At 42.9% G+C, this 53,129-nt stretch carries 54 protein-coding genes; 13 read left to right on the forward strand and 41 right to left on the reverse strand.

The annotated features are described in order from the left end of the window. Positions 1 to 289, forward strand: a 289-nt coding sequence (locus tag ABFX15_RS05485) for an RNA-guided endonuclease TnpB family protein (protein WP_346024474.1), incomplete at its 5' end; no start/stop codon positions are given. Positions 290 to 373: 84 nt separating this feature from the next. Here the strand turns inward: ABFX15_RS05485 and ABFX15_RS05490 are convergent. The 4 genes from ABFX15_RS05490 to ABFX15_RS05505 all read right to left on the reverse strand — a co-directional run bounded on the left by ABFX15_RS05490 (position 374) and on the right by ABFX15_RS05505 (position 5,063). Then, a complete protein-coding gene (locus ABFX15_RS05490) occupies positions 374 to 1,819 on the reverse strand; it encodes a glycoside hydrolase family 32 protein (protein ID WP_346024475.1) in 1,446 nt (481 codons plus the stop codon). Between the two features lie 12 nt (positions 1,820 to 1,831). Next, entirely contained in the window at positions 1,832 to 3,202 is a 1,371-nt protein-coding gene (locus tag ABFX15_RS05495; RefSeq protein ID WP_346024476.1) for a PTS transporter subunit EIIC, read from the reverse strand. Between the two features lie 117 nt (positions 3,203 to 3,319). Continuing rightward, the gene (locus ABFX15_RS05500) at positions 3,320 to 4,309 is read right to left on the reverse strand and encodes a LacI family DNA-binding transcriptional regulator (protein WP_346024477.1); all 990 of its coding nucleotides are present in this window, start codon (positions 4,307 to 4,309) and stop codon (positions 3,320 to 3,322) included. Further along, positions 4,293 to 5,063: an acyl-[acyl-carrier-protein] thioesterase gene (locus ABFX15_RS05505; RefSeq protein WP_346024478.1), complete on the reverse strand. Its 771-nt coding sequence runs from the start codon at positions 5,061 to 5,063 to the stop codon at positions 4,293 to 4,295. Before ABFX15_RS05505 ends, ABFX15_RS05500 begins: the two co-directional genes overlap by 17 nt. A 343-nt stretch (positions 5,064 to 5,406) precedes the next feature. Here ABFX15_RS05505 and ABFX15_RS05510 point away from each other — a divergent pair, with 343 nt between their 5' ends. Beyond that, on the forward strand, positions 5,407 to 6,945 hold the full coding sequence (locus ABFX15_RS05510) for an AbgT family transporter (RefSeq protein ID WP_346024479.1): 1,539 nt from the start codon (positions 5,407 to 5,409) through the stop codon (positions 6,943 to 6,945). 127 nt (positions 6,946 to 7,072) lie between these two features. Continuing rightward, the gene (locus ABFX15_RS05515; protein ID WP_346024480.1) at positions 7,073 to 7,348 is read left to right on the forward strand and encodes a hypothetical protein; all 276 of its coding nucleotides are present in this window, start codon (positions 7,073 to 7,075) and stop codon (positions 7,346 to 7,348) included. A gap of 92 nt (positions 7,349 to 7,440) precedes the next feature. Here ABFX15_RS05515 and ABFX15_RS05520 read toward each other — a convergent pair whose 3' ends face one another. Together ABFX15_RS05520 and ABFX15_RS05525 are read right to left on the reverse strand one after the other, a co-directional pair. Then, on the reverse strand, positions 7,441 to 8,778 hold the full coding sequence (locus ABFX15_RS05520) for a C1 family peptidase (RefSeq protein WP_346024481.1): 1,338 nt from the start codon (positions 8,776 to 8,778) through the stop codon (positions 7,441 to 7,443). A 474-nt stretch (positions 8,779 to 9,252) separates the two neighbouring features. Next, entirely contained in the window at positions 9,253 to 9,885 is a 633-nt protein-coding gene (locus ABFX15_RS05525) for a superoxide dismutase family protein (protein WP_346024482.1), read from the reverse strand. Between the two features lie 154 nt (positions 9,886 to 10,039). Here ABFX15_RS05525 and alr point away from each other — a divergent pair, with 154 nt between their 5' ends. Next, positions 10,040 to 11,209, forward strand: coding sequence for an alanine racemase (alr, locus tag ABFX15_RS05530; protein ID WP_346024483.1), 1,170 nt, complete (start codon positions 10,040 to 10,042; stop codon positions 11,207 to 11,209). A gap of 74 nt (positions 11,210 to 11,283) precedes the next feature. Here the strand turns inward: alr and ABFX15_RS05535 are convergent, their stop codons facing one another. The 11 genes from ABFX15_RS05535 to ABFX15_RS05585 all read right to left on the reverse strand — a co-directional run bounded on the left by ABFX15_RS05535 (position 11,284) and on the right by ABFX15_RS05585 (position 20,418). Next, positions 11,284 to 11,595 (reverse strand): hypothetical protein, encoded by a 312-nt coding sequence (locus ABFX15_RS05535; RefSeq protein ID WP_346024484.1) that lies wholly within the window; start codon positions 11,593 to 11,595, stop codon positions 11,284 to 11,286. A 46-nt stretch (positions 11,596 to 11,641) separates the two neighbouring features. Continuing rightward, the gene (locus ABFX15_RS05540) at positions 11,642 to 11,833 is read right to left on the reverse strand and encodes a hypothetical protein (RefSeq protein ID WP_346024485.1); all 192 of its coding nucleotides are present in this window, start codon (positions 11,831 to 11,833) and stop codon (positions 11,642 to 11,644) included. 58 nt (positions 11,834 to 11,891) lie between these two features. Then, entirely contained in the window at positions 11,892 to 12,077 is a 186-nt protein-coding gene (locus tag ABFX15_RS05545) for a hypothetical protein (protein WP_346024486.1), read from the reverse strand. Positions 12,078 to 12,118: 41 nt separating this feature from the next. Further along, positions 12,119 to 12,307: a hypothetical protein gene (locus ABFX15_RS05550; protein ID WP_346024487.1), complete on the reverse strand. Its 189-nt coding sequence runs from the start codon at positions 12,305 to 12,307 to the stop codon at positions 12,119 to 12,121. 357 nt (positions 12,308 to 12,664) lie between these two features. After that, positions 12,665 to 13,624 carry a 3D domain-containing protein gene (locus ABFX15_RS05555; RefSeq protein WP_346024488.1) on the reverse strand — a complete coding sequence of 320 codons (960 nt, stop codon included), beginning with the start codon at positions 13,622 to 13,624 and terminating at the stop codon, positions 12,665 to 12,667. A gap of 258 nt (positions 13,625 to 13,882) precedes the next feature. Next, positions 13,883 to 14,647: an ABC transporter permease gene (locus ABFX15_RS05560; protein WP_346024489.1), complete on the reverse strand. Its 765-nt coding sequence runs from the start codon at positions 14,645 to 14,647 to the stop codon at positions 13,883 to 13,885. Continuing rightward, positions 14,644 to 15,297, reverse strand: a complete 654-nt coding sequence (locus ABFX15_RS05565) for an ABC transporter ATP-binding protein (RefSeq protein ID WP_346024490.1) — start codon at positions 15,295 to 15,297, stop codon at positions 14,644 to 14,646. Before ABFX15_RS05565 ends, ABFX15_RS05560 begins: the two co-directional genes overlap by 4 nt. A gap of 45 nt (positions 15,298 to 15,342) precedes the next feature. Next, a complete protein-coding gene (locus ABFX15_RS05570; RefSeq protein ID WP_346024491.1) occupies positions 15,343 to 16,272 on the reverse strand; it encodes a YitT family protein in 930 nt (309 codons plus the stop codon). Then, the gene (locus tag ABFX15_RS05575) at positions 16,269 to 17,879 is read right to left on the reverse strand and encodes an amidohydrolase (protein ID WP_346024492.1); all 1,611 of its coding nucleotides are present in this window, start codon (positions 17,877 to 17,879) and stop codon (positions 16,269 to 16,271) included. Before ABFX15_RS05575 ends, ABFX15_RS05570 begins: the two co-directional genes overlap by 4 nt. A gap of 136 nt (positions 17,880 to 18,015) precedes the next feature. Beyond that, positions 18,016 to 18,666 (reverse strand): glycosyltransferase family 32 protein, encoded by a 651-nt coding sequence (locus tag ABFX15_RS05580; protein ID WP_346024493.1) that lies wholly within the window; start codon positions 18,664 to 18,666, stop codon positions 18,016 to 18,018. Positions 18,667 to 19,002: 336 nt separating this feature from the next. Next, complete coding sequence (locus tag ABFX15_RS05585; RefSeq protein WP_346024494.1) at positions 19,003 to 20,418, reverse strand: MATE family efflux transporter; 1,416 nt, start codon at positions 20,416 to 20,418, stop codon at positions 19,003 to 19,005. Between the two features lie 181 nt (positions 20,419 to 20,599). Here ABFX15_RS05585 and ABFX15_RS05590 point away from each other — a divergent pair, with 181 nt between their 5' ends. Next, positions 20,600 to 21,277: a CAP domain-containing protein gene (locus ABFX15_RS05590; RefSeq protein WP_346024495.1), complete on the forward strand. Its 678-nt coding sequence runs from the start codon at positions 20,600 to 20,602 to the stop codon at positions 21,275 to 21,277. 325 nt (positions 21,278 to 21,602) lie between these two features. Here ABFX15_RS05590 and ABFX15_RS05595 read toward each other — a convergent pair whose 3' ends face one another. The 4 genes from ABFX15_RS05595 to groES all read right to left on the reverse strand — a co-directional run bounded on the left by ABFX15_RS05595 (position 21,603) and on the right by groES (position 25,963). Beyond that, positions 21,603 to 22,385 carry a carbon-nitrogen family hydrolase gene (locus ABFX15_RS05595; RefSeq protein WP_346024496.1) on the reverse strand — a complete coding sequence of 261 codons (783 nt, stop codon included), beginning with the start codon at positions 22,383 to 22,385 and terminating at the stop codon, positions 21,603 to 21,605. Positions 22,386 to 22,400: 15 nt separating this feature from the next. Next, the gene (locus tag ABFX15_RS05600) at positions 22,401 to 23,315 is read right to left on the reverse strand and encodes a ketopantoate reductase family protein (protein ID WP_346024497.1); all 915 of its coding nucleotides are present in this window, start codon (positions 23,313 to 23,315) and stop codon (positions 22,401 to 22,403) included. Between the two features lie 685 nt (positions 23,316 to 24,000). Next, the gene (gene groL / locus ABFX15_RS05605) at positions 24,001 to 25,626 is read right to left on the reverse strand and encodes a chaperonin GroEL (protein ID WP_346024498.1); all 1,626 of its coding nucleotides are present in this window, start codon (positions 25,624 to 25,626) and stop codon (positions 24,001 to 24,003) included. A 52-nt stretch (positions 25,627 to 25,678) separates the two neighbouring features. Next, on the reverse strand, positions 25,679 to 25,963 hold the full coding sequence (groES, locus tag ABFX15_RS05610; RefSeq protein ID WP_091266237.1) for a co-chaperone GroES: 285 nt from the start codon (positions 25,961 to 25,963) through the stop codon (positions 25,679 to 25,681). Positions 25,964 to 26,196: 233 nt separating this feature from the next. Here groES and ABFX15_RS05615 point away from each other — a divergent pair, with 233 nt between their 5' ends. Together ABFX15_RS05615 and ABFX15_RS05620 are read left to right on the forward strand one after the other, a co-directional pair. Next, positions 26,197 to 26,859: a CPBP family intramembrane glutamic endopeptidase gene (locus ABFX15_RS05615; protein WP_346024499.1), complete on the forward strand. Its 663-nt coding sequence runs from the start codon at positions 26,197 to 26,199 to the stop codon at positions 26,857 to 26,859. A 28-nt stretch (positions 26,860 to 26,887) separates the two neighbouring features. Then, positions 26,888 to 27,097 carry a DUF4305 domain-containing protein gene (locus tag ABFX15_RS05620; protein WP_091266229.1) on the forward strand — a complete coding sequence of 70 codons (210 nt, stop codon included), beginning with the start codon at positions 26,888 to 26,890 and terminating at the stop codon, positions 27,095 to 27,097. 54 nt (positions 27,098 to 27,151) lie between these two features. Here the strand turns inward: ABFX15_RS05620 and ABFX15_RS05625 are convergent, their stop codons facing one another. Next, positions 27,152 to 27,847, reverse strand: coding sequence for a redox-sensing transcriptional repressor Rex (locus ABFX15_RS05625; protein WP_346024500.1), 696 nt, complete (start codon positions 27,845 to 27,847; stop codon positions 27,152 to 27,154). Positions 27,848 to 28,212: 365 nt separating this feature from the next. Here ABFX15_RS05625 and ABFX15_RS05630 point away from each other — a divergent pair, with 365 nt between their 5' ends. Beyond that, complete coding sequence (locus ABFX15_RS05630) at positions 28,213 to 30,174, forward strand: ABC-F family ATP-binding cassette domain-containing protein (RefSeq protein ID WP_346024501.1); 1,962 nt, start codon at positions 28,213 to 28,215, stop codon at positions 30,172 to 30,174. Positions 30,175 to 30,228: 54 nt separating this feature from the next. Next, positions 30,229 to 30,675: an Lrp/AsnC family transcriptional regulator gene (locus ABFX15_RS05635; protein WP_346024502.1), complete on the forward strand. Its 447-nt coding sequence runs from the start codon at positions 30,229 to 30,231 to the stop codon at positions 30,673 to 30,675. A 502-nt stretch (positions 30,676 to 31,177) separates the two neighbouring features. Here the strand turns inward: ABFX15_RS05635 and tsaD are convergent. The 4 genes from tsaD to tsaB are packed head-to-tail and all read right to left on the reverse strand — an operon-like array spanning position 31,178 to position 33,984. Then, positions 31,178 to 32,188, reverse strand: a complete 1,011-nt coding sequence (gene tsaD / locus ABFX15_RS05640) for a tRNA (adenosine(37)-N6)-threonylcarbamoyltransferase complex transferase subunit TsaD (protein ID WP_091266215.1) — start codon at positions 32,186 to 32,188, stop codon at positions 31,178 to 31,180. Beyond that, positions 32,178 to 32,663: a ribosomal protein S18-alanine N-acetyltransferase gene (gene rimI, locus ABFX15_RS05645; RefSeq protein WP_091266212.1), complete on the reverse strand. Its 486-nt coding sequence runs from the start codon at positions 32,661 to 32,663 to the stop codon at positions 32,178 to 32,180. Before rimI (ABFX15_RS05645) ends, tsaD begins: the two co-directional genes overlap by 11 nt. A gap of 24 nt (positions 32,664 to 32,687) precedes the next feature. Next, a complete protein-coding gene (gene rimI / locus ABFX15_RS05650) occupies positions 32,688 to 33,269 on the reverse strand; it encodes a ribosomal protein S18-alanine N-acetyltransferase (RefSeq protein WP_346024503.1) in 582 nt (193 codons plus the stop codon). Continuing rightward, complete coding sequence (gene tsaB, locus ABFX15_RS05655) at positions 33,256 to 33,984, reverse strand: tRNA (adenosine(37)-N6)-threonylcarbamoyltransferase complex dimerization subunit type 1 TsaB (protein WP_346024504.1); 729 nt, start codon at positions 33,982 to 33,984, stop codon at positions 33,256 to 33,258. Before tsaB ends, rimI (ABFX15_RS05650) begins: the two co-directional genes overlap by 14 nt. Positions 33,985 to 34,152: 168 nt before the next feature. On the opposite strand from tsaB, the gene ABFX15_RS05660 reads away from it, so the two are divergent. Next, positions 34,153 to 34,344 carry a CsbD family protein gene (locus tag ABFX15_RS05660; protein WP_346024505.1) on the forward strand — a complete coding sequence of 64 codons (192 nt, stop codon included), beginning with the start codon at positions 34,153 to 34,155 and terminating at the stop codon, positions 34,342 to 34,344. Between the two features lie 92 nt (positions 34,345 to 34,436). After that, entirely contained in the window at positions 34,437 to 35,183 is a 747-nt protein-coding gene (locus tag ABFX15_RS05665; protein ID WP_346024506.1) for an NAD-dependent epimerase/dehydratase family protein, read from the forward strand. A 73-nt stretch (positions 35,184 to 35,256) separates the two neighbouring features. Here ABFX15_RS05665 and ABFX15_RS05670 read toward each other — a convergent pair whose 3' ends face one another. The 4 genes from ABFX15_RS05670 to ABFX15_RS05685 are packed head-to-tail and all read right to left on the reverse strand — an operon-like array spanning position 35,257 to position 40,057. Next, positions 35,257 to 36,246 (reverse strand): LacI family DNA-binding transcriptional regulator, encoded by a 990-nt coding sequence (locus ABFX15_RS05670; RefSeq protein ID WP_346024507.1) that lies wholly within the window; start codon positions 36,244 to 36,246, stop codon positions 35,257 to 35,259. 39 nt (positions 36,247 to 36,285) lie between these two features. Further along, positions 36,286 to 37,338, reverse strand: a complete 1,053-nt coding sequence (locus ABFX15_RS05675) for an aldose epimerase family protein (protein WP_346024508.1) — start codon at positions 37,336 to 37,338, stop codon at positions 36,286 to 36,288. A 45-nt stretch (positions 37,339 to 37,383) separates the two neighbouring features. Next, positions 37,384 to 38,889: a UDP-glucose--hexose-1-phosphate uridylyltransferase gene (gene galT / locus ABFX15_RS05680; RefSeq protein ID WP_346024509.1), complete on the reverse strand. Its 1,506-nt coding sequence runs from the start codon at positions 38,887 to 38,889 to the stop codon at positions 37,384 to 37,386. Beyond that, positions 38,882 to 40,057 (reverse strand): galactokinase, encoded by a 1,176-nt coding sequence (locus ABFX15_RS05685; RefSeq protein WP_346024510.1) that lies wholly within the window; start codon positions 40,055 to 40,057, stop codon positions 38,882 to 38,884. The genes galT and ABFX15_RS05685 overlap by 8 nt, the downstream gene beginning before the upstream one ends. Before the next feature lie 304 nt (positions 40,058 to 40,361). Between ABFX15_RS05685 and ABFX15_RS05690 the strand changes: the two genes are divergently transcribed. After that, entirely contained in the window at positions 40,362 to 41,069 is a 708-nt protein-coding gene (locus ABFX15_RS05690) for a zinc metallopeptidase (protein ID WP_346024511.1), read from the forward strand. Between the two features lie 83 nt (positions 41,070 to 41,152). On the opposite strand, the gene ABFX15_RS05695 is transcribed toward ABFX15_RS05690, so the two are convergent. From ABFX15_RS05695 to ABFX15_RS05725, 7 genes are all read right to left on the reverse strand, one after another. Then, positions 41,153 to 41,962, reverse strand: a complete 810-nt coding sequence (locus ABFX15_RS05695; RefSeq protein WP_346024512.1) for a sugar phosphate isomerase/epimerase family protein — start codon at positions 41,960 to 41,962, stop codon at positions 41,153 to 41,155. A gap of 18 nt (positions 41,963 to 41,980) precedes the next feature. After that, positions 41,981 to 43,300 carry a M20 family metallo-hydrolase gene (locus ABFX15_RS05700; protein ID WP_346024513.1) on the reverse strand — a complete coding sequence of 440 codons (1,320 nt, stop codon included), beginning with the start codon at positions 43,298 to 43,300 and terminating at the stop codon, positions 41,981 to 41,983. Positions 43,301 to 43,994: 694 nt separating this feature from the next. Next, the gene (locus ABFX15_RS05705) at positions 43,995 to 44,477 is read right to left on the reverse strand and encodes an S-ribosylhomocysteine lyase (protein WP_346024514.1); all 483 of its coding nucleotides are present in this window, start codon (positions 44,475 to 44,477) and stop codon (positions 43,995 to 43,997) included. Further along, a complete protein-coding gene (locus ABFX15_RS05710; RefSeq protein ID WP_346024515.1) occupies positions 44,477 to 45,163 on the reverse strand; it encodes a class I SAM-dependent methyltransferase in 687 nt (228 codons plus the stop codon). Before ABFX15_RS05710 ends, ABFX15_RS05705 begins: the two co-directional genes overlap by 1 nt. 12 nt (positions 45,164 to 45,175) lie before the next feature. Next, complete coding sequence (epsC, locus tag ABFX15_RS05715; RefSeq protein ID WP_346024516.1) at positions 45,176 to 45,727, reverse strand: serine O-acetyltransferase EpsC; 552 nt, start codon at positions 45,725 to 45,727, stop codon at positions 45,176 to 45,178. Positions 45,728 to 45,749: 22 nt separating this feature from the next. Then, the gene (locus ABFX15_RS05720) at positions 45,750 to 46,889 is read right to left on the reverse strand and encodes a bifunctional cystathionine gamma-lyase/homocysteine desulfhydrase (protein WP_346024517.1); all 1,140 of its coding nucleotides are present in this window, start codon (positions 46,887 to 46,889) and stop codon (positions 45,750 to 45,752) included. 24 nt (positions 46,890 to 46,913) lie between these two features. Beyond that, positions 46,914 to 47,828, reverse strand: coding sequence for a PLP-dependent cysteine synthase family protein (locus ABFX15_RS05725; protein ID WP_346024518.1), 915 nt, complete (start codon positions 47,826 to 47,828; stop codon positions 46,914 to 46,916). A 387-nt stretch (positions 47,829 to 48,215) separates the two neighbouring features. Here ABFX15_RS05725 and ABFX15_RS05730 point away from each other — a divergent pair, with 387 nt between their 5' ends. Then, positions 48,216 to 48,698, forward strand: a complete 483-nt coding sequence (locus ABFX15_RS05730) for a DUF456 domain-containing protein (protein WP_091266163.1) — start codon at positions 48,216 to 48,218, stop codon at positions 48,696 to 48,698. 115 nt (positions 48,699 to 48,813) lie between these two features. On the opposite strand, the gene ABFX15_RS05735 is transcribed toward ABFX15_RS05730, so the two are convergent. The 4 genes from ABFX15_RS05735 to cdaA form a co-directional block, all read right to left on the reverse strand. Then, complete coding sequence (locus tag ABFX15_RS05735) at positions 48,814 to 49,587, reverse strand: DUF975 family protein (RefSeq protein WP_346024519.1); 774 nt, start codon at positions 49,585 to 49,587, stop codon at positions 48,814 to 48,816. A gap of 81 nt (positions 49,588 to 49,668) precedes the next feature. Continuing rightward, positions 49,669 to 51,027, reverse strand: coding sequence for a phosphoglucosamine mutase (gene glmM, locus ABFX15_RS05740; RefSeq protein ID WP_346024520.1), 1,359 nt, complete (start codon positions 51,025 to 51,027; stop codon positions 49,669 to 49,671). Between the two features lie 29 nt (positions 51,028 to 51,056). Further along, entirely contained in the window at positions 51,057 to 52,085 is a 1,029-nt protein-coding gene (locus ABFX15_RS05745; protein WP_346024521.1) for a CdaR family protein, read from the reverse strand. Continuing rightward, positions 52,082 to 52,942, reverse strand: a complete 861-nt coding sequence (cdaA, locus tag ABFX15_RS05750; protein ID WP_346024522.1) for a diadenylate cyclase CdaA — start codon at positions 52,940 to 52,942, stop codon at positions 52,082 to 52,084. The genes ABFX15_RS05745 and cdaA overlap by 4 nt, the downstream gene beginning before the upstream one ends. Between the last annotated feature and the right edge of the window lie 187 nt (positions 52,943 to 53,129).

Raw genomic sequence — 53,129 nt, forward strand, 5'->3', positions numbered from 1 at the left:
CCGCAAGTTGAGTAAAGCCATCAGCGAAGTCTCATGGTCAGAGTTCCGGACTATGCTTAAATACAAAGCAGGCTGGTACGGCAAACAAGTTGTCACTGTGGCGAAAAACTTTCCATCCAGCCAATTGTGTTCAAATTGTAGCTACCAAAACAAAGCCGTTAAGAATCTCACTGTCCGTGAATGGGCTTGCCCTGAGTGCAATAGTCATCACGATAGAGATATTAACGCAAGCATGAATCTTCGCAACGAAGCGTTGCGATTAACCGTAGGGATTACGGGGTTAGCCTGATAAAGTAACCGACCGATAGGTTGGTGTTCTCAGGAATCCCCCACTTCAAGGAGCGTTAGCGAGTAAGTGGGGGTAGTTCAATGGTCAGATTTCAAGATCCCATTTCTCAATCGACAGTTCAGCATCCCCTTCAAAACGGATCGTATCTTTCTCATGTTTCGGATAGACACGAGTTGAAAGGACGTAATCTCCATCATTAAGAAAAATCTCGATCGAAGAAGTATCAGCAATGACATGGATGCGAGTCAGATCCTCAACTTCGACTGTTCTCTCAGAACGCCCAAAGCCGGAAGGCCCGTGAGCTAAGCTGAAGATCTGTCCGTCATATGAGAGGACCGTATCCTCTTTCATATGGACAGACAGTGATTCGCCAAGTTTCTCTAGAGTCAGAATCAGTTCGAATGTGCGAGGGTTCTGATTTTCCAGTTCATACGATTCAGATACTTTTACTGCTGTCTTAACTTCATTTTTTCTAAGTGATTCGTATTCTTTGAGTGGCCGCTGTTTCAACTGTCCATTCTCTACAGTGAGTTCCCTGGGCAGAGTCATGGCGTGCTGCCAGCCTCGAGCAACGGTCGGATTACTGTACTCGGGTTTAGTATCTCCTAATCCCATCCATCCCCAGAGAATGCGTCGCCCGGATTCGTCCTCAAATGTCTGAGGGGCATAAAAGTCAAAGCCACGGTCAAGCTCTTTAAACGAACTTTCAGGTATGAATGTCTCTGAACTCCAGTCGACTGAACCCAGATAGTAACCCGAATTATGCGTGCTTTCGAATTCATGAGCCGTCGCTTTCAGTCCCTGAGGTGAGAAAATCAGAACGTCTTTATCGTCAGTTTCGAAGAAATCCGGGCATTCCCACATATAGCCCATTTCTTTTTCACCTTCAAGGAATACCCCTGCGTAGTCCCACGAATAAAGGTCCGTCGAACGGTAAAGCAGTATTTTCCCTCGATGATTCAAGGCCCGAGAACCAAGTACCATATAGTACTTCCCGTCCTTTTCAAAAACTTTCGGGTCACGAATGTGATCCGTAAATCCTTCAGGGTAGTCCTCGTGAGGAATCACAACTTCTTCATGGTCAACAGTAAAGCCGTCTTTACTGACAATATGAACGGTATTCTGTTCACGACCGCTGAATGTATGATCGTGGTCTCCCGGATGTTTTACATTGCCGGTATAAAAGAAATGAATCTCATCGTCCTTCACAAAGGCACTTCCTGAGAAAACTCCATCTTTATTGTAAGACTGATCAGGTGAAAGAAAGAGCTCTTCTTCCTGAAAGTGCACCATGTCCTTAGATGTCTTGTGTCCCCAGTGTACCAGTCCTCCCTCAGGATTATCCGGTACATACTGGTAATACAAGTGATAAATTCCTTTAAACTGAACAGCCCCATTTGGATCATTCAGCCATCCCGTTTCCGGCATCTGATGAAAAGACAGACGCCATGGATCATTCGCAATTTTACTCTTAAGTTTTTTTCTTTTTGCTTCAAATGTTTCCCAGTAAGTTTCATTCAAATTACTCATCAACTTCTCCTCTTATTTAAAACTTTCTCTTATCGCACTACCTTGCACTCTAACTAACAGGAAGCCAGCAGTAAATGAAATGGCTGTTACGGCTATATACTGAATCATAGCAATCCAGTCTCCAGTGTAAAGGAGGAGTCCTGGAAGAAATGTGATTCCCATACCAGTAGATGTTAGACCTAATAGGTATGTTACGAAGCCACCTAGTGCACCAGCCGCGATACCTGAGCCAAACACTCTTAGAGATCTCAAGTTCACTCCGAAAAGAAGCGGTTCAGTGATACCGAATAGTGTTGGAACAGCTGAACTGATTGCATTTGACCGTTTGACCTTATCTTTAAATAGCAGTGAAGCTCCGATAGCTGCTCCGAACTGGCCAGCCATACTTACAGTAGTCAGAGTCTGAATGATGTTTTCTCCAGTATTATTCAGAAGACTGATTTCAATTATTCCAATTGAGTGATGCAGTCCTGTGATAACAACGAGCTGCTGTAGTCCGCCAAAGATTATATAGCCTATACCTAACGGTGCTTCTATAAGGTACACAATACTATTAATAACTGCAGACTCTGCTACTTGAAGAATCGGACCTAAGATAAATAGCATAACTGAAAGTGTAATTGTAATAGATAAAAACGGGGTGACGACCAGGTCCATCATTTGAGGAATAAATGTCCTGAACCATTTTTCGAGTTTAGAGACCATCCACCCTACTATGATTGCAGGGAAAATTGATCCCTGGTATCCCACTATGTCAAGGCCAAAAATTACTAACGGATCTGCATTACCTGCTGCTACTGCCCATGCGTTAGGAAGTTGCGGAGCGACCATCATTAATCCTACGACGATACCTAAAATCGGATTTCCACCGAATTTCCTTGTCGCACTGTACGCTATAAGTACTGGCAGGAATGCGAAGGCTGTATCAGTAAGCATTTCAAATAATGTAAGTGTACTTTCATCCATGTTTAATCCAAGTTCAAGGAGTAAACCTCTAACTCCCATCAAAAGTCCTGTGGTGACCAGTGCAGGAATCAGCGGTACTAAAATATCTGCTAAAATACGCACGACACGTTGGACTGGATTAAGATTCTGATAAACGTTATCCTTAAAGTCATCTGACCCGTTGGCACTTCCACCCATGACTTGTTCTAATTCACTATAGACTGAGTTTACTTTCCCTGTACCGAAGATAAACTGATGTTGTCCAGTGTTGAAAAAATATCCTCTAGATTCAGGAACGTTTTCAGCTTTCTCTTTATCTACTTTCTTATCATCTTTCAAAATAATTCTCAAGCGTGTCGCACAGTGCTCGTAATTCTGAATATTTTCCTTACCTCCGACTGCTTCGAATAGTTTATTAATTGACTCTTCGTACTTCATATGATCCTTCCTTTCCTTTTTAACCGTTTTCATATTAGTCCTGTTCCTTTGTTAGAACCGGTTCCTTTAAAGGATAACAGGAACCGGTTCTAATTGCAAGAGAAAAGAAAGCACTTTCTACACTTTCTTAAAAAATGTGGTCGACTGATTGATGACCAGCTCGTTTTTCATTTCACTAACATGAGGAACTTCCTCTTTATTTATGAGTTTGACCAGTTTGTCCACCGACTCCAGCCCCATTTCTCTGTACGGATAGCTCACTGTAGTTATCGTCGGTGAAACGTAAGCCGTTGCTTCATATCCACCAAAGCCTGATAAGGAAAAGTCTTCTGGAACACTATAACCTAGTTCTTTAGATGCTTTAAGCACAGCTACGGCTATGTTATCCGTCGCACAGACAATATAAGTGGCCATAGTCTCAGGGAGAAACTTCAGTGCCTTCTGATATGCAGACGAGCGGGAGAAGTTTGTTTCAATAGTGTCGATGGTTATCCCATGACACGCTTTAACGGTGTCAAGGAATCCCTGCTTGCGTTCTACCCCTACTGCCCGGTCTTTTTCCGGCACTCCGACAAAAAGAAAGTAACGATGCCCCAGTTCCAATGCATACTTCCCAATCTTCTCTCCTGCTTCATAATCCTGATGAATGATGCTGTGTATGTCTTCAGCTCTCTGTCCGATGAATAGAAACGGCGTCTGAGTCTGTTTTACAGCTTCGATATGTTCAGGTGTCAGTTCACGGGCGAACATGATGATGCCTTCTACTTTCTGTTTTGACAAGGTCTGAATATTTTCGAATTCACGCTCGCTGTCCTGATCGGAATTGGTTATGATCAGCTGATAGCCGAGCTGTCTGGAGCACTCATCTATCCCCGACAGGACTTCATTTGTAGATGCGGAACTAAGTCTCGGAATGATGACACCGATCATATTCGTCTTCTGCGCTTTGAGGCTTCGTGCAAAATTGTTAGGCGTGTATCCAGTTTCTCTGATGATCTCTTCAATTTTATTTCGTGTTTCCAGACTGACAGATCCGTTATTGAGGTATCGGGAGACTGTGCTTTTTGCTACACCCGCCTTTCTGGCAATATCATTGATTGTGACCATTCGTATTCCTCCTTTTTCCATTTTTCCATGTAAATGTAGCAGCACAATGGACTGTGTCTTCTGTCTTTATTATATGATCAGAATAAAGGTTCTCTTCTTTTCTGATACTGGACTGACTGAAGACGAGCTGATGCTCACTGATTTCCTTATTAAATGTAATTACCCCGCTGGTGATATCATGGTCCAGCAGGAATGTACTGTCGAGACTGTCTAGTATCCAGTTGATATAATGAGAATTATTGACATGGTTATTTCCATCTATATCAAAGTAGCGTACGGCATACTGCTTTTCATTATACTCTTTTGAATCGACCTCATCCGGTTTCGTATTTCGTCTGATTCTTTTTGAGTACTCAGCTTTGTATGGGGCAACAATATCTTCAGGTATGCGCGCCATTTTTCTCTTTTCGCTGTCAAGTAATGCAAAGGTCGTTTCTACTTTAATTAATTCAGTTCTGTTCGAATCTCTTACAATAAACGTTCTATAGGTAAACAGCTTATTATATTCTGTCGCAAAGGTTTCAATGTAGACTGTCTCATTCAGCCTTGGCATACGGCCGATATCAAAAGCATAGTGCAGAATGATCCAGCTCAACCCTCTGTCTCTAATGTATGCTTCTCCACGTTTCAGGGAGTCTGACTGCTTTTCAGATACATCCAGCAGAAGATTCACAAGCATAGGTAAAGTGAGCCGCTGAGTCCGGTCGCACATATAGTAGGCAATGTCTTTCGTTTCTTCATATGATAGGTACACTAGTTTTCTCCTCGTATTCTTCATTCTAATTAAATTATAAAAGCAAAAATATAGAATTACAATTCTTATCCCTATTCTCCCCTTCTAATCATCTCCTCATCCCTTTCTCTTGTATAAAACCGTATCCAACCATTGATAACTGGCCATATAAAAAAATAACTAGAAAAACCGATATAATTGATTATATTATATTGAAATTAAAATGGTCTTTGTATTAAAATAGGATTCATAGTACAATATCAAATGGAGCCAAATTTTAATCTTACTAATGATTATCTCCAACTTGATGGTCATTAGTAAGATTAGCTTATGCTTCAAAATTACTTTAGGAGGAAACAAACTTATGAGTGATTCTGAACAGAACACTAATAAAGGATTTCTGGGCATGATCGAGCGTGTCGGAAATAAACTTCCACACCCAGTTATTATTTTCATTGCTTTAGCTCTTTTCATCGTCCTGATTTCTGAACTCGTCTTTAGACTTGGCGTTACTGTCGACTATTTCGATGCAAGCGCTGGTGAAGAAGTAACGATCGAAGCCATTTCATTAATGAATGGAGATGGTATTGCACATATTTTCAATAGTGCAGTAAGTAACTTTACAGGATTCGCGCCTTTAGGTACGGTTCTTGTTGCTATGCTAGGGGTAGGAGTTGCTGAGTGGACGGGACTTATTTCTGTCTCGCTGAAAAAACTTTTAAGTAATGTCCCTGCCAACTTACTGACAGCAACGGTTGTATTTGCAGGTATCATTTCTAATATCGCTTCCGATGCAGGTTATGTAGTGGTTATCCCACTTGGAGCAATTGTCTTTGCTGGAGCAGGCAGACACCCGATTGCCGGTCTAGCTGCAGCTTTTGCAGGGGTCTCTGCCGGATTCTCTGCCAACCTGATCTTCGGACCGACCGATGCATTGCTTGTTGGTATCACTAATGAAGCACTTACTTCTGCTGGTATTGAGTATGAAGTTGCTGTTACAGCAAACTGGTACTTCCTTATCGTCTCTACCTTTTTACTGACAATTGTCGGGGCCTTTGTTACCAGACGATTTGTCGAGCCACGGCTTGGGGAATACGATGGCGACTACAAGCCAAATGACGAACCAATTACTGACAAAGAAAACAAAGGAATGCGCAATGCTCTGATTGCTTTGCTTGTCTTCCTGGGAATTATGGCTTTATTGATGATTCCTGAAAACGCGCCACTTAGAATGCTTGATGAAGCAACTGGCGAAATGACACTGAACAACTTCCTTTCTCAAGGACTTCTGTTCATGATCTTCCTGCTCTTTGCCATCCCTGGATATGTGTATGGTAAAACAACGGGTAAAATCCAGACTTCTCATGACTTCGTCAAAGGGATGTCAGAATCAATGAGCTCAATGGGGGGATACTTAGTACTGGCCTTCTTCGCAGCCCAGTTCATCAACTATTTCTCGTATACTAACCTAGGATTCATCCTGGCTGCAAGCGGTGCTGAATTCCTTGAAGCTATCGGATTTGTCGGACTTCCATTGATTTTAGCATTTATCCTACTCACTGCTTTTATCAACTTATTCATGGGTTCTGCCTCTGCAAAATGGGCAATCATGGGACCTGTATTTGTTCCTATGTTATTTGAAGTGAATATTGCACCTGAAATGACCTTGATGGCTTACCGTATCGCCGACTCTTCATCAAACGTTATTTCACCACTAATGAGTTACTTTCCAATGATTCTTGTCTTCGCTCAACGTTACGACAAGAAGAGTGGATTGGGTACCATCATTTCAACGATGCTGTCCTACACCATTGCGTTCTTAATCTCTTGGTCACTTCTACTGGTTGTCTGGTATGTTCTTGGACTGCCACTTGGCCCTGGCGCACCTTCTATATTACAGTAATCATAATTAAAGGCATGTCTTCCAAGTTCTGGAAGCATGTCTTTTTTCAATACTCTTCAACTCTGACATGTTATAGTTAGGATAACCACTGATTAACTCTAAACATATAATACAAGGAGGGATCATCGTGTCAAAGAAAACTAAAAGATGGTGGCTCCAGCTTTTCGGATTTCTAATTGGTCTGCTGTTTGGCCTGCTGCGTCCGGATCAGATTCAACAGCTGTTTCCCATTTTTGGGATAGGTGTAGGGATTGGATACTTCATCACCTTCAGGGTCACCTCGGAAGAAGAGAAACACTTAGATGATCTTTCATGGTTCATTCCTCTACAAATGATTATGTACTTTATCATAGGCGGAGCTATCAGCTCTTCCATAGTTCTGGCTATCGAGCTCTTTTCATAAAACTGGAGTGATTAGGCAGATACCGTTTCCTGAACATGAAAAATACGTATACGCGCAGAGCAATTTGCGTGTATACGTATTTTAATTTTCGATTATTTTACTAAGGCAAGAGACCCCATCGGATCCCATGGCTCAAGCTCAACGACTGGCTGGTCCAGAGCTTTCAGCCACTCTTCATCAATGTACTGGCGTTTGACAGCCACTTGATAATTGTACTCATCGAACCACTTATCGCTCATGGAGTATATTCCTTTGTCGCCGTTCTTATCTCCCCAGCTGTTTTCAACTTTCCATTTGATCGGATTACCTTGATCGTCCAGATCAACCCCGACAAAAACCATCGCATGCGTCAGCAGGCTCTCACCATAATCCAAGCGCTGAGCTTTCGTAAGCTCTACCGTTTCACCTAATGTCGCTTCATAATCATAGGCTTTATCGTCCATGATTCCAGCTTCCCTCTCAAGCATTTTCCCGACATCACAGCCAAACCAGACCGGCTCCCCATCTTTGATAGAAGCAATCGCTGCTTCTTTCAGCACTTCAATTGGTGCATTGACATAAGTAATTGCTTTTCCTTCTTTGACCGTTCCTAAATACTTGACGGTATACGCTTTTCCATAAGGCTTATCTTCCGTTGGTGCATTGATAAGAGAAATGCGTTCATCCAAATCCCAGGAAACATAGTGCTTGAAGAATTCTTGAGGCGTAATGTCAGTCATCCTGTGGAACTGATTATCTTCATCTCTATACTCGTATGAAAAGGCCTGAGGAACTTCTCCCAGTGTTTTAGTCAGCAAACCGTAAACAAATGACAGAAAAGACTCTTTCTGCTCCGACAACTCTTCTGATGATTTTCCATCTTTATGACTGTCTCTTAGTTTAGCAGCGAATTCTCTGAGTTTAGCAGTCAGGAGCTGATTCAGTTCTCTTGTATTTGATGAATGGTACGTTTCCGGCATCACTGATTTAGGAACAGCACCATATTTCTCAAGCAGACCTGAAAACATATCCCATTGCCCACCATCTTGAATTGGATCGAGCAGCAAGTGCTGAACGAGACGAGAGTTTAAAGGCTCGCCGGCTGTTTCAATGATACTTTCCAGAAAGTAATTTGATTTTTCCAGTTTATCCCAGAACAATGTGTAATTTTGAGAAAATTCGAAGGTCTTGACATTCAGCTTTTTCATTGTGTCTACCCTTGCAGTGTTTAATGCAGCAAACATCCAGCATCGCCCAGAGGACTTCTGATTCGTGATGTCTCCTTTTTTAGTTTCATGAGAGAATACGAAGGAGTGGCGTCTGGTCAAGTTATTGTCTATAGACGACTTGTTAAGGCCTACCTTTGACATCGCATTCTTGACAGCATGATTGACCGGATTTTTGTCAAAGTCATGTTTAAACTGTTTCAGTAAATCTGTAGTTATTTTCATCTGGCTCTCATCCTTTTCTTATGAATGATTTTATCATACCTAAAATCCAGACGCATGACAAGGTGTCATTTTCAGATTATCATCCGTTCAATTTTGAGAATCTCCTTCGTCTCACAAGACTCTCAGTCAGAGTCTTGTTACTTTAGGGATAGTACCTTAGCTCAGGTGAATATTTGTCGCGAGTTCCGGTGCTATCGGGATTGCACCCTAACTCAGGTGGATTTTCTTCTTGAGTTCCGTAGCTATCGAGATTGCACCCTAACTCAGGTGGATGTTCGTCCCGAGTTCCTTAGCTATCGGGATTGCACCCTAACTCAGGTGGGTTTTCTTCTTGAGTTCCGTAGCTATTAAATCGTAATTCTTTCCGCTATACTAGTGCAATTTCCTAGCTAAACAGTACTATTAAGAAAAATGACTATTCAGATGAAAAACCGAACCAGCGCTGGCTGATCCGGTACAGTTAACTTTATTCGCTTATTCCTGAGGTGCAAAAATCACACCACCGACCATACGATCTCCAGCATCTCCAGTAGGTTGTGATTCATAGTCGTCTGCTTCAGTATGAATGATTAGAGACGTTCCCTCTTCTGTAGCCAAAGTATATTCTGTATCAGGCAACAGAGATACATCTGGTATCTCAATCGTTTCACTGACGATTCCATTTTCAGGCACAACAAGGTTCGGCAGGTCGCCTAGATGATGCCCGTCCTCAGCATCAAACCCGTGCTCTGCATCAGTTGGATTGAAATGATCCCCGGCATCTTCAAATGTTGGCGGAGTGGCTTGTCCGACTTCATGGATGTGCATGCCGTACTCCCCGGCTGGCAGTCCTTCGAGATTCAGATTGAGTGTGACACCATTCTCATCTTCATCAAACACTGCAGACCCTACATAGGTACCGTCACTGTCAACCATATCAACATCAAGTGAAGTGAATTCTTCGTCTGTCCCCGCATCTTCCAGAAGAGAATCTTCCTCAACTTCTCCTTCGTCTTCTGTCACATCTTCAGTGCCGCTGTCTTCCAGTTGAGTGACCTCATCCTCTCCACAGGCTACCATCAACAAGGCTGTTCCACTCAGTAAAGCTAGTTTAGTTTTATTTAACATACATCGTTTCTCCTTCCATCTCTTTCATTGCATGTCACTTTTCATTATATCCATATCATACCAATATAAGCTGAAAATCACTAAGATTTAGCATTTTTCAGTTCTCATTCAGGCTCTTCATGTTAGAATAATAGGTACAAAGGAGATGAAACAGATGAGTTATGGAAGTTACAGATACACTAAAGCAGAAATCGATTTAGATAAGGTATCTTACAACTATCATCAAATGAGAAATCATATATCTGAAAAAACTAAATTCATGGGGGTCATCAAAGCCGATGCTTATGGACACGGTGCAGTCGAAATCGGACGTCATCTTGAAAAGGAAGACATAGATTATCTGGCTGTTGCTGTACTGGATGAAGCAATGGAACTGAGAGACGCCGGAATTACAAAACCGATTCTTCTGCTGAGTCCGATTGAACCAGATACGATACCGACGGCTATTAAAAACAACATTTCAATTACTGTCTTTTCACAGGAGATAGCTGAGGCCGTTAATCATCATGCCAGTCAAACCAAGCAAACTGTACGTATTCATTTGAAAGTTGACTCCGGAATGGGTAGAATCGGTGCTCGGTCGGAAGAAGAAGCACTTACACTATGTCAGACAATGGCAGCTGAACACATTTCGTTTGAAGGCATTTTCACTCACTTTGCAGAAGCAGAAAATACTGATGACCCATCGTACACGAAAAAGCAGTTTGCGTTCTTTCAATCTATTGCAGATTATCTGGAAACAGAAGGATTCACTTTTGAGATGCGCCACTGCAGCAATACAGCAGCTGCACTTTTATATCCCGAATTTGACTTGGATATGATCCGTACCGGCATTTCTTTATTTGGTTATCATCCGGACAAAACATTGGAACACAAACTGGACTTGAAGCCCGTCATGACCTTGTCAACTCATGCTGCCTACTTAAAGCAGATGACCAAAGGGGAAAGCATCGGGTATGGCAGAACTTATAAGACTACAAAAGAGGAAACGATCGCAACGATCCTTCTGGGCTATGCGGACGGGATTCCGAGAGAGCTCTCCAATAGATGGCATTTGACCTGTGGAGAAGATAAAGCACCTATCGTCGGTCGAATCTGTATGGATCAGCTCATGGTCGATGTCAGCCAGATCGAGAACTTCACTAAAGAAGATGAGCTTGTCTTTATTGGAGACCCTGATAAAGGTCAGCCGTCTATCTACACAATGGCTGATTTGACAGACAGCTTTCATTATGAAATACTCTGCGGCATCGGGAAAAGAATCCCTCGTGTTTATATAAAAGACGACACTGTGACAGCTAAGCAGAATGCGCTACTGGATTAATACTCAAAGCTAGCTCTCGCGCAAAAAAGACGACCCTTTGAACAGGTCGTCTTTTTATAATATTCGATTAGAAATTATTCGTCTTCGTCGTCTAGGTCTTCATCCAGATCATCGGTTTCACTTTCTAACCCGTCGTCTCCGAGTTCATCGTCTGGATCGTCTTCTTCGAAGTCAAGACCTTCCTCGTCCAGACCGGAGTCAATATCATCATCCTGGTCCCCGTCGAGGTCATTGTCCATGCCATCATCCAAGTCACCGTTCAGTTCATCGTCGGCTGGCTCTTCAGTTGCCGGCAATTCGCTATCAGTATCATCTGCATCTCCGCAGGCTGCCAATAACATCCCGGCTGTCATGGTCAGTGCTGTAAGTCTTGCCAATTTCTTCATCTAATCGCTCCCTAATTGAGTTTTCTAGCTAATTTTCTGTTCTGAATTACGCGTCGTCATCCAGATCATCATCTAGACCGTCGTCCATGCCGTCGTCTTCAAGGCCACCATCCAGATCATCATCAGCAGGCTCTTCAGTTCCTGGCAGATCGTCGTCTACATCATTGGCATCTCCACAAGCGGCTAATAGCATGCCTGCTGTCATAGTTAGTGCAGTTAATTTAGCTAATTTTTTCATTATGAATCTCTCCCTATTATATTTAATATAGTTTCTGATGATTAGTCAGAGTCTGCGATTACTCGTCTGTGTCGTCTTCCAGGTCGTCGCCTAGACCGTCGTCCATGCCGTCGTCTTCAAGTCCACCGTTCATGTCATCTTCCATACCTGGCAGATCGTCGTCCGTGTCATTGGCATCTCCGCAAGCGGCAAGAAGCATCCCAACTGTCATTGTCAAGGCCGTTAATTTAGCTAATTTCTTCATATCTATCTCTCCTCTAATAATATTATTATTCCTCTTATTACTTATTCGTCTGTATCTTCGTCCAAGTCGCCATCTACCCCATCATCCATGCCATCGTCTTCCACTTCATCTTCAGTGGCCGGATCTTCAACGCCTGGAAAGTCTTCTTCCATATCCTCTCCATCAGCACAAGCACCAAGCAGCAAACCTGCGGTTAGAGACAATGCGGTGAACTTAGCAAGTTTTTTCATGTATCTCTCTCCTTTTATACAGTTATTCAACTATCTACCGAAATATTACCAAAATTCCTAATTGATTTAAAGCAATAAGCCTTGCCTGACACCATTCTCTCATAATTGGGCCAAACTATTCATATTAGTAATATCAGAACATTCCTGCTTTGGTTTGATAATATAAATAACCGAAATATGTTATAGAAATACTCTATCATGAATGAATAGCAATTCAAAAGAAAAGGCTTTTACAATTTCATCTCATTCTGTTACATTGACCAGCCATTTGTTAAACAGTGGTAAAATATTCATTTTTTTTGCAAAAAAACTATAAGCGAATTCAATATTCGCTTATAGCTTTTTAGAAGTTGAAATTTATTCGAATACTTGTACATCAATGCTCTGTCTGCCGAACTGAATTGCAGAATCTAGACTTTCGAAGTGAATATCGATTCGATTACCAATGATTGCTCCACCAGTATCTCCTGCAATGTATTCTCCGTAGCCAGGTACATAGATTGTTGATCCTAAAGGAATAACATTAGGGTCTACAGCTATGACACGTGAATTTTCTCTTAGGTCAATTCCAGTAAATGTGTAATTACTCAATACTGGCTGATTACGAGAGTATGCGGTCGCCTCAACAGTCATCCAACGGCCGTTTTCTGAGGAAGAGGTTTGTGCTGTTGACTCTTCTGCTGGTTGAGTTTGCTCAACTGCTTCTTCAGCTGGTTCTTCTACAACAGTTTCTTCTACTACGTTTCCTTCAGCTGCTTCTTCTACAACAGCTTCTTCTACTATGTTTCCTTCAGCTGCTTCTTCTACAACAGTTTCTTCTACTACGTTTCCTTCAGCTGCTTCTTCTACAACAGCTTCTACTACTACGTTTCCTTCAGCTGCTTCTTCTACTTCTTCAGGTGTCTCAGTTTCAACTGCATCGCCATTTGACACGTCAAAACTAACAACTTCTTCATCGCCATTTTGTACGGAAATGACTGACAGGTCTCTACTTAGATAAATAGTAGATCCGACATGAATCAGACTACGATTATCAATATCATTAACGTTTACCAATTTATCTACTGAAATATCTATAGCTTGAGATATGCCCCACATTGTGTCTCCCCACTGGAAGGTATATTTAAGGACATCGTCGCTTCCCTGGTTCTCTTTCTGTGCCGCTATTTCCTGTTCGATCTGCGATACAGTTGTCGGCTCCCAGCTTGAACTGGTAAATTCATTTGCGCTGGCTTCAGACTCGTTAGCTAGGAATAATAGTCCTGCAGCTGAGAAAGTAATACCGGCTTTGATTAATTGATTTTTTTGTATAAACAAGTTTATACCCCTTTTCATAATTTACTACACGTCTCGTCTGTAGTGTCTTTTTGCTATTTACCCTAGGTCTTGCCCGGATAACTGTATGTATCTTACCATGCACTTTATAAAAGAAAAGGGGTTTAGACCATCTGTTACTTCCTTTTAGTCAGTCTGTATTGTTATCATTACATCCTTACGAGACTATTTCAAAAACCGTCTTAGTGTCAATTATGTGACAAATAAGACGGTTTTTGAAATATATTAGCTTGTATTATTTTATAACGTCAGCTGTTTCTGCTCATTATAGAACTGTCTGTATGCCAAGTAGCTGGCACTGAAGCTTGCGATACTCGTCACTGCGATAATCATGAACATAACGACGATCTGATACCTGATGGCTTCTGTCGGTTCTACTCCAGCAAATATCAGACCGGACATCATACCAGGCAGACTGACCAGTCCGACTGTCTTTGTGCTGTCGATCGATGGGCTCATCCCCGTTTTCACGCTGGCTCTAATAATGCTCATGGATGCCTGCTTTTCATTCGCTCCAAGTGACAGCTTTTCAAGAACCTGCTGACGCTGATCAGCGAATTTTGAGTTCAGAGACTGGAAAGTCAATCCGATAGCGACCATTGCATTACTTGCAATCATTCCTGTAATGGGAACGATCTGGGACGGCAGCCATTCAATTGCCCCGGAAACAACGAGAAGGACCAGAGTTACTGCAGTCCCTATCGATATGGAGAAAAGTGAAATAGTTAAGGAATGCGGAATCCCGTCACTTCTCTGATGAGCATTGAAGCCTGCGTTGAACACGATGAACAGTACCATAGCGAGTGTGACAAGCACATTATCAAGCTGAATTACATAGCTCAGGACATAGCCGATAATAAACAGCTGGATAACTGCTCGTATGCCGGCAATAAAAATATCATTACCGAGTCCAAGCTTCTCTTTGTATGCAATAAGTATGGCGATGATCAGCAAACCTGTAGAAAGGAACAGCGAAAAGTTATTGATTTCCATATTAGCGTTCATTTAGAGTCCTCCAGTCTGCCGTCGATGATCGTGATCACTCTGTCTGCCTGACTGATCTCATTTTCATCATGGGTGACAGATAATGTAGTCAGGCCATTCTCTTTATTTAAAGTGTCCAGTATCCCGTGAATAATTTCCTTATTCTCAGCATCAAGCGAGCTGGTCACCTCATCAAGTAAGAGAACTTCCGGAAGATACATCATGTTTCTGATCAAAGCTACACGCTGTTTTTCTCCACCGGAGAGTTCGTTGATAGGCTTATCCAGGTAGGAGCGACTCAAGCTGACGCGTTCAAGCATATCTTTCGCTTTCTCTTCATCAAATTCTTCGTCTCTGATGTCATATGGAAAAGACAGGTTGTCCCTGACAGTCTGATCGAAGAGCGAAGCGTTCTGGAAAAAGTAGGAGACCTTCTGGCGATACTTTAGAGGATTGGTCTCCTGTATGTTCTTTCCATGGAACAAAACCTTTCCGTCAGTCGGATTGATGATGTTCCCGATGATCTTTAATAAGGTGCTCTTTCCTCCTCCGGACGGTCCTGTTATCGTTACCCTTTCCCCTTTCTCGACAGAAAAAGAAATCGACTCCAGGATAGACTGATTGTCTGTCTTAAATGAAATGTTACTAATTTCGAGCTGGTGGTCAGACATCGCGACACTCCTTTATAGTTTTTATCATGTAATAATCATTATAAACTATTCACTTTCATTCGCAACCCTTTGTTCTTCGATCCACTCTTCTTCCGCTTCTGTGATCCGTTCAGCCTGCACTTCCTGAGCCAGATAGGAAAAACCTTCTCCAGTAACTTCCTGAACATGTGAGATGGTCATGAAGGCATTCGGATCGATAGCCTCTACGATACGCTTAATTGGAAGAACTTCCCGTCGACTGATGATGATATAAAGAATGTCTTTCTTCTCCTTAGTGTAGTAGCCACGTCCATCCAATATGGTAATGCCTCGCCCGAGCTGGTTTTCGATGGCTTCGGCAATCTCTAGATGCTTTTTAGATATAATAAAGAAGGATTTTCTCGGATTCAACCCTTCTAGAATAAAGTCAATGACCTTACTTTGAATGTAGAGGTTGATCAATGTGAGAAACGCATTCTCTGCACCAATGACAAATGCACTGGGCAGGACGATAAACACATCGATCATCAAAAGACCAGTTGGTATATTTATCCCGAGATATTTCTCCATCAACTTGGCAATAATATCACTGCCTGCTGTTGTCCCGTGACCCAGCATAATCAGGCCAATACCTGCACCCATAAAAATGCCTGAACCGATTGGGGCTAGCAAAGTCGTTTCAGGAATGAACTGATAACCTGTGACCACGAGGAGCATAACCGAAATGATCGCATTGGCTACGAGAGTATAATGGAGCGTTTTTTTGTCAAGAAACTTATATCCAACAGCCAGTATGAACATGTTGATAATAAAAATCGTATAAGATGGTGGGATATCGATAAGATAAAAAAGGATCAGAGAAAACCCAGTCAGGCCTCCTTCAGCCAAATCGTTTGGTACAGTAAAGACGTTCACACTGGTCGCATATAAAACTGAGCCTATTATGATAAGCATAAAATTTTTCAAACGCACTTTAGTGATTAGCTCATTGATCATCCCTTGTCCTCCTCATACACTTTTATTCCATCTACATAAGTGGAATGCACCGTTATATTCTTGATCTCAGAAGGAGTAACTGAAAAAATATCCTGATTCAGTATAGCAAAGTCTGCCAGAAACCCCTCTTTAATTCGTCCCTTTACATCCTCATCAAAGCTCGCATAGGCACTTTCATAAGTGTAGGCATCGACTGCCTCATAGATAGACATCGCTTCGTTAGGAAGATAGGCTTTCTCAAGCGACTCATTCAGTCTGTTTCGTGTAACTGCACACTGAATATTTTCAAATGGATCGAATGAAACGATCGGTGCATCGCTGCTGAATGACTGATGAACCCCTTTATCCTTCATTGTTTTAAATAAGTAAGATGTCTTCGCTCGCTCCTCACCCACTCGATCAAACAGGATAGGAATATCATCTTCCAGAAAAATCGGCTGAACGTAAGTCAAATATCCTTTATCAGCCACCCTGTCGATCAGATCCAGTCCAGTGATCTGCATATGATTAATCCCCAAACGCAAGTCATTGTCTTTGCCATCAAGGGCCGCATCGTATGCATTGAGGATCGTCTCTATACCCTGATCCCCTATCCCATGAATAATCACTTGATACCCGTGGTCGACAGCTGTTTTCACTTCATCAGACAAGGTGTCTTGTGATTTCGTCAAGATTCCTTTAGTTGACTGATCATCTGAGTAGGCTTCTCTTAATGCAGCGGTTCTGGATCCTAATGTTCCGTCTATGAAAAACTTGATCGGTCCGATACGGTTCCAGTCGCTTCCTTTTCGGAAAGGGTAATCCCTTTTTAGAAAGTCAGGCAGGTATTTGCCATTGTTGAACCAAATCTGCTGATAAAAGCGTACGGTCAGCGCCTTTTCCTGCTCAAGTTCTTCATATAAAGATAATGTCTCTTCTACAGTATCATCTTTAGCGTCGTTAGTGTGCATCGATGTAATGCCGTACTGGTTAGCCAGCTTCATCGTCTGTCTGATTGCTTCTTTTTTCTCTTCTCTGGTTCTCGCAGGCAGCTGAGCTTTAACCAGATCCAGAGCCCCTTCAGTCAGTATACCAGTAGGCAGTCCGTCGGTATCTTTGAGAATCTCCCCACCAGTTTCTAACTGACTGTGCTTTGTAATATTGAAAGCCTTAAGTGCGGCCGTGTTCAGACTCATGACATGACGGTCCACTCTGACCAGAACGATCGGCACGCTTGAAGAGGCCTGATCCAGATCATGTCTGTCAGGAATCCGCTTGTCATCAGTAAACAAAGTGTGATTCCATCCCTCTGAATATAAGACATCTTCTTTAGTCATCTGCTGGTCCTCTATGTAAACTCTGCAGCGATCGATCAGTTCTTTCATTGAAGTCACACCGGTTATAGGAAGAAGGGACAAAAATTCGGCAGTCATGAGAAAGTGCAGATGCGAATCATTCAGACCCGGAATTACCGTTCTCCCTCCAAGATCGATGACTTCTTCACCTTTTAAAAAAACCTCACATGATTCGTTGCTCCCAACCTTTTTGATCGTATTGCCTTCTATGACCATGCTCTCTGCAAAAGTCGATTCACTCAAATAAATCTGTCCGTTTTTAAACCATTTCATATTTACAACTCCTGACTTCATTCTGATCTTCACTTCGTCAGTATTCATTATACTCTTTAAGGAAGAGGGTGTGTACCCGTTTGACCGGATTACAGAAAAAAGAACCGGAACTCCAAGGTCCCGGCTCGCTTTCTTATTATAACCAGCTTCCAGTAAACTGATGGATGCCGTGTGTGTTTTTTGTAGAATCGATTTCTCTGGTCCAGTAATCTTTAGGAGAGAAATATTCTCTAGGAAAGATGGTGCATCCTTCAACTTCCTGATAGGTATTGTCAGGCTTCAGTCCGCGTTCCGTCATGATTTCTGTAATACGGATGACGTTCGTCTTATCATCTCGCGATCCGTCAGGAAGAATGAATTCTCTCCCGTCATAATCATCGTAGAGTTCTTCTATAAATGGATGATGCGGTTCTGCTCCAATGATTCCGGTTGAGATCTCAGTTTCAATTTCAAAACTGAAGAAAGCAGGAAACTTTCGAAATTTGTCGATTGGCTTGATCAGTTCCATATCCGTGTCACAGTAGACCCCACCGTATTCTCTCAAGGCATGTAAACGGGCTACATCAGAAACAAATGCCCATTCTTCTCTTTCATAAGCCTGCTGTGTGTAAATCCCGTGATCCTCAGGGTTGAAATTTGATTCGTCCCACCTCTTGATTTCCCAGTCTGGACAATAACGTTTCCAGCTAGCCAGACACTTCTCTTCCAGCGGACCCAGCTCATTTCCCCCGAACCATGCGTAATGTATAATCTTTGGAATCATTTCATCTTCTCCTTTTGTGCTCATTGTTTTATGAAATTTTCATGAGAACTCTCTATCAGTTTAACAAAAAGAAGAGTGAAAAATCGATCATTAGCTATCGGAGGAATGAAAATACTGGTGTAGAGGGGTTTGACTGACGATTTTTTATAAACTAAAGAGAAAGATTTAATCAAATTCTTGATAGTTTTTCCTTATTGTCTGACTGGATCTGAGGCTATCTGATTTTAGCAAATCCTTCTTTTCTTGTACTCCGCTTTTCAGGCAATAGAAAAACCCTTCTATACTGAACCAGAGAATCCATCAGAAAGGAAACCTTCCTGCGGCAGCTCCATTTCACTAGTAACGGGTTGACCAATTATGTTATCGATTGTCTGTTGCGACCTGTTTCTTCAGAGGCCGTCTTCCAGATTCGAGGTCCAGATCGTCCAATGACTCAATTTTCTTATTGTAAATATAGCGCATGGTGACTAAAGCCAGTACGATCGTTACGCTTTCTGAAATAAGTTTTGACCACCATACAGCATTAACGTCTCCTGTTAAGGACAGAGCATAGGCAACGGGTACAAGGACAATGAACTGACGGATGACCTGTATCCATAGACTGTACATCGGATTGCCCAATGCCTGAAAGACTGAGGCAAGCATGATGCTGACACCCGCAAACACAAAACTTAAGCTGATGATGCGCAGCGCTGCTCGTCCGATCTCAAGCATTTCTCCAGAGGCATTAAATAATGCCAGCAGCTGGTCAGGAAAGACTTGAATAATTAAGGTGCCAAGCAGCATGATTCCTATCCCATACATTATGGATACCCTAATAGCCTGAGTCAGACGTTCTTTATTCTTAGCTCCAAAGTTATATGAAACGATAGGGATCATCCCGTTATTCAAACCGAAGACCGGCATAAAAGCAAAGCCTTGGACTCGTATATAGACCCCATAAACTGCGGCTGCTGTAGATGTGAACTGCAGAAGAATATTGTTGAAAATCAAAGTAACAACTGACGTAATCGAGGTCATTACCATTGATGGGACACCAATTGAATAGATGCGCTTGATCACGCTGAAATCAGGACGAAACCATCTATATTCCATATCCACATCTGAGTTTACTTTGGCATTTATGATAAACGCCATCAGCGCAGAAATCATTTGAGAGATAACCGTAGCAATGGCTGCACCTCTCACACCCATAGCCGGCATACCCAGCAGTCCAAAAATTAGTATAGGGTCCAGAATAATGTTCAAGATAGCCCCCGACCCTTGGGTAATCATAGTATAAAATGTCCGTCCAGTTGACTGAAGGATTCGTTCATACATAATCTGCATCGTCTTCCCGATCGACAGAGTAGTAATAATAAATGTGTACTCTATCCCATACTCGATAATTTGCGCGTTATCCGTCTGCATTTCAAAAAATGGACGGACTAGAAACAGACCAAAAATGAAGAATATAAAGTAATGGAAGAAAGACAGAAACACTCCATTGTTAGCCGCTGCGCTTGCTAATCCTCTTTTCCCTTCTCCCAGACGTCTGGACAGTTCAGCATTCATCCCAACAGCTGAGCCGATCTGTATTGCAATCATCAGCATCTGCACAGGAAAAGCAAGTGACAGAGCGGCTAGCGCTTCTTCACTAATTTGTGCAACAAACATGCTGTCTATTGCACTATAAAGGGATTGTACAAACATTGACAGCATCATTGGAAGAGACAAGGTCAGGACTAATTTATTTATGGGCATGGTACCCATTTGTTCAGAACTCATATTTTTCATGGTCGCTACGCTCCTATTTTCATATAACTAACCTTCTGTAAGTAACTTTTCTATTATACAAAACACCTTGAGTAAAATGAAACAAATAACATCAGCTTTTTCATAAATAAATCAAACACTTTTTCTTTTTAGTTAATTGGCTTTCTGATACAATACTTTTAGACTAGAAAGGTTGAAAACTATGACATTTATCAGAAAACTGCTTGTACTGACTATAACCTTGATCGTAGGCTTCTGGCTGGGCACATCCGGTATTCTTAATGGAACGACCGTCGGAAACTGGATGAACACCATCGTCAGCTATCTTCCGTCATCAGGAGACTTTGACCGCCTTGATCTGTCATTTGACCAGACCCCTTTTATAAATAATTCATTTACTCTACCCTCTTCCAGTTCTAACGACGAAGAACTGGAAGCTCCTTCCGTTTCCAGTGATCAAGCTGATGATATCGATGTGGACCTTATCGAGAATACTATCATCCGTCTAGTCAATGAACTTCGTGATGAGCAGGGAGTCGGAACTCTGACCAGCAATGATATGCTTCGATCAGCAGCTACCATTCGAGCAATCGAAACAGAGGAACTGTTTTCTCATACACGACCAGACGGGTCTGATGCGTTTGCCGTGTTCGATGAGGAAGGCATTCACTACCCTTACAGAGTCGCCGGTGAAAACTTAGGTATGGCCACTCATTATCTGAGTGATGAAGAAATGGCTGAACTGATCTTTAACGGCTGGGTCGAAAGTGAAGGACACTATGAGAATATGATCCGTCCTGATTTTGAAGAAATTGGAGTCGGGGTACACTATGATGGTGAATATCTTTACGCCACACAGTTGTTTGGAACCCAACGTTAATTGTTCTCTAAAGAATTATGACTTACGACTGGAGAGAATCTTATCTAATATAAAAAAACCGTCGAGTCCTGGATGATTTGTCCGTGGCTCAACGGTTTTTTCCTTTTTAGAGCTCTGATTTTTGGTTTAGATGAATGGGGTGGGTGACTCGGTAAGTTTTCTTCATTGGGTTGGTTCTAAGCCCCGTCTTACAATGCACTCGACAAGATTTCACACACTCAGTTGGTTCCAAAAGCATTATAAAGTGAAAGCACCAAGAATCCGCCTTAACGATAACTGCTCATTACTTACAATGCTTTCAGCTGGCGCCTAGTCAGCTTCCGCCTTATTTATATAAATCAGGGCGTCTGTCTCTGAAGACCCCAATATCATCCCGTACCGTACGCAGTTGTGACAAATCAAGATCAGCTGTCAGTATTAATTCATCTTCTCCTGAGCCAGCCAGCACTTGTCCTAGTGGATCATATATAGTTGAGTGTCCGCAGAACGACAGTTGATCTGTTTTTCCGACACTATTTACACCCACAACAAAAAACTGGTTTTCGATTGCCCTAGCTTTAAGCAGTGCCTGCCAAACTTCTGATCTCGGGTGGGGCCAGGCTGCAGGAACAAATAAGATTTCTACCTCTTTTAAAGCCATCATTCTTATCCACTCTACAAACCTTAAATCATAACAAGTCGCAACGCCTATTGTTACACCATCCAATTCAAAGATACCTAGCTTGTTTCCTGATTCAAATACAGTATGCTCATCTGCAGGTGAAAAGAGATGGACTTTATCGTACGCATGCACCAAAGTCCCTTCCCTGTCAAAGCTGTAACTTGTGTTGTAGTAGCCGCCATCTTTCTTGACAGCAACTGAGCCACCGACGATGTTGATTTGATACTTGCGTGCCAATTTACTCAGAAAACTTTGGGTGTCATGCCCTTCCTCGTCTGCAGTAGCACTCATATTGTCAGGAAAGAATGATACATTCCACATTTCGGGAAGAACGATGGTACCCGGCTTACTAGACTCCACAGCTTCTTCAATCAACTTACTGATTCTGTCCCTGTTTTTATCAGGATCATTAAATGCTACATCCATTTGAATCGCACTGACCTTCACACTGTTTCCTCCTCATTAGTACTCCGCTTCGATTTTCTGAACTTCTTCATATAAATAACGATTGACTGGACAATCCAGATCAGACTCTTCGGCCTTTTTCAGAATAGTTCCTGAAAACAGCTCCACTTCTGATAGACGCTTGGCCAGGCCATCCTGTCTCATTGAGGGCATGCCATCCGAATCTACGGTGTCTATAATGTCGAAAGCCTTTTGTACATGTTCGTGCTCCAGACTGACCCCCTCTGCTTGAGCAATCTTTACTACTTCCTCCATGGCGGATCTCGCCTGATCATGATATTCCCCGCCTGTTTGAACACCACCAAAATTCGATTGGTTGACCATGACCACCTGGTTTACGCCAACGTTCATCATGAACTTCTCCCAAATTTTTAAAGTAATATTTTCCTCGACTGCATAAGGAAACTGAGCTTCCTCAAAGATCGACTTAACTGCATCCAGTCTTTTCTGTTTATCTGGACTGTCCACTCCAATCTGGAGCCAGCCTTTTACTTTGGACCGGACATCCTGACCATCTCGTGTTGCATCCATTCCTATCGCTACCGTAGGAATAATTTTTTCATGACCAAACTCACACCCAAGAATACCCTCGCTGGAAATTCCATTGATTAACGATAGGATTGTAGACTCTTCTCCTACTTGATTTTTCATAGATTCCAGTGCGCTGTCAAGTGCCAGCGATTTCGTGCAGACTATGATCAGATCTGCAGGTGTACTCTTTTCGGATTCTAAAACGTAATTGAAATCACACGGGACACCGTTTAATGTCACTCCGCCACTTTCATATTTTTTCTTTCTTCCTTCATTTACCATCACTCTTACACGATCTTTTCCCAAAGCTTCTGACAAGTGCTGTCCATACAACACACCCAGAGCCCCTAATCCAACTATAGAAACTGTCTTCTCATTCATAACAAATCTCCCCGTATACTCATGTAAATTATTTTACTATCTTATCATATAATCAGACTAATTCAGACTTTAACGTAATTCCGAAAGAAGTCTCCCACTTCTAAACGTATGGGTACGAAGCACCAGTGAAAGTGGGAGATGAATTTCGGTCAAGCGATAGCTTGAAGTCGCGAACTTCCGTTTCATTTGGTATACTTCTTGTGTAGACGAAAACCAAGTCTATACTTAGGCGATAACCAAGCCTACTAAGTATTCCTTGGCATTAGCCAAGGAAAAGAAAACCTATGAGGCAGGGACTGCCTTTTGAGCCTACCCATATCCGATTCCTCTGTCTGCATGAATTTTGTGCAAACAAGAATGGAGTTCGTAGGAAGCTCCCACTTCAAAATCCAAAGGATTTAAGTGGTGGGTAGTTCACTTAAGCGGATCGCAGTAACAGGTCTATCCGGTCTGATCGAAATGGTCTTTTCATTAGGTCAGAGCTTCATGAGACAAGCGCCAATCTAACGTACCAGCTCAAGGGGAGTCATTCAAATCTCAAAGTTTAAACGTTCCTATAGTGAATACTGCTTATAAGAGTACTGCAAAAAAAAGCAGGAAAAGCAGAGAGATACTCTCAAGCTTTTCCTGCTTTCTGGGCTTTCATTATGTGTCTGATGACACGACAGCAGATTATTGACTTTACTTACATCATGCCGCCCATTCCGCTTGGACCCATTCCACCAGCAGGTCCATCATTTTCAGATGGGATTTCTGCTACAGCAGCTTCAGTCGTTAGTAATAGCGCTGAAACAGATGCTGCATTTTGTAACGCTGAACGGGTTACTTTAGTTGGGTCGATGATACCCGCTTGTACCATGTTGACCATTTCGCCTGTTGCTGCATTGAATCCAATGCCAGGCTCAACGTGTTTCAGACGTTCAACAATAACACTTCCGTCCAGACCAGCATTTGAAGCGATCTGACGAACAGGTTCTTCCAGTGCACGAAGGACGATTTTCACACCAGTTGCTTCGTCACCTTCAAGATCGATCGTTTCCAGTTTATCCAGAATGTTGATATAAGCTGTTCCACCACCGGCGATGACACCTTCTTCAACTGCAGCACGTGCAGCATTCAATGCATCTTCGATACGCAGTTTACGTTCTTTAATTTCAGTTTCAGTCGCTGCTCCGACTTTAATGACTGCAACGCCGCCTGCCATTTTAGCAATGCGTTCCTGCAGTTTTTCACGGTCGAATTCAGAGTTTGTTTCTTCAGCTTGAGCACGAAGCATCGCCACACGCTGTTCGATGTTCTCTTTTTCGCCAGCACCTTCAACAACAGTTGTGTGGTCTTTAGTTACAACAACTTTTCCTGCAGTACCCAGCTGATCGATCGTCACATCTTTAAGGTCCAGCCCAAGATCACTTGTGATGACTGTTCCGTTTGTCAAAATAGCGATGTCTTCCAGCATACCTTTACGACGGTCACCGAATCCCGGCGCTTTAACAGCTACAACGTTAAGCGTTCCGCGAATCTTGTTCAATACAAGTGTAGGCAGTGCTTCTCCTTCGATATCGTCTGCAATGATCAGAAGTGGACGATTCTGCTGCATGATATTTTCAAGAACAGGAAGGATTTCCTGTACTGAAGAAATCTTCTTGTCTGTAATCAGAATGTAAGGATTATCCAAGTTTGCTTCCATTTTCTCGTTATCCGTTACCATGTACTGAGACAGGTAGCCGCGATCGAACTGCATTCCTTCAACAACATCCAGTTCAGTTTCAATTCCTTGAGATTCCTCTATTGTGATAACGCCGTCGCTTCCCACACGTTCCATCGCATCTGCAAGCAGCTTACCGATCTCTTCGTCGCCAGATGAGATTGCAGCAATTTGCGCGATAGACTCTTTGTCTTCTACTTTAGTAGAGATGTCATGTAGAGCTTCGACTGCTTTTTTAGTTGCCAGTTCGATTCCGCGACGGATGCCTACAGGGTTAGCGCCTGCAGTCACGTTTTTCATTCCTTCATTGACGATTGCCTGGGTTAGAACAGTCGCAGTAGTTGTTCCGTCACCTGCGATATCGTTTGTTTTGCTTGCTACTTCAGCAACAAGCTGAGCACCCATATTTTCGAATTTGTCATCCAGTTCAATTTCCTTTGCGATGGTCACCCCATCATTAGTGATTTGAGGTGCGCCGAAAGATTTGTCCAAGATAACATTTCTACCTTTTGGTCCCAATGTCACTTTAACTGTATCCGCTAGTTTATCTACGCCACGCAGCATTGCTGCACGTGCATTTTCAGAAAATTTGATTTCTTTAGCCATGGTAATAATCGCTCCTTCAATATTATTTTTTTTAATGAATCAGTGGTTCAAATTAGTCAACGATTGCAATAATGTCTGTATCTTTAACTACTAGATAATCGGTTCCTTCATACTTGATTTCAGAACCGGCATACTTTTCAAAGATAACCTGATCGCCGACAGAAACTGATACGTCAGCTCGGCTTCCGTTATCAAGAAGTTTTCCGTCTCCAACAGCTACAACCACTGCTGACTGCGGCTTCTCTTTTGCTGAATCAGGTAAAACTAATCCGCTTGCAGTTTTCTCTTCTTCTTTCTTCACTTCAAGAAGTACACGATTTCCTAAAGGTTTTAACATGATGCAATCCCTCCAAAATAGTAGTTTTAATTTTTCACTAAAGATATAGTGAGATGTGAGTGTTAGCACTCTCGACCTCCGAGTGCTAACTACATTACCTAGTATATTCAAAACTGTGATTTCTTGCAAGTCCTAACTTTAATTTTTTTTGAAAAATTTACCCGGTGGAAAACGGCTGGTTTTTGTGTTAAATTACTATATATTGTGGGAATACCAATTAAAGGATGAACAACATGTCAGTTAATGATATTAATAAAAAAGCGGCTATTAACATGATCAGCCTGTTTCTTGCCGTACAGCTTGTTTCTGCTGTGATCCCTCTTTTCTTACCAGAAGATACAGGGATTGTCGGATTTCTCCTTCCATCCATGGTCCTGTTTTCATTAGGTGCCATCGGTATGATCGTGATCGAAAGAAGACAGCAGATGAAGTTTGAGTTTGAAGAACGATTCAGTAATAATACCGCCAGTATTCTTCTATGGGGACTGATAGGGATGTTTATTGCAATAGTCGTGCAGACTTTCGCAAGCATTATAGAAGTAAACTTTCTAGGCTCTTCTATGGAGTCAGAAAACACTCAGTTTATAATGGAAGTCGTCAGAAATTATCCGTTGTTTCTTCTCCTAGTTGGAATAGCAGGGCCAGTAATGGAAGAATTTGTTTTCAGAAAGGCAATGTTTGGTCTTCTGATTGATCGGATTGGCGGCATCGGAGCTGCAGTCATCAGTTCACTGCTCTTTGCATTCATTCACTTTGACGGTCTGCTCCTAGTGTACTCATCAATGGGACTGGTTTTTGCCTGGCTTTACTTCAAGACTAAAAACATATGGACACCAATTCTGGCACATTGTCTAATGAATGTGGCAGCTGTGCTGATCAACTTGTACTTTTCTTAAAAAACAAGTAGTTTAGAAAGGATTTATAATGACAGAAAAACAAATCATGTTTCAGATTGCCTTTAAGTATATATTCTTCCTGCTGTTCATGTTCTTTACGATCGATTCAGTCGCCAGCAGTGGATGGGGATTCTTCTCCTTCTTGTTTGCTCTCTTCGCTACAAAAGACTTTGTTCAGGGTACGAGGATGGCTGCAGCATATCTACGTATTAAAAAAAGCAAAAATAACAGCAAATAAAAAAGATCTTCAAAGCTTACGGACCAGATCAAGGTCTGCTTTGAAGATCTTTTTTTAATCATTGTAAAATAGGTCATTTAAAGGATTGTCATCTTCTTCAGGTTCAGCATTCTGATCAAAGTCCTGATAGTAATTGATGAAGTATATCAGCGTTTGCAGTTCATTGGTCAGGTCAACGTTGTGTACTCTGACTTCTTTCGGTACAGTCACACGTATTGGGGTGAAGTTCATAATACCTCTGACTCCACCTTTTACCAGCTTATCCGCCATCTCCTGGGCTATTTCAGAAGGTACTGTTAAAATCGCTACATCGATCTGCTGCATTTCAAGCTGATCGACCATTTCATTGATGTCATAGATAGGCACGCCCTGGTGGATCGTTCCAATCAGGTCATCTTTTACATCAAATCCGGCACTGATACGGATATTGTTGTTTCTGCGAAAATTGTAGTTTAATAAGGCTTGTCCAAGGTTACCCACACCAATCAATGCAACATTGGTCAAGCGGTCCTGGTTCAGTGTTTTACTGAAAAAATTCATTAAAGCTTCTACATCGTACCCGTAGCCTCTTTTACCTAAAGCACCGAAATACGAGAAATCGCGTCTGATCGTTGCACTATCCACTTTAACTGCTTCACTTAATTTAGCTGATGACACACGTTCTTTACCTGCCTCGTGTAGGAAACGCAAGTAGCGGTAGTATAATGGCAGTCTGCGTGCAGTAGCTTTCGGGATTTTCTTATCAGCCATTGTCATTCTCCTCGTCTCAATTCATTTAATAAACAGCTTCTCTGGATCTTATCAAACTTTTCCAAAGGGATATCTTATCTTACCTTGTGTATTCACAAACTTACATGAGATACCATTTTATATTATACCACTAATCCCTGTAAAATAAAGCATATAGGGTTTAAATTTGTTAAAGATTTCAATAAAATTCATTATTAAATCGTTTATTATTGAACAAGTTTTGGAGATTGTAAAAAAAGGAACAAGCCTAAAATCGTCCTATTTCTGAACCTTGCAGTTTTTTCAATTAGACTAGTCTATTCCTCCTCCTGTATGCTAAACTGTTAGATATTGACAGATGACTAGGTTAGAAAATGAGGAATAATATGATACTTTTACACACGCAAAAAATAGCAAGACATTTCGGTTCTGAAACTCTTTTCGATAATGTAAGCATGGAAATAAAGGAAAATGCCCGAATTGGTCTGGTGGGCAGAAACGGTGCCGGTAAAACGACCCTTCTCAATATCCTTTCCGGAAGAGAAGAACCGGATGAAGGGTTTGTTCATAGGAAAAAAGACTGCACCATCGGCTACCTTGACCAGCACACCGGTCTGGAATCTGACCTGACTATCTGGGAAGAGATGGAAAAACTGACTGAACCCATCAAGCAGATCGAAAGAGAGATGCATGCTATCGAGCAGCAGTTGAGTGATGAATCTCTCGACAAACAGTCAGACACCTATACAGATCTCCTGTCCAGGTATGATTTCCTGCAGCAGTCATTCAGGGAACATAACGGGTATGGCATCGAAAGCGAGATCCGTTCAGTACTTCACGGCTTTAGATATTATCCGGAAGATTACGATACCCCTATATCGAATTTATCAGGGGGGCAGAAAACCCGACTGGCGCTGGCCAAACTCCTTCTTGAGAAAAAGGATCTGCTTATTTTAGATGAGCCGACCAACCATTTGGATATAGACACATTATCATGGCTGGAAAGTTACCTCCAGAATTATTCCAAGGCTCTTCTCATTGTTTCCCATGATCGGTATTTTCTGGATAAAGTCGTCAAAAATATATACGAAGTCAGCCGGGGCTCTGTAGAAAATTACCCGGGAAACTATTCAAATTATCTGAAACAGAAAGCTGAAAAAATCAAGCGTGAATGGAAAGTCTTCGAGAAGCAGCAGAAGAAAATGGCTAAACTGGAAGACTTTGTGAACCGCAACCTGGTCCGTGCCTCTACAACGAAAAGAGCCCAGGCCAGAAGGAAGCAGCTCGAAAAGATGGATCCACTGGACAAGCCTCAAGGTGATGAAAAAAGTGCGCATTTCCAGTTCATTCCCGAACGGACTTCTGGTCAGGTTGTGCTTCAGACGGCTGATCTGGCAATCGGATACGATTCGATTCCATTGTCCGAACATATCAATCTCGATATCCGCAAGGAAGATTCCATTGCAGTGGTAGGTCCTAACGGGGTAGGTAAAACTACTCTCCTGAAGACACTTTATAAACTGATTCCGTCGATCAGTGGAGAGATCAAGTATGGAACGAAAGTCGATATGGGGTATTACGATCAAGAACAGACGACTTTAAATGACAAGAAGTCTGTACTGGATGAGGTCTGGGATGACCATCCACTGCTGTCTGAGCAATCTGTGCGAACCTTGCTGGGCTCCTTTCTATTCAGTGGGGAAGACGTCGATAAATCCATTTTTTCTTTAAGCGGTGGCGAGAAAGCCAGAGTTGCTCTGGCAAAACTGGCTCTCGAAAAAAACAATACGCTCTTACTTGATGAGCCGACTAACCACTTGGACATTGATTCAAAGGAAGTACTTGAGAATGCTCTGATCGATTTTGAAGGCACATTGCTGTTCGTCTCTCATGACCGTTACTTCATCAACAGGCTGGCTACAAAAGTCATTGAGCTGTCAGAAGATGGGGCTACACTTTATCTGGGGGATTATGATTATTACCTACAGAAAAAGGCTGAACTTGAGGCAATTGAGTCCATCGATTCTTCAAGTGACCTTACTGACACGACTGGTTCTCACTCTTTAGATAGCACCTCCGATCAGACCGCCAAACTGTCATTTGAAGCACAGAAAGAGCGTCAGAAAAAGGAGCGGAAACTCACTAGAGAAATTGAGCGAATCGAAAAGGAGCTCGAAGATTTGGAGGCTGCACTGCTGAATATTCAGCACGAACTCAGTCAGCCTGAAACTTTTTCTGACAGTTCCAAAACAGAACGGTTATCTAAGGAAAATGATACCCTTTTCAGTAAGCAGGAAAATCTGCTGATTGAATGGGAAACACTGCATGATACATTGGAAAACTTGTAAAACAAATAAAAAGACACCTTAACTAGTCTCAGCTGCAGAAAAGAGGATACGAATATGGATCAAATGGATTTGAAAATACTGCAGATTCTTCAGGAAAACGCCCGCGCATCTTTAAAAGAAATAGCTAGCGAGACCTATCTTTCCTCCCCTGCTATTTCTAATCGGATAGCTAAGCTGGAAAAAGAAGGATTTATCGATAAATACATGACTCGAGTCAATTTAAAAAAACTCGGCTATCATATACAGGCATTCATTCAGCTTGACTTAAGCCCGAACCAGAAGAAGGATTTCTACCCTTATATCGAACATGTGCCTAATGTACTGGAGTGCAACTGTGTAACTGGCGAGTTCTCGATGCTTATCAAAGTATCCTATCCAACAACTACAGAACTGGATGATTTCATCAACGACCTGCAGCAGTTCGGTAAGACCTATACACAGATCGTATTTTCTACTCCAGTTCCAACAAGAGGCCTGACCCTACACGATTTTGATGAATAAGACATAAGAAAAAAAGAGTGAAGCTAGAGCTGTTTACGCCACATATTACACAAGCAATGAGAGACTATCTGTTTAAGTTGGGGTCTCATTGCTTTTTTCTGTCCCTACGAGTACTAACTGTGCTGGAGTCCGAAATTTACTAAGCAAACTAGAGTAGTCTGGTGATATTTTTAATTTATGACAACGGATTGCTAGTCTATTGGTCAATGCGACCACTCAAGTGCTGCTGACTCAACGAGTGGGCGATTGTCGGGCATTTAATGCCCATTCAAACTCTACATCTCAGCCAGTGGACAATAGTTGGTTATGCATCTACTAAAGTAGATCATATCCATTCAGATATCCTTCTCTAAGTAGCAAAATTTATTTGCTTAATTAAAAACTCCCTATGCAGCCCTTAAAAATAGAATAAATAAGTAAAAAACCGTCGAGTCAGAACAGCTGACTCAACGGTGCAAAATTCATTTTGATTAAATTGCTTCTCGGTACCAATCAGATATCGTTACACTGACAAGCCCGGCTGTCCATTTAACGTAAAATCCGAATATTCCTCTTTTTCCAGCTGAACGAACGCTGCGGCGCCGATCATCGCCGCATTGTCTCCACATAAATTCAGAGGTGGGATAAGCAGCTCGACACCTGGCAGTTCCTTTCGTACAGCTTCTTCCAGTGATGTGCGCAGACCTTTATTGGCCGCAACACCTCCGGCCAGAATAAGCTGTTTTACCTTTTTATCCTTCGCCGCTCGTATTGTCTTATCGACTAGAACCTCTACTACTGCCGACTGAAAACTTGCAGCCAGATCATTCGCGTCCATTTCTTCTCCCTTTTGTCGGGCATTATGGACGGTATTAATAAATGAGCTTTTCAGCCCGCTGAAACTGAAATCGTAATTGTCTTCCTGAATCATCGCTCGGGGAAAGTCATAGGTATCTTCTCCCAGATGGGCCATTTCATCTATATGCTTGCCTCCAGGATATGGCACACCTATCACCCGCCCAATTTTATCGTAGGCTTCTCCTGCGGCATCATCACGTGTTTCTCCAACAATTTCAAATGAGTCCGGTCCAGACATATAAATCAACTCAGTATGCCCCCCGCTCACAACCAGGGACAACAGAGGGAAAGTCAGGCTGGATACCAGCTGGTTTGCAAAAATATGTCCTTTAATATGGTTGACTGCAATCAGTGGAAGGTTATGAGCAAACGCGATCGCTTTTGCTGCATTGACACCAATCAGCAGCGCACCGACCAGTCCCGGGCCTTCTGTTACAGCTACTGCATCAAGATCCGCATAAGACACGCCGGCCTCTTTCATTGCTTCTTCTATAATCAACGTAATCTGCTCCACGTGGTGGCGGCTGGCAATTTCCGGGACGACCCCTCCGAAGCGCTGATGGCTTTTAATTTGTGAGGCGACGATGTTTGACAGGATCGTGTCTCCATTCTTAATCACTGCTGCACTCGTTTCGTCACAACTTGTTTCAATAGCTAATATCAGCTTATTCGTCATCTTTTTCCTTCTTTCTAATATCACATATCATAATTATTGCATCTTCTTCAGGTTCATTATAGTATCCTTTTCTCCTGGAGATTTCCTTGAACTGATGGGCGACATAAAAATTCCGGGCTGTAAAATTAGATTCTCTGACTTCGAGAAAAAGAATCTTAACCCCATTTGCGCGGCAGTGTGTTTTATAGGCTTCAATCAATTGAGATGCTACTCTCTGATTCTGAAAGGCTGGTTCTACTGCAATAGAGTAAACTTCAGCTTCATCAAGAATAATCTTCCCACCGACATAACCCACTGGCTGTTCCTCAATTTCCGCTATGAAAAATGTCAGGTCAGATCGGGTTACAGTTTGTTCATACTCTTCTTCTGTCCAAGGTGACCCATGGGCAAATGCCTCTTCTGCTAGTCTATAGAAGTCATGCCCCAATTCTTCATCTGGCTGATAAAGACGGACCCTGACCTTTCTGTTTTTCATAAGCGGTGCCTCTTTCTATTTCTGTTAATCTGTTAACTGCTTGATTCTAAAGCTCATTTCCAGCGCATCTTCATGATCGTTAGCATAGTAATTTTTCTTTATTCGACCTTTTTCAAATCCAAGCGTGGTATAAAGACTCTGTGCTGTCTCATTAGAGACTCTTACTTCCAGAGTAACCTCTGAAATCTCTTCTTTTTCCGCGATCTTGATTATCTCTCTCAGTAAATACGTCGCGATTCCTTTGTTCTGATAATCAGGGACAGTTGCGATGTTTGTAATATGTGCTTCCTGTCCAACGACCCAGGCTCCAACAAACGCGACGGCTTCTTCCTCTTCATAGACTACAATGTAAAAAGCATTTTTATTGTACCTTATTTCGTGTAAGATCGCCGACCTGTTCCATGGTGTCTGTCCGTTGTAGCACCTTTTTTCAATCATGAGAATACTGTTGACATCCTCTTCTTTTGCAATTCGGCTGCTTAAAAACCGTTCATCAGAAAGTGGATAGAAAGGCTGATCCAGTCTGATTCGTGCAGCTATTGGAACGAATGTCCGTGTCGTCGTCTTTGTAACTCTGTCGGAAAACCAGTCTTTAAAGTTTCTCAATCCACCCGCCTCCTTGGGCATGTTCAGGATGGGCGTCCATCCAGTTTTGTTCGGCTTCAGCGCGTTTCAGGTATTCGGGTTCAAATAAATGGGCCGGTTCAGGTTGATGATATTGGCCGAGTTCAATTGCTACACTCGCTCTAGGATAGTGACGACTGGAGGGGAGTGTAATGAGACGGTCGCCAAGCTTTGACTTGAATGTTTCAAAATGACGGGCAGCATCCTGTCCGACCAGCTGTACCGTTCCTTCCAGCGTACTCAGATAGGCAGCCCAGGTTTCCGCAGATATATGAGTGTCGTTTTCTACTGCAGAGAACCCAGTGTTTTCATATTTATATAGCCCTGTATAGATGTTTCCTCTTCTTGCATCGAATACAGGAACGATAAAGCTGTCGGGAACTCTCTCACCATTCCCTGCCAGAATATGCAGACTGGAAAGACCAACGAGCTCGGCATTCAGACTATAAGCCAGTGTCTTTGCGACGGTCACTCCTATTCTTACTCCTGTATATGAACCCGGGCCTCTGGCGACGACCACTCGTTCAATGTCCTTTGGTTTCCATCCTGCTTCGCTGACCAGCTCTTCTATGGCCGGCATCAGTTGAACACTATGATTTCTTTTAATATTTACTGTCTTTTCCAAAACCAGTTCAGTTCCATCAGTCAATGCAACAGACATGACCTGGTTGGACGTATCAATCCCGAGAGTTTTCATGCTACAGCTCCTCAATCCCTATCTATTTAAATTTAGTTTAGCATATTTTATCTGTCTTGAGAAACGAATCAGTATGTGACAAATCGTTTCTTTTGAATTATTTGTACATAGTCCTTACAATAAAATTGAAATGTGAAAGATTATCTTAATTGAAAGGTGGAGAAACAGATGGATGAAAATAAAGACAGTTTGAAACATAAGGCTAAAGGAGCTAAGGATAAAGCAGTAGGTGGAATAAAGGACTCTTTTGGTGATGCGATTGACGACAAAGGAAAGCAGGCCGAAGGAAAAGCTCAGAAAGCTAAAGGACATGTTCATGATGCAGTCGGGGACGCTAAGGAAGACCGCAACAGAGACTGATTGTTGCCGATTAAAATTCTTGTCCAGCTTCGGTTCTCAATGACTGAGGCTGGATTTACTTATATCCTACACGAACTGGGAGGAGATTAAATATGAGCAAAATACTGATTACAGGTGCAACAGGTCTGATTGGAACGAACCTGACAAAACATTTAAAAGAGTCGCATGATCTAGTACTGGCGGACATCGATTTTTCTGATTTTCCTGAAGAACTGAAAGACGGGGCTAAGCTAGTAGAAGCTGACTTGTCCAAGATCGACAAGTGGGAGGATGCACTGGACGGTGTTGAATATGTGATTCAACTGGCAGGAAACCCTAATCCGGACGCAGATTTTTATGATGAACTAGTGGATCTGAACTATGTGCTTCCTCAGAATTTATATAAACAGGCTGAGAAATCTTCTTCTTTGAAACGAATTATTTTTGCTAGTTCGATTCATGCAAGTGATGCCTATCCGCACAACGTTCAGGTAAAAACAACGGACCAGGTCAGGCCCGATGACTTGTATGGCGTATCCAAAGCCTATCTCGAAGCACTGGCCAGTTATTATGCCTATAAAAAAGGGATCGAGTCGGTTGGGATTCGAATTGGGGATTACAAAGATGATGAAAGTGAGCTGGATCCTGATGCAGACTTTTATTCAATGGGCATGTACTTCTCGGCTCGTGATATGAACCATCTGATCGACTGCTGTCTGAAAGCTGAACTGGAGGAACCCTATCTGCTGGTCAACGGGGTATCCAACAATGCCTTCCCGAGACTGGATATCGATTCTGCACGAGTAAAATTGGGCTATACTCCACAAGATGATGCCTTTGCTATTCTAAATAAACGATAACCCATTTCCATCTATCAGAAAAGACCTGCTTCCTAATGAGCAGGTCTTTTCTAATTCACATAGTCAATACTCGTTACGTACTCTCCCGGACAATCAGTTTCGTTGAGGTGATGACAGTCTTCGTAACATCACGTCCATCCTGTATCCGTTCATGCAGCAGCTGTATCCCGCTGCTACCCATTTCTTCGGTATACACCTTAACTGTAGTCAGGGATGGTGTAATGTATTTTGCTGTAGAGATATCGTTAAAGCCGATAAGACTCATGTCTTCAGGGACTTTAATATTTTTTTCATATAGAGCCTTCAGGCAGCCGATCGCAATCGCATCGTTTGCCGCAATGAAAGCCGTTGGACGCTCGTTTTTATCTAGCTGCTCCAGTACCTTTAGCATATTCTTTCTGCCATCTTCCACGCGGAATTCACCAACCTGAAAATAATCAGATGAATAAATCCGCTTGCGCTTCAGATATTCTCGCATCGTCTTTTCACGAGGGTCGATCCAGTTACCTGTCCCGTCACTGAAGGATTCTTCCCCTCCGATGAAGCCGATACGCTTATGCCCCTGCTTGATCAGGTATTCGATGTTTCCCTTGATGGCATCTTTGAAATTGACCAATACACAGTCAACATCTGCTTGAGGCTTGAAATCAACAAAACACAAAGGAAGCTCTTTATCCCGAAACTGCTTCACCTGATGCTGACTGTATTTCCCAATAGCCAGTATACCAGCCAGATTGTCATGATCGATCAGTTCATCCTGATCATATAGTCGTATGAAATCGTAACCGAGCTCCTGGGCTTTTTTTTCAGCACTTATTCGGATCGACATGTAATAGAGGTCGTTCAGTTCCTCAGACTCACTGACCCAGTTGACAATGGCGATTGTCCCTTTTTTTCTAGTCATTACTTTCTTGTGACTTCGGTATTCCAAAGCTTCTGCCGCTTCGAATATCCGCTTTTTTGTTTCTTCGCCTACAGACAAGGTCGGATCATAATTGAGCACTCGGGACACAGTAGAAGTTGATACACCAGCTTTTTTTGCAATGTCTTTAAGTGTCGCCATCCCTTCCCTCCTAAAATGATAGATTCCTGATCAAAAGGTTCAGTCTGCTCTTACACCGAACTGGTAAGTCGTCTGCGACGTAAATGTCTCACCGGGTCTTAAAATGATGTTGCCGAATCCAGGTTGATTGACCGCATCCGGAAGGGTTTGAGTCTCCAGAGTGATTCCAGCATATTGACCAGCCGGTTCACCTTGAATCTCAAAGTCGTCCACTTCCGCATTATGTGTAAAGATAACGACACTGTTGCAGTCTGTAAAGAATTTCACTTCTCTACCTGATTCAGGATCGAACAGAATCCCTTCCGGTCCGTCACTTTTTCCGCTTAAGACAAATGGATGATCTAACCCGGATAAAGGTGAGATTTGCGGATGATCAGCCAGTACGGCCTCTTTAACCGCTTTGAAGGATGTAAAGTCAAAAGGTGTCCCTTCTACCTTATCCAACTCTCCTTTTGGCAGGTTTTCTTCTCCCAGTGGCGCAAAAAGATCACTGTTAAGCATCAGCTGATGATCCAGAATCGACTTTTTGATGTCCCCAGTCAAATTAAAGTAGACATGATTCGTCGGATTGAACAATGTTGGAGCATCTGTTTCTGCCTGATAATCAATTATCCATTCATCTTCTTCTGTCAATGTATACGTGACAGTTACTGATAGATTTCCAGGGAATCTGTTTTCCCCTGCAGGGCTGTTAAAAGTAAAAATCAGACTTGCACGCGAGTCACTTTCTTCAGTTCTGACTTCCCATAACTTCGTATCGAAGCCTTCTGGTCCACCGTGAAGCAGATTTTCTCCCTCGTTGACATCCAGCTGATAATCGATCCCGCTTAGTGTAAACTGACCTCTAGTGATCCGACCGGCAACTCTTCCAATTGTTGCACCGTAAAATGGACGATGGGCAATAAAATCTTCGAGATTTTCTACATTCAACGTGATATTCTCTCTGTTTCCATTCTTATCCGGTGTGACTATTTTAGTCAGTGTGGCTCCGAACGGCATGGCACTGATTGCTACCCCTTTACTGTTAGTTAGTGTATATTCAAGTACGTCTACTCCATCAACTTTTCCATAACTTTTACTAGTAATCTCCATATTCTTTCCTCCCGTTTGTTTACCGATTAAATTAATACGTTCCCATTATACCTTTTTTAAGTGAGTGATAAACCGTTTAAAGGCTTCTTTTCCATTATGATCTGTCTTGAATACTCCTGCATCCTTGAGTACCTGTAAAAACACTTCTCCGACAGCTTTATCAACGATATTCCCGACAGTTTCTTCGGTTATTTCATGTTCGATTTTCAGCTCGTCAGCCCACGACTGATGGACGGGATCAACTGCATCGACTCTTCCCAGCAGATAGTCGCGGACCTGGTTCAGTTCGTCCTTTAATCGGGGGGGCAAGATCGCCAGACCCATTACTTCAATTAAGCCTATATTCTCCTTTTTAATGTGCTGAACGGGTGGATGAGGATGAAAGATCCCATCTGGATAGGATTCAGATGTCCGATTATTCCGGAGAACCAGATCCAGTTCAAAAGCCTCCCCTTTTCTACGGGCAATCGGAGTTACAGCATTATGTGGGACTCCATCTGTTTCGGATAATAAATCTACGGATTCATCCGAGTAGCCTTCCCAGACCGACATTACTTTTTCTGCGGCTTTTATCAGACTGTTCTTAGATTCACTCGTTATACGAATCACTGACATCGGCCACTTAATGACAGCCGCCTTGACATCGGTCATTCCATCGAGTTCGAAAGAAAACCTTTCTTCAGCACGCTCCAGCGGAAACGTATGGCGTCCACCCTGATAGTGATCATGAGACAGAATCGATCCACCGACGATTGGCAGACCAGCATTCGATCCTACAAAATAATGCGGCAGGACGGTCAATATATCCATCAGGTTTCTGACTGCCTGTATCCCGACATTCATTTCACGATGTGCGTGTGAAAGAAAGATACAGTGCTCATCATAATAAGCATACGGTGAGTACTGGAATCCCCAGTCTTCCTCACCGACAGTCATGCGAATGATTCGGTGGTTCGCCCGACCCGGGTGAGACAAGTGCCCTTCATATCCTTCATTCTCCATACAAAGCATGCACTTCGGATAATTCGGCTTTTTCTTTCCGGCTCTAGCAATCTCCTTTGGATCTTTTTCGGGCTTGGAAAGATTGATTGTAATTTCAAGCTCGCCATAATCTGTTTCATGTGTATACTCTATATTTTTAGCTATTTCTCTTGTCTTGATGTAATTGGTCTGTCGGCTCAGCCCAAAAAATTGATCTGTAGCTTTTTTGGGACTTTGTCTGTAATTTTCCCAGAACTGCAGATTGACTTGCGACGGGGCAGGAGTAATTAGATCCATCACTTTTGCACCAAATACATCCTTAGAGGAAGGCAGGTCTTCGATCTGATCGGTTGAAACAGCGTAATTTATCAGTTCGTCCAGTAGCTCCAACGCGGTATTTTTCCTATCTGAAGGGGACAGATTTTCCAATGCATCCACTTTCAGCAACGCAGCCAGTCTGTTGGCTAGATAAATTCTGTCTGTCTGATGAACGAGGCCCGACTTTACCTGGGACTCTACAAAGTCAGCAATCGTCTGATTAATCCCACGTGTAGTGTGTATCTTAGTCATTGTTCACCCATTCCTTTGTGCCATCTTCCGTTTCTGCAATATAAAACTCTGCTTCATATCCAATTTCTTCCTTGAATCCCTGACCCACCTGAGCGATAAACTCATCGACGTGATTATCCTCGACGATGGCAATACAGCAGCCTCCAAAGCCTCCGCCTGTCATACGAGCACCAACTGTGCCTTTCTGCTGCCAGGCCAGCCTCACCAGAAGATCCGTTTCTCTGACAGTCACCTCATAATCTTGATGAAGGGACTCGTGAGATTCATTCATATACTGACCGAACGCCTTCAGGTCATTATTCTTCAGAGCCTCTGCAGCCCGTTCAGTCCTTGCACTTTCATAGACAGCATGTCTTGCCCGTCTGAGCAGAATCTCATCTGATATGACACGTTTGTGCGCCTCAAAGGCCTCTTCTGTCAGTTCACCTAAACTCCTGACATTCACTGCTGTCTGAAGCTGCTCTAACGCCGTCTCACACTGCTCACGACGGGTATTGTATTCAGAATCGACCAGCTCTCTTCTGGTCATTGAATTCATGATGACTATTTTATGATCGGGCAGATCGACTGGAATCTCTTCGAATTCCAGTGTGTTTGTATCAAGAAGCAGTGCACTGCCTGCTTTGGACATGCCGATAGCAAACTGATCCAGAATGCCTGAATTCAGTCCTAAAAATTCATTTTCAGTCCGCATCCCCAGTTTGACTAGGTCCAGCTGATCGATGTCAAGCGAGAACAGGTCTCTGACGATCACTCCAGTCAGTAGTTCAAGAGAGGCAGAAGATGAAAGAGACGCTCCATTAGGAATAGTCCCATAAATATACAAGTCGAACCCCTGGGTCAGTTTTCCAGTTTTTTCTTGTATATAATTGATCATTCCCTTAACATAATTCAGCCAGTTGTCTTCTTTTTTATAGGTAAGATCATCAAGATCAGCTGTCAGAATGCCCACTTCCGGAAAGTTTCCGGAATACGCCTGAATCATCTGATCTTCCCTTTTCTTAACAACTCCGTATGTTCCCATAGTAATTGCGCATGGAAACACTTTTCCGCCATTATAGTCAGTGTGCTCGCCTATCAGATTGATTCGTCCTGGAGAAAAGAAAACCTGATTTCCTTCATACCCGAAAGCTTCTTTAAACCCCTCCAGCAGTTCATTCCTGTTCATAATTAATCGCTCCTCTACTTGTAGTCAGTAACATTGTAACCCTTTTAGTAAAACTATACAAGTAAATTTACTAAACTTCTTTGTGTATAATAAATCAGTCTCTGGATGGATAGTAAAACCTTTGTCAGTAGTGTAAACTACTAGTATTAAGATGAAATCTAGCATCAAAATGTGACAGACCATTCATTATTCACAAAGAACTCACATAACATTAGTCCAGTTTTCTAAAATGTTGCAGTTCGATATGGTATAATATGAACAGGTCCAATATTAATACAATTTATAATGCATAGGAGGGACTTACATGCCATTCTTTCCATTCTATTGGGATCCCACAATGATTCTGATTATCATAGGGATGATTATTTCCGGATTTGCAAGTATGTACGTGCAGTCCACTTACAGTAAATACAGCAACGTGAAGAGTAAACGAGGGTACACCGCTTCCGATGTCTGTCGCGAGATTTTGAACGCTGCACAGCTGAAAAATGTCCGACTTGAAGGGATCAGGGGTAACCTGACAGACCATTATAATGCTCAGGACAACGTCCTCAGATTATCCGATACCACTCGGAATTCAACATCAGTAGCTGCTATCGGTGTAGCAGCACACGAGGCTGGACACGCCATGCAAGACCGCGACAACTACGGTCCGCTTCGTCTACGTGCAGCACTTGTGCCGGTTACCAACTTCGGACAGACAGCTGCTTTCCCAATCCTGTTTCTTGGATTTTTCATGGGCTATCAGCAGACACTGATCAATATTGGAATTCTTTTGTTCTCACTGACTCTGCTGTTTCAGCTGGTCACTTTACCGGTAGAATTCGATGCGTCTAAACGTGCCATTCGTATCCTTGAAGAGCAGAACCTTCTTACAAATGAAGAACTGCCTCAAGCCAAGAAAGTACTGAATGCCGCTGCATTGACTTATATTGCCGCAGCAATTGCTTCATTCCTGAGTGTCCTAAGACTCTTCCTTATTTTTGGTGGAGGCGGCAGACGTCGCAGATAGTAATATTTAACGCAGACAGCCTCATCGTTCCCTTGTTTAAGGTTAACGATGAGGCTGTCTTTTGTGTAATTGTTTAAACTTGATTAGCCGCTCTTCTCTTTGAAAAGGTCATGGATCGCCTCTTTGCTCCGGGGAAGTTCTTCAACCGGTGTTCTCATATTGTATTCCAGAACTAGATCAGGCTCTATATCAAGCATTTTTAAAGTCTGAAAGACACTCTCCCAGTCAATCGCTCCTTGCCCAATAGGCAGGTGATTGTCCACATTTCCCCTTGTATCATTAATATGAAGGGCCAGAAGCTTGCTGCTCAGCTCTTTCATGACCAATTCAATAGGCCACCTAGTGATATGAGCGTGTCCGACGTCAAGAACGGCACCAACGACTTCTTCATTGAACGAGTAGATAAACGAAATAAAAGCTTCATGGTCAAACAATTCTCTCTGTCTATCTCCACCATTTTCTATAGCCAGTTTGACCTTGCACTGCTTTGCGGTAGGTATCAGTGCCTTGACTCCTTTAGACGCATAATGCCGACTTTTTTCCTTATCAAATGTCGTCGGATGAACAACCCCAGGACTTATCACCACGTGGGAGGCCTGGACCCGTCCGGCAAAGCGAATCGTTTTTTTGTACTGTTCCAGTGCTGAAGCCCTGACAGGTCCCCACTCACTCGCCATGTTCAAATCGTAGTGAGGGGCATGGACACTGTACTGGGCATTTATTTTTCTTAATTGTTGAATAAGTCCTTCTTTGTGATTGTCTGTAATGTGAGACCAGTGAGTACCATCCATGAACAGCTCTACTTTATCTGCACCTAGTTCAATACATGAGTTTACGGCCTCCATAGGCTGTGCTTCCAGAAGGGGTAGTATCGAATATGAAATGGTCGGCATACGGTCATCCTCCTTTAATCAGTTCTGGTAAGTTATCTGATGGGACTGACAACTTTCAATGTAGTCTTTAAGAATGTGCACGGCCTGAACGCAATCGCTCAGATCAGACCATTCTGCAGGATTGTGACTTATCCCATCTTTACTTCGGACGAAAATCATTGCGGAGGGAACATGCTGGCCCACGATCATTGCATCGTGACCGGCTCCACTAGGAAGATAGTAGGGTCTGATGCCTTTCCCCTGCATCGCTTTTTCCAATTTATCCTGTAGTTTTTTTTTTATAGGAACTGGCGGCACATTATGCACTGTCTCACATGTCAGAGTGATTGCCCAGGATTTACTGATATCTTCTGCCGTTTGAATAATAGCATCAATAAGCTGCTGGCGAGTGTCTTCATAAATATCCCTGATATCCACGTAAACTATGACTTCCCCTGGAATCACATTCGTTCCATTCGGCTTGACCTCAATATTTCCAACTGTCGCTACCGCAGAATCGTTTATTTTTTGAGGAAGATGACTGATATTGTGTATAAAATGTCCAGCCGCAACCAGCGCATCCTGTCGATCAGTCATAGGCGTGTTCCCGGCATGGCCAGCTTGTCCTTTGAATGTCAATCTCAACCAGTAGGGGCCGGCAATTCCGGTTACAATTCCACACGGCAGCTGCTCTTTTTCAAGTCGCTTGCCCTGTTCGATATGCACTTCGACATAGGACTCGATATCACTGTGCGGACGTCCTGCTGATTTGAATCCTTCAACACTTAATCCTACGTCATTAATGACCTCTTCAAAGGTGCGGCCGTCAAAATCTTTTTTAGTCTGCATGGCTTCGATGTCCGTATCCCCCATCATTGCCTCGCTGCCTGTCAGCCCTCCGTTGAAGCGCGACCCTTCTTCATCAGTAAAAGCCACTATTTCCAAAGGTTTTTCAGGTGCATACCCTGTTTCTTTCCATGACTGAGCAACTTCCAGAGCTGAAAGCACACCTATTGTCCCGTCAAAATGTCCTCCGTTAGGGACTGTGTCAACATGGGATCCGCTCATAATTACTGGTTTGTCAGGGTGTTTCCCGTCCAGTCTGCCGATGATATTGCCTGCCCCATCTTCTCTGACCTGCATTCCTGCTTCTTCCATCCATTTAACGATCCAGTTTTTTGCTTCTCGCTCTTCCTGTGAGAATCCCGAGCGTCGTGAGCCTTGGTCCTCAGTAAGTCCTATCTTTGACAGTATGCCCAGTCGGTGAGCGAGTCTCTCCCCAGATACTCCTTCAGCAGTCAGCTTACTGTCATAGTCTGAAAGTAATTGCTGTTCCAAATCAAATGTGTTTTTGGTCATATGTTCATCTCCCCGGAATTATTGAGTTTATTATAGCATGACTAACCTCAAATACACATGACTCACGGTCAGAAACCCGATTGTATGGCCTCTATGCCTAACGGACTGGCAGCACAAAGGAATGAAGCCTAAAAAAGACACACTATAGTATATGACATGCTAAACCTTTAAGATGGGAGGACCTAATAGTATATCTAGATCCCCTCAGTTTACGGAACTATACTTATAGGGCGAATAGCGCCATCTTAGAGACAGTATTTATTCGGAACTGTAACTAGAGGCCGCTTAGCAGCACTTTGGACGTATTGATTTTTCGGAACTGTAACTTGAGGCTGATTGGTGACACTTTGGAAACTATAATTTCCTGGAACTGTAATTAGAACCTTGCTAGTTATACCTTAGACTCTGCTGCAGTTCCGGAACTGCAACTGGCCGGCACGCTAGCGATACCTTTTCCTTTATCAAACAGTCGGAATTACATCTATAGCCCACCTGTGCTCAAATAACTCTGAAAATCAGAAGAAGTTTCTCTATGTATTTATTAAATTCGTTATTTCACTAATATAGTACTGCCCACAACACCGCTCATTTAAATAAGGAACCGATTCGTCGGACGAATCGAACATCATTGCTCTAAAAAGAAGAAAAAACCGATCAGACGATAATAGTGTCGTCTGATCGGTTTTTTCAGTAATTACTGTACAGCGTCTTCTGCAAATACCACTGACCATTCATCACGTTTTGAAAGGAAGCGTTCAGCCACTTCTTTTGCTCCTTCAAGAGTATGATGCGCTGCCCATCCGCACTGTACCTCGTTGCTAGCCGGTACTTCGTCAGCTTCCAGTACGTCTTTCATCGTCTTTTCAAGCACTTCGAAGATTTCATCGATGTTATCGTGGTTCAGAACAGTCAGATAAAACCCTGTCTGGCAGCCCATAGGACCGAAATCGACGATATAATCCGCATGATTACGAATATGCTCTGCAGTCAGATGTTCAAGGGAATGCACGGCCATCATGTCCATGTGTTCTTTATTCGGCTGTGAAAACCGGACATCATACTTGACGATCAGGTCACCGTTCGTTCCTGTTTTTCTGTCAGCCACTCGGACGTAAGGAGCCTGTACTTTTGTATGGTCAAGGTTAAAACTTTCGACGTTCATCTTTTTTTCAGCCATTAATGATTATCTCCTTTTAAAATATCCATATTTTTTACGTCTTGTACTTTCGTTCCTTCAAATACCCAGACAAAATCGTTCATTTGAGTAAAGGATATCTGGGAAAATCCTGCTTTACTCAATGCAGTGTATACCGTATCCAGTAGAGGATAGTATTCTCTCCTCAAGTCTTCCGCAAGATCACTGTAGCCTCCGCTTTCAGCCTCTTCTATGACATTGTCATAGACATCCTGAGTTACGAAGATCGTATCAGCAAAGACGAGCTTCCCGCCTTCAGCCAGCTGCTGGGCATAGAATCTTACTGCTTCGCTCTTTTCTTCATCATCCAGATGATGGAAAACGTATGAGCTGACGATTGTATCCAGAGGTTTGTCCGGCAGTGGATAATCCTGCATGTCCCCATCGTGAATCGTAAAATCGTCCGGCAACTTTTCTTTAGCCAGTTTACGCATTTCTGGTGACGGCTCGACAGCAAACACTTCCTTGCCGGCATTCAACAGTTTTTCAGTCAGGTTCCCAGTTCCAATGCCGAACTCCAGAACATGATTGCCGCTTCTATTGACTATTTCCTCCAGTATTTCCTCATATCCGGCGAACACTTCCTTATATTCTTCATCATTGCCTTTGACTGATGCATCATAATTCTTGGCCCATCCGGTAAATACCTCTATAAATTCTCGACCCATTAGTTCGCCCCTTTATATCGTGTGATTATCTGCAGTTTTTCTAAAGTTCTCTTCCTTGGTCTTTACTACTTTTGCAGGAATACCGACAGCCGTTACTCCCACAGGGATATCTTTTAAAACGACTGCACTGGCTCCTATTTTAGCCTGTTTACCTATTGTGATATTACCTATTACCTGAACATGCGCGGAGAGAAGTACCCCGTCACCGATGGTCGGGTGGCGCTTGCCTGCCTGATCGCCCCGTCCACCTAGAGTAACAGCGTGAAACATCTTGACGTCATCTCCAATTTCTGCGGTTTCACCGATCACGATGCCCATACCATGGTCAATAAACAGCCGACGACCGATTACAGCTCCGGGATGAATTTCGATTCCGGTGATCCATCTAGCAAACATGGACAGCATACGAGCCGGTACCCTTACTCTTTTATTATATAAAAAATGGGAGATTCGATGAAAGAATATTGCCCAGACTCCAGGATAAGTCAGGACGATTTCAGCTGAGCTGCCTGCAGCCGGGTCATTCTTTTTATAAGTCTGCATCAGTTCTTTGAATGCGCTCATGTCTGCTCCTCTATCTGTTGGATTATAGTTTATTGAATCCTGACTCCAGGTCTTCGATCAGATCTTCGACATCTTCGATTCCGACAGATAGACGAATCAGTTCATCCTTAATTCCAGCTTTCAGACGGTCTGCTGAAGGAATTGCTCCGTGTGTCATCAGTGCCGGAATTTCGATCAGACTTTCTACTGCTCCTAGACTTTCGGCCAGTGTGATCAGGGATAGACTTTCGACGAACGTTTCAGCAGACAAGCCTTCCTTCAGTTCAAATGATACCATGCCGCCAAAACCTGTCATCTGTTTTTTAGCCGTTTCATATCCTGGGTGTGATTCAAGTCCAGGATAGTATATCTTCTCTACTTTGTCATGATTATTCAAATAGTCGACGATTTTTTTAGCATTTGTTTCATGCGCTTCCATGCGGATACCAAGCGTCTTGATCCCACGCTGAATGATCCAGCTATCCTGAGGCCCAAGAATCCCACCAATAGCATTCTGAAGAAACCCTAGTTCTTCTCCCAGTTTTTCACTGTTAGTTGTTACAAGACCTGCAACGACGTCACTATGTCCACCAAGATACTTCGATGCACTGTGAAGAACAATATCAGCACCAAGTTCGAGCGGACGCTGATTGTAAGGCGTCGCAAAGGTATTGTCCACGATAGTGATTATATTGTGCGCTTTGGCAATATCAGCAACAGCCTTGATATCTGTTATTTTAAGCAGAGGGTTAGTCGGTGTTTCAAGGAAGATTGCTTTCGTTTCGTCCTTGATGGCTCCTTCGATTGTTGAACTGTCACTTGTATCGACAACAGTAAAGGTCAGTCCCAGACGCTTTAAAATTTTGTTGATCAGACGGTAAGTTCCGCCATAAACGTCATCCCCGACGATGATATGGTCCCCTTGAGAAAACAGGGAAAAAATATTATGCGTTCCAGCAGAACCTGAAGCAAAGGCCAGCCCTCTGACTCCACCTTCCATATCTGCAATGAGCTTCTCCAGCGCCAGACGAGTCGGATTTCCTGTTCTGGAGTATTCAAATCCTTTGTGAACCCCTACTTTTTCCTGTTTGTATGTTGTTGTCTGGTGAATCGGGACATTAACTGATCCTGTCGCCTCATCATGACTGATTCCACCGTGTATAAAAGTTGTTTTCATTCGCATAACTGATCGTCTCCTCTTTTGAATTTATTTGTATATATTTTTTGATAAATACCGTTCGCTTCCATCCGGGAAGACTGTCACAATCGTACTGCCTGCTGGTAACGTCTGTGCTTCTTTAAGTGCTGCCGCAAATGCTGCCCCGCTTGAACTTCCTATAAAGAGTCCATTTTTTCTGGCCAGTTCCTTTGTGTAATAGAATGCTTCTTCATCAGAAATGGTATAGATCTGATCGATCCATTCCTTCTTCATGAAAGGCGGGAACGACTCAACACCAATGCCTTCTGTCTCGTGGGGTCCTGGTTCGCCTCCACCTAATATGGATCCTTCCGGTTCGACGACGACTGTTCGGACACTCTCTGACTGTTCCTTGAAGTACTGAGCAACCCCGCTGAACGTGCCTCCGCTTCCTGCCCCTGCGACAAAAGAATCAGGGTACTGACCATCTAAGTCCTTGACAATTTCAGGTCCCAAAGTTTCATAATAAGTCAACGGATTGACAGGATTTTCGAACTGAAGCGGGAGATAACTGTTTTCGATCTTCTCGCCTAACGCCTTAGCTTTAGCCACTGCGCCTTTAATGCCTTCTTCCGTAGGTGTATGGACGATTTCTGCTCCCAAGACTCGCATCAGCTCCTGCTTTTCAATGCTGAACTTTTCAGGTACGACGAAAATCAGTTTCAATCCATATGACATCGCAGCCAGCCCCAGACCGATCCCTGTATTCCCGGCAGTCGGCTCTATGATCGTTGACTCTTTGTTGATTCTTCCTTCTTTAAATGCTGTGTCAATAAGTTTGACACCCAGACGGTCCTTGATGCTTCCTCCAGGATTGAACTGTTCAAGCTTCGCAAGTATTCGTGTGTTCTCTGGAAGGTCATAGCCTTTAATTTCCATCATAGGTGTCTGACCGATCAGTTCATTTACTGTCTGTATAATCATATTATCCTCCTTTCGTCAAAAAAACGCACAAGGGGATCCCTCATGCGCTCACTCTAATTATTCTAACGGTTAGTGATTTCTTCCTGATCTGATAGTGACAGAATATATCAGGAGCTTATCGATTTAATCGCCTAGAACATTTTTGAGAGCATGAGAAATAGACTGTACACATGTACAGCAACACTCGTTTTGCTTCTCTAAAAATGTGATTGGCACGATCAAACACTCCCTAATCTACTTACTAATAGTTTGTTCACTTCTGATATTAGCATTATCTAAATCTATTGTCAATGAATCCCAGTCTAAAATTAAAAGTCTATCTTTTTTGTATAAGCTCTAACTCTAGTATACTTGAGTTAGATATCATTTAAGAAAGGAATAGATAAAATGGATACTATTTTATGGATCGTGATCATCGGTCTGTTCATATTGAGTTTTGTGGGTCTTATTTCTCCCGTCGTCCCCTCAGTACTAGCTGTCTGGGGTGGCTTTCTCATTTATCATTTTTTCATCAATTCAGCAGTCCTGACCTGGGTCTTCTGGGTATCAATGGGCGTACTTACCGTCTTCCTCCTGCTTGCCGACCTGCTTGCCGGATCAATCGCTGTCAACAAATTCGGCGGAAGTAAAATCGGGGAAACAACGGCGACGATTGCCATCATCGCTGGAACATTCATCTTTCCCCCATTCGGAATTCTGATTTTTCCGTTTATTGCCGTTCTGATCGTAGAATTCTGGATACAGGATACCTTCGCGCACGCTTTAAGAGCAGCTGTCGGAACGCTCATCGGGTTTCTCAGCGGACGAATTGCAGAAGGGATCATTCAATTGATCATGATTACCTGGTTCTTTCTCTCCATATGGCTCTAACTCGTCTGAGATGGGTTATGTTCTTCCAATTGCCTGAGTATCTTTCTAAAGAGATAACAAGTCCCTTCCTGCTCACATCAATCGATGGCAGAAAGGAGACTTTACAGATCTCTATTTAATAATCTGCAAAATCGTCACACTCTTCATCTTCCTCATACACTTCACCTTCAAAGTGTGTCTCATCATAATAAGCGTCGACTTGACCATCGCTTGTCTCTTTATGATCGTAGCTCAGTCTGGAGTAAAAGACAGCTTCCGCCATGTTAAGATACGGTCTGACGTATAAAGAAGCAATCCCCAAGGTGAACACTTCCAGGAGGTACCATCCGAAAAATGACAAGTGAAGGAAAAAGAGCTCCAGCTTGTGCCCGTCCATCAAATACCTACTTTCTTTTATGCAATCGAACGCTGAAAGGTATTCTTCAGTTCCGCGATCCTTTTTATCCTTAAAAATAAAAAATGCCTGCGAATACGAATAGGTTTTGATGATTCCTGGAATAATAAAGACTAGCGTCCATAGCGCAATGAACAAGGTTCGAAGAAGTTGGATAAGAAAAACAGGAATAAAGAATCGTCTTGAAAACACTTGAAAAGCATCAGGCAGAGGTTTTATTTTATAACTGCTTGATCGGGTCATATCGAGCAAGGTAAATGATATACCTATTGTCAAGTATGTTACGAGAAAATTGATCAGTATATTCCCCTCTTCCTCGCCAACAATAATTCTAGGAATGGATGTCAGGTCGAATCCATATATACCGCCAGTCAGCAGAAGACTGATAACAAACGGTACGAGGTAGAGAAGGATAACATCTCTCCATTTTCCACTTAATTCCTCTCTTGCTTGTCTTTTGATAGAGGCCGGGGATAGATAGGATTCTGCATTCATAGCACCTGCTCCTTTGCTTCAATATGTAAAAACCGCAGATTGCTTCTCGCTAAGCTATCTGCGGTAATCTAATACGCTTTGTTACGCTTCCTCTGTACCTATTTCTTTTCTGACGACGTCCGCAATACGGTCGACATATTCATTCACTGCTTCTTCCGTTTCAGCTTCCGCCATGACACGTAGAAGAGACTCTGTTCCACTTGGACGAACCAGTACACGGCCATTTCCTGCCATTTCCTGTTCGACCTGTTCAATGACCTCACTGATTGCCGGGTTGGACATGACATTCTGCTTGTCTGTCACACGAATATTGACCAGTTTCTGAGGATACGTCGTTACTTCTTCAGCGAGTTCTGACAATTTCTTGCCTGTCTGTTTCATCACATTAAGCAACTGAATTCCTGAAAGCAGGCCGTCTCCAGTTGTATGGTAATCAAGGAAAATCAGGTGACCCGACTGTTCTCCACCTAAATTATAACCATTTTTGACCATTTCTTCCATAACATAACGGTCACCGACCTTAGTTTTCACTGATTCCAGATCATGGACTTCCAGCGCTTTGTAGAAACCAATATTACTCATGACTGTTGAAACGATCGTATTCTTCTTCAGACGACCTTCTTCATGCATGAATTTCCCGCAGATGTACATGATCTTGTCTCCATCAACAATATTACCCAGTTCATCAACAGCGATAAGACGGTCTCCGTCTCCATCAAAAGCTAACCCCACGTCTGCGCCTTTTTCCAGTACAAAATCAGCCAGATAATCAGGATGTGTGCTTCCCACTCCATCATTAATGTTCAGACCATTTGGTGAGGCACCAGTTACGTCGAAATCAGTATCCAAATCGGCAAACAGGCGGTTGAGAAGCGGACTTGCTGCACCATTAGCTCCATCAAGAGCTACATGAGTACCTGAAAGGTCTCCGTTGATCGTCTGCGTCAGAAACTGAATGTACTTCAAGATTCCTTCTTTGTACTCTTCAGATGTTCCAAGGCCATCCGAACTAGGACGCGGAAGGTCATCTCCATCACGATCCAGTAGTTCTTCAATTTCAGCTTCCTGTTCATCAGAGAGTTTAAACCCATCTGACCCGAAGAATTTGATTCCGTTGTCTTCCACAGGGTTATGTGAGGCAGAGATCATGATTCCTGCCGTTGCGTTCTGCTGACGTGTCAGGTAAGACACGCCGGGAGTAGTAATGACACCAAGTCTCAATACTTCAACCCCGACAGACAATAGTCCAGCTACAAGGGAGTATTCCAGCATTCTACCGGATATACGTGTATCTTTTCCCACAAGTACTCTAGGGGTTTCCTCTTCAGCGTGCTGAGACAGCACATATCCTCCAAAACGCCCCAGTTTAAAAGCCAGTTCAGGGGTCAGTTCCTTATTCGCAACCCCTCTAACACCATCTGTTCCAAAATATTTTCCCATTGTTCAAACTCCTCATCCTAATAGTCTAGTTATACAGTATCGTCTTCATCTTCTTCAGTTTCATCATCGTCTTCTGCTTCCTGTTCGACAGGCGTCACTCTGATCAGTACATCCACATCTCTCGGGTTACTGTCTGATATCCCATCCGGCAGAGGAATCGGTATGGTTCTGATGGTCGATTCAGTGATCCCCGACACATCCACCTCTACAGAAAAATCATTCATCTCTTCAAGAATACCCGATTCACCGATCACAGTGATCTGTTCAGGTTCTCCTTGAGCAAACTCCAGAGCATATTCATAATCTTCATTAGGTGTACCAATTTCTTCCAGATTCATTGGAACGGTCTGTTCGGTTCCTTGAACAGGGATCGTCACCTTAATCTGTTGTGGCGAAGTATTCACATTAAGCAGGTCGCCCGTTTCATCAAGAACCAGGACGTTCAAAAGGATGTCGATATCAGTGGTTATGTCACTTTCTTCCGGCATGACAACTACCATCACATCGCTGATCTGTTCCATAGTCGAAGCAGCACCGGATATTGTCACTGATTCATCGGACAGGACAGGATCATCGGCAGTATAGCCATCAGCCAAATGTGCATTTTCATTAAATTCGACTCTTACATCATGTTCTTCTATGACTTTTTCTTCAATTTCCAGCGTCAGTTCTGCCGGCATGATGCTGTAATTCAACTGATCACTCAATCCTTCTGCCTCAAGCTGGACAGTGTGACGGCCTGGGCCCATCTGGTTCAGGTCAGGCGTTTCGATATTGAAACTTTGAGTAGCCAACGTCTGTGTCAGGACAGCCTGAGGGCCTTCAAGACGAATCGTTGCCGTTTCCGGAATGCCCGATACGAAATACAAGTCCCGATCAATATTGATATCGATCGGCAAATTAGTAATGACTTCCGAGCTGGTGATGCTTGCTCCGTCAGTTGGACTCGTTGAACGGATCCGGGACTGATTTTCCAGCGCAACAAACGAAAATAACGTCACGGCAAATATAAGTGCGACTAATTTAGTAATCCACGGGTTGTCCAAATTCAACTTCACTTGCTGGACACTCCTTTCCGTACGGCCTCAACAATCTGCTGCAGCGGTCCTTGCGTCTCTTTTTCTTTCTCTGATTCCACGAGTTCTTTTGTCAGGTAGTTCAAAACTTCATCCTGCGACATATCGTTGATCAGATTTCCTCTACGAGAAATGCTGACTTCCCCTGTTTCTTCAGATACGATAATCGTAATGGCATCCGATACTTCCGACAGTCCGATCGCCGCTCTATGGCGTGTTCCCAGCTTTTTAGGAATAGCCGGACTTTCTGATAAAGGTAAGTAGCTCGCAGCCGTCGCGATATTGTAACCTTTTATGATGACAGCTCCATCATGAAGCGGGGTATTCGGAATAAAAATATTGATCAGAAGTTCAGAGCTCAGTTCTGCGTTTAGCGGGATACCTGTAGCAATGTATTCGTCCAGACCCGTTTCCATTTCAATCGAGATGAGCGCACCGATCCGTCTTTTGCTCATGTACTGAATTGCATGGGATAAGTTATCAACAATGATCTCAGTTGCAGTCGATCGACGTTTTCTTCCGAAAAGAGACCCTCTTCCCAGATGTTCAAGTCCACGTCTAAGTTCCGGCTGGAATATAATGATCAGTGCTAGAGCCGACCACTGAATAACGAAATCCACAATGAATTCCGTCGTATATAACCGAAAAATAACACTAATTGCTTTCAGAATCAAAATGACTCCAATTCCTTTAAGCAGTTCGACTGCACGAGTACCTTTTACGATACGCATCAGCTGATAGATAAAGAATGCCACTATTAGAATATCAATGATATTCACAGCTGTACGCCACACAAGAAGCCTTGACCAGTCAAAATTTGTAAAAAAATCCAAGGGCATGCTGCCACCTCCAAAATCTGCACATACACGGAGTAAGTATACCATATATCAAGGGCGGTTAAGTATTTCAAATGTGATTAAATTTAAAACTCTAACTTTTTTCATATTTAAAATCACTAGTGTTGCATTAAAAATTTAACTGTTTCATGATATAAAAAAGTCCTTTATAATGGGGTTGGATGACTTA

Origin of the sequence: Alkalibacterium indicireducens (genome assembly GCF_039522005.1) — a bacterium.
Lineage (GTDB): Bacteria > Bacillota > Bacilli > Lactobacillales > Carnobacteriaceae_A > Alkalibacterium > Alkalibacterium indicireducens.

Excerpts from the sequence above, each read along its gene's own strand:
- ABFX15_RS05490 (WP_346024475.1), bottom strand. The coding sequence starts at position 1,819 with ATGAGTAATTTGAATGAAACTTACTGGGAAACATTTGAAGCAAAAAGA.
- ABFX15_RS05495 (WP_346024476.1), bottom strand. The coding sequence starts at position 3,202 with ATGAAGTACGAAGAGTCAATTAATAAACTATTCGAAGCAGTCGGAGGT.
- ABFX15_RS05500 (WP_346024477.1), bottom strand. The coding sequence starts at position 4,309 with ATGGTCACAATCAATGATATTGCCAGAAAGGCGGGTGTAGCAAAAAGC.
- ABFX15_RS05510 (WP_346024479.1), top strand. The coding sequence starts at position 5,407 with ATGAGTGATTCTGAACAGAACACTAATAAAGGATTTCTGGGCATGATC.
- ABFX15_RS05520 (WP_346024481.1), bottom strand. The coding sequence starts at position 8,778 with ATGAAAATAACTACAGATTTACTGAAACAGTTTAAACATGACTTTGAC.
- ABFX15_RS05525 (WP_346024482.1), bottom strand. The coding sequence starts at position 9,885 with ATGTTAAATAAAACTAAACTAGCTTTACTGAGTGGAACAGCCTTGTTG.
- alr (WP_346024483.1), top strand. The coding sequence starts at position 10,040 with ATGAGTTATGGAAGTTACAGATACACTAAAGCAGAAATCGATTTAGAT.
- ABFX15_RS05535 (WP_346024484.1), bottom strand. The coding sequence starts at position 11,595 with ATGAAGAAATTGGCAAGACTTACAGCACTGACCATGACAGCCGGGATG.
- ABFX15_RS05540 (WP_346024485.1), bottom strand. The coding sequence starts at position 11,833 with ATGAAAAAATTAGCTAAATTAACTGCACTAACTATGACAGCAGGCATG.
- ABFX15_RS05545 (WP_346024486.1), bottom strand. The coding sequence starts at position 12,077 with ATGAAGAAATTAGCTAAATTAACGGCCTTGACAATGACAGTTGGGATG.
- ABFX15_RS05550 (WP_346024487.1), bottom strand. The coding sequence starts at position 12,307 with ATGAAAAAACTTGCTAAGTTCACCGCATTGTCTCTAACCGCAGGTTTG.
- ABFX15_RS05560 (WP_346024489.1), bottom strand. The coding sequence starts at position 14,647 with ATGAACGCTAATATGGAAATCAATAACTTTTCGCTGTTCCTTTCTACA.
- ABFX15_RS05565 (WP_346024490.1), bottom strand. The coding sequence starts at position 15,297 with ATGTCTGACCACCAGCTCGAAATTAGTAACATTTCATTTAAGACAGAC.
- ABFX15_RS05570 (WP_346024491.1), bottom strand. The coding sequence starts at position 16,272 with ATGATCAATGAGCTAATCACTAAAGTGCGTTTGAAAAATTTTATGCTT.
- ABFX15_RS05575 (WP_346024492.1), bottom strand. The coding sequence starts at position 17,879 with ATGAAATGGTTTAAAAACGGACAGATTTATTTGAGTGAATCGACTTTT.
- ABFX15_RS05580 (WP_346024493.1), bottom strand. The coding sequence starts at position 18,666 with ATGAGCACAAAAGGAGAAGATGAAATGATTCCAAAGATTATACATTAC.
- ABFX15_RS05585 (WP_346024494.1), bottom strand. The coding sequence starts at position 20,418 with ATGAAAAATATGAGTTCTGAACAAATGGGTACCATGCCCATAAATAAA.
- ABFX15_RS05590 (WP_346024495.1), top strand. The coding sequence starts at position 20,600 with ATGACATTTATCAGAAAACTGCTTGTACTGACTATAACCTTGATCGTA.
- ABFX15_RS05600 (WP_346024497.1), bottom strand. The coding sequence starts at position 23,315 with ATGAATGAGAAGACAGTTTCTATAGTTGGATTAGGGGCTCTGGGTGTG.
- groL (WP_346024498.1), bottom strand. The coding sequence starts at position 25,626 with ATGGCTAAAGAAATCAAATTTTCTGAAAATGCACGTGCAGCAATGCTG.
- groES (WP_091266237.1), bottom strand. The coding sequence starts at position 25,963 with ATGTTAAAACCTTTAGGAAATCGTGTACTTCTTGAAGTGAAGAAAGAA.
- ABFX15_RS05615 (WP_346024499.1), top strand. The coding sequence starts at position 26,197 with ATGTCAGTTAATGATATTAATAAAAAAGCGGCTATTAACATGATCAGC.
- ABFX15_RS05620 (WP_091266229.1), top strand. The coding sequence starts at position 26,888 with ATGACAGAAAAACAAATCATGTTTCAGATTGCCTTTAAGTATATATTC.
- ABFX15_RS05625 (WP_346024500.1), bottom strand. The coding sequence starts at position 27,847 with ATGGCTGATAAGAAAATCCCGAAAGCTACTGCACGCAGACTGCCATTA.
- ABFX15_RS05630 (WP_346024501.1), top strand. The coding sequence starts at position 28,213 with ATGATACTTTTACACACGCAAAAAATAGCAAGACATTTCGGTTCTGAA.
- ABFX15_RS05635 (WP_346024502.1), top strand. The coding sequence starts at position 30,229 with ATGGATCAAATGGATTTGAAAATACTGCAGATTCTTCAGGAAAACGCC.
- tsaD (WP_091266215.1), bottom strand. The coding sequence starts at position 32,188 with ATGACGAATAAGCTGATATTAGCTATTGAAACAAGTTGTGACGAAACG.
- rimI (WP_091266212.1), bottom strand. The coding sequence starts at position 32,663 with ATGAAAAACAGAAAGGTCAGGGTCCGTCTTTATCAGCCAGATGAAGAA.
- tsaB (WP_346024504.1), bottom strand. The coding sequence starts at position 33,984 with ATGAAAACTCTCGGGATTGATACGTCCAACCAGGTCATGTCTGTTGCA.
- ABFX15_RS05660 (WP_346024505.1), top strand. The coding sequence starts at position 34,153 with ATGGATGAAAATAAAGACAGTTTGAAACATAAGGCTAAAGGAGCTAAG.
- ABFX15_RS05665 (WP_346024506.1), top strand. The coding sequence starts at position 34,437 with ATGAGCAAAATACTGATTACAGGTGCAACAGGTCTGATTGGAACGAAC.
- ABFX15_RS05670 (WP_346024507.1), bottom strand. The coding sequence starts at position 36,246 with ATGGCGACACTTAAAGACATTGCAAAAAAAGCTGGTGTATCAACTTCT.
- ABFX15_RS05675 (WP_346024508.1), bottom strand. The coding sequence starts at position 37,338 with ATGGAGATTACTAGTAAAAGTTATGGAAAAGTTGATGGAGTAGACGTA.
- galT (WP_346024509.1), bottom strand. The coding sequence starts at position 38,889 with ATGACTAAGATACACACTACACGTGGGATTAATCAGACGATTGCTGAC.
- ABFX15_RS05685 (WP_346024510.1), bottom strand. The coding sequence starts at position 40,057 with ATGAACAGGAATGAACTGCTGGAGGGGTTTAAAGAAGCTTTCGGGTAT.
- ABFX15_RS05690 (WP_346024511.1), top strand. The coding sequence starts at position 40,362 with ATGCCATTCTTTCCATTCTATTGGGATCCCACAATGATTCTGATTATC.
- ABFX15_RS05695 (WP_346024512.1), bottom strand. The coding sequence starts at position 41,962 with ATGCCGACCATTTCATATTCGATACTACCCCTTCTGGAAGCACAGCCT.
- ABFX15_RS05700 (WP_346024513.1), bottom strand. The coding sequence starts at position 43,300 with ATGACCAAAAACACATTTGATTTGGAACAGCAATTACTTTCAGACTAT.
- ABFX15_RS05705 (WP_346024514.1), bottom strand. The coding sequence starts at position 44,477 with ATGGCTGAAAAAAAGATGAACGTCGAAAGTTTTAACCTTGACCATACA.
- ABFX15_RS05710 (WP_346024515.1), bottom strand. The coding sequence starts at position 45,163 with ATGGGTCGAGAATTTATAGAGGTATTTACCGGATGGGCCAAGAATTAT.
- epsC (WP_346024516.1), bottom strand. The coding sequence starts at position 45,727 with ATGAGCGCATTCAAAGAACTGATGCAGACTTATAAAAAGAATGACCCG.
- ABFX15_RS05720 (WP_346024517.1), bottom strand. The coding sequence starts at position 46,889 with ATGCGAATGAAAACAACTTTTATACACGGTGGAATCAGTCATGATGAG.
- ABFX15_RS05725 (WP_346024518.1), bottom strand. The coding sequence starts at position 47,828 with ATGATTATACAGACAGTAAATGAACTGATCGGTCAGACACCTATGATG.
- ABFX15_RS05730 (WP_091266163.1), top strand. The coding sequence starts at position 48,216 with ATGGATACTATTTTATGGATCGTGATCATCGGTCTGTTCATATTGAGT.
- ABFX15_RS05735 (WP_346024519.1), bottom strand. The coding sequence starts at position 49,587 with ATGAATGCAGAATCCTATCTATCCCCGGCCTCTATCAAAAGACAAGCA.
- glmM (WP_346024520.1), bottom strand. The coding sequence starts at position 51,027 with ATGGGAAAATATTTTGGAACAGATGGTGTTAGAGGGGTTGCGAATAAG.
- cdaA (WP_346024522.1), bottom strand. The coding sequence starts at position 52,942 with ATGCCCTTGGATTTTTTTACAAATTTTGACTGGTCAAGGCTTCTTGTG.